The sequence below is a fragment of the Agarivorans sp. 2_MG-2023 genome, assembly GCF_030548085.1.
Classification (GTDB): domain Bacteria; phylum Pseudomonadota; class Gammaproteobacteria; order Enterobacterales; family Celerinatantimonadaceae; genus Agarivorans.
Map to the genome: position 1 here is coordinate 288357 of NZ_JAUORQ010000002.1, position 57671 is coordinate 346027.

The 57671-nt window shown below is 44.4% G+C and carries 59 protein-coding genes (2 of these 59 cut by a window edge); 22 read left to right on the plus strand and 37 right to left on the minus strand.

Annotated features, from left to right (window positions below):
• The 5 genes from Q4549_RS03975 to prfB all read right to left on the minus strand — a co-directional run.
• A protein-coding gene (locus Q4549_RS03975) for an AraC family transcriptional regulator (RefSeq protein ID WP_303549223.1) crosses the window boundary here: on the minus strand, window positions 1–28 show its 5' end (the start). It extends 1394 nt beyond the left edge of the window; only the first 28 of its 1422 coding nucleotides appear in the window; its start codon is at window positions 26–28; its stop codon lies beyond the left edge, outside the window.
• A 93-nt stretch (window positions 29–121) separates the two neighbouring features.
• Window positions 122–1108, minus strand: coding sequence for a substrate-binding domain-containing protein (locus tag Q4549_RS03980; RefSeq protein WP_303549220.1), 987 nt, complete (start codon window positions 1106–1108; stop codon window positions 122–124).
• Between the two features lie 105 nt (window positions 1109–1213).
• The gene (locus Q4549_RS03985; protein WP_303549720.1) at window positions 1214–1663 is read right to left on the minus strand and encodes a DUF1499 domain-containing protein; all 450 of its coding nucleotides are present in this window, start codon (window positions 1661–1663) and stop codon (window positions 1214–1216) included.
• A gap of 130 nt (window positions 1664–1793) precedes the next feature.
• The gene (gene lysS / locus Q4549_RS03990) at window positions 1794–3317 is read right to left on the minus strand and encodes a lysine--tRNA ligase (RefSeq protein WP_303549217.1); all 1524 of its coding nucleotides are present in this window, start codon (window positions 3315–3317) and stop codon (window positions 1794–1796) included.
• A gap of 17 nt (window positions 3318–3334) precedes the next feature.
• Window positions 3335–4433 (minus strand): peptide chain release factor 2 gene (gene prfB / locus Q4549_RS03995; protein WP_137672120.1). Its coding sequence is split into 2 segments (ribosomal slippage): window positions 3335–4357 and window positions 4359–4433, totalling 1098 coding nucleotides; the frame shifts between segments, so codons are not numbered across the junction.
• A gap of 278 nt (window positions 4434–4711) precedes the next feature.
• On the opposite strand from prfB, the gene Q4549_RS04000 reads away from it, so the two are divergent.
• The 3 genes from Q4549_RS04000 to Q4549_RS04010 all read left to right on the plus strand — a co-directional run bounded on the left by Q4549_RS04000 (window position 4712) and on the right by Q4549_RS04010 (window position 6533).
• Entirely contained in the window at window positions 4712–5359 is a 648-nt protein-coding gene (locus Q4549_RS04000; RefSeq protein ID WP_303549213.1) for a hypothetical protein, read from the plus strand.
• On the plus strand, window positions 5352–5948 hold the full coding sequence (locus Q4549_RS04005) for a right-handed parallel beta-helix repeat-containing protein (protein ID WP_303549210.1): 597 nt from the start codon (window positions 5352–5354) through the stop codon (window positions 5946–5948). The genes Q4549_RS04000 and Q4549_RS04005 overlap by 8 nt, the downstream gene beginning before the upstream one ends.
• A gap of 150 nt (window positions 5949–6098) precedes the next feature.
• Window positions 6099–6533, plus strand: a complete 435-nt coding sequence (locus Q4549_RS04010; protein ID WP_303549207.1) for a hypothetical protein — start codon at window positions 6099–6101, stop codon at window positions 6531–6533.
• Window positions 6534–6593: 60 nt separating this feature from the next.
• Here Q4549_RS04010 and tyrA read toward each other — a convergent pair whose 3' ends face one another.
• Both tyrA and Q4549_RS04020 read right to left on the minus strand, forming a co-directional pair.
• Window positions 6594–7718: a bifunctional chorismate mutase/prephenate dehydrogenase gene (gene tyrA, locus Q4549_RS04015; RefSeq protein ID WP_137672123.1), complete on the minus strand. Its 1125-nt coding sequence runs from the start codon at window positions 7716–7718 to the stop codon at window positions 6594–6596.
• 13 nt (window positions 7719–7731) lie between these two features.
• The gene (locus Q4549_RS04020; RefSeq protein WP_137672335.1) at window positions 7732–8805 is read right to left on the minus strand and encodes a 3-deoxy-7-phosphoheptulonate synthase; all 1074 of its coding nucleotides are present in this window, start codon (window positions 8803–8805) and stop codon (window positions 7732–7734) included.
• Window positions 8806–9055: 250 nt separating this feature from the next.
• On the opposite strand from Q4549_RS04020, the gene Q4549_RS04025 reads away from it, so the two are divergent.
• Window positions 9056–10756, plus strand: a complete 1701-nt coding sequence (locus Q4549_RS04025; RefSeq protein WP_303549204.1) for a sensor histidine kinase — start codon at window positions 9056–9058, stop codon at window positions 10754–10756.
• A complete protein-coding gene (gene btsR, locus Q4549_RS04030; protein ID WP_137672125.1) occupies window positions 10753–11505 on the plus strand; it encodes a two-component system response regulator BtsR in 753 nt (250 codons plus the stop codon). Before Q4549_RS04025 ends, btsR begins: the two co-directional genes overlap by 4 nt.
• Here btsR and Q4549_RS04035 read toward each other — a convergent pair.
• On the minus strand, window positions 11500–11670 hold the full coding sequence (locus Q4549_RS04035) for a hypothetical protein (RefSeq protein ID WP_303557088.1): 171 nt from the start codon (window positions 11668–11670) through the stop codon (window positions 11500–11502). The genes btsR and Q4549_RS04035 overlap by 6 nt on opposite strands.
• On the opposite strand from Q4549_RS04035, the gene Q4549_RS04040 reads away from it, so the two are divergent.
• On the plus strand, window positions 11669–13159 hold the full coding sequence (locus Q4549_RS04040; RefSeq protein ID WP_303549200.1) for a carbon starvation protein A: 1491 nt from the start codon (window positions 11669–11671) through the stop codon (window positions 13157–13159). The genes Q4549_RS04035 and Q4549_RS04040 overlap by 2 nt on opposite strands.
• A gap of 41 nt (window positions 13160–13200) precedes the next feature.
• Here Q4549_RS04040 and Q4549_RS04045 read toward each other — a convergent pair whose 3' ends face one another.
• The 3 genes from Q4549_RS04045 to Q4549_RS04055 all read right to left on the minus strand — a co-directional run bounded on the left by Q4549_RS04045 (window position 13201) and on the right by Q4549_RS04055 (window position 18406).
• Window positions 13201–13896, minus strand: a complete 696-nt coding sequence (locus Q4549_RS04045; RefSeq protein WP_303549198.1) for a TIGR01621 family pseudouridine synthase — start codon at window positions 13894–13896, stop codon at window positions 13201–13203.
• 69 nt (window positions 13897–13965) lie between these two features.
• Window positions 13966–17751: a DUF748 domain-containing protein gene (locus Q4549_RS04050; protein WP_303549196.1), complete on the minus strand. Its 3786-nt coding sequence runs from the start codon at window positions 17749–17751 to the stop codon at window positions 13966–13968.
• 25 nt (window positions 17752–17776) lie between these two features.
• On the minus strand, window positions 17777–18406 hold the full coding sequence (locus tag Q4549_RS04055) for a LysE family translocator (protein ID WP_303549194.1): 630 nt from the start codon (window positions 18404–18406) through the stop codon (window positions 17777–17779).
• A 249-nt stretch (window positions 18407–18655) separates the two neighbouring features.
• Here Q4549_RS04055 and Q4549_RS04060 point away from each other — a divergent pair, with 249 nt between their 5' ends.
• Window positions 18656–19900, plus strand: coding sequence for a diguanylate cyclase (locus tag Q4549_RS04060; protein WP_303549192.1), 1245 nt, complete (start codon window positions 18656–18658; stop codon window positions 19898–19900).
• Window positions 19901–19902: 2 nt separating this feature from the next.
• Here the strand turns inward: Q4549_RS04060 and Q4549_RS04065 are convergent, their stop codons facing one another.
• Entirely contained in the window at window positions 19903–22824 is a 2922-nt protein-coding gene (locus Q4549_RS04065; protein ID WP_303549190.1) for an HD domain-containing phosphohydrolase, read from the minus strand.
• Between the two features lie 285 nt (window positions 22825–23109).
• Between Q4549_RS04065 and Q4549_RS04070 the strand changes: the two genes are divergently transcribed.
• Both Q4549_RS04070 and Q4549_RS04075 read left to right on the plus strand, forming a co-directional pair.
• Window positions 23110–24459, plus strand: a complete 1350-nt coding sequence (locus tag Q4549_RS04070) for a DEAD/DEAH box helicase (RefSeq protein ID WP_303549189.1) — start codon at window positions 23110–23112, stop codon at window positions 24457–24459.
• Between the two features lie 106 nt (window positions 24460–24565).
• Window positions 24566–26353: an ABC transporter ATP-binding protein gene (locus Q4549_RS04075; RefSeq protein ID WP_303549187.1), complete on the plus strand. Its 1788-nt coding sequence runs from the start codon at window positions 24566–24568 to the stop codon at window positions 26351–26353.
• Window positions 26354–26356: 3 nt separating this feature from the next.
• Here the strand turns inward: Q4549_RS04075 and Q4549_RS04080 are convergent, their stop codons facing one another.
• The 3 genes from Q4549_RS04080 to Q4549_RS04090 form a co-directional block, all read right to left on the minus strand.
• Complete coding sequence (locus Q4549_RS04080) at window positions 26357–26821, minus strand: TIGR02444 family protein (protein ID WP_303509617.1); 465 nt, start codon at window positions 26819–26821, stop codon at window positions 26357–26359.
• 216 nt (window positions 26822–27037) lie between these two features.
• Window positions 27038–27250 carry a cold-shock protein gene (locus Q4549_RS04085; protein ID WP_137672135.1) on the minus strand — a complete coding sequence of 71 codons (213 nt, stop codon included), beginning with the start codon at window positions 27248–27250 and terminating at the stop codon, window positions 27038–27040.
• A 272-nt stretch (window positions 27251–27522) separates the two neighbouring features.
• Window positions 27523–27777, minus strand: a complete 255-nt coding sequence (locus tag Q4549_RS04090) for a DUF3820 family protein (protein WP_303509612.1) — start codon at window positions 27775–27777, stop codon at window positions 27523–27525.
• A gap of 87 nt (window positions 27778–27864) precedes the next feature.
• On the opposite strand from Q4549_RS04090, the gene Q4549_RS04095 reads away from it, so the two are divergent.
• From Q4549_RS04095 to Q4549_RS04105, 3 genes are all read left to right on the plus strand, one after another.
• Window positions 27865–28146, plus strand: a complete 282-nt coding sequence (locus Q4549_RS04095; protein WP_303509609.1) for a pyrimidine/purine nucleoside phosphorylase — start codon at window positions 27865–27867, stop codon at window positions 28144–28146.
• A gap of 6 nt (window positions 28147–28152) precedes the next feature.
• A complete protein-coding gene (locus Q4549_RS04100) occupies window positions 28153–28431 on the plus strand; it encodes a hypothetical protein (RefSeq protein ID WP_201798692.1) in 279 nt (92 codons plus the stop codon).
• 185 nt (window positions 28432–28616) lie between these two features.
• Window positions 28617–29804, plus strand: a complete 1188-nt coding sequence (locus Q4549_RS04105) for an OmpP1/FadL family transporter (protein ID WP_303549185.1) — start codon at window positions 28617–28619, stop codon at window positions 29802–29804.
• A gap of 33 nt (window positions 29805–29837) precedes the next feature.
• Here the strand turns inward: Q4549_RS04105 and phrB are convergent, their stop codons facing one another.
• Window positions 29838–31289, minus strand: a complete 1452-nt coding sequence (gene phrB, locus Q4549_RS04110) for a deoxyribodipyrimidine photo-lyase (protein ID WP_303549182.1) — start codon at window positions 31287–31289, stop codon at window positions 29838–29840.
• A gap of 76 nt (window positions 31290–31365) precedes the next feature.
• On the minus strand, window positions 31366–31701 hold the full coding sequence (locus tag Q4549_RS04115) for a helix-turn-helix domain-containing protein (RefSeq protein WP_137672140.1): 336 nt from the start codon (window positions 31699–31701) through the stop codon (window positions 31366–31368).
• Window positions 31702–31808: 107 nt separating this feature from the next.
• On the opposite strand from Q4549_RS04115, the gene Q4549_RS04120 reads away from it, so the two are divergent.
• Window positions 31809–32573, plus strand: a complete 765-nt coding sequence (locus Q4549_RS04120; protein ID WP_303549179.1) for an SDR family NAD(P)-dependent oxidoreductase — start codon at window positions 31809–31811, stop codon at window positions 32571–32573.
• 22 nt (window positions 32574–32595) lie between these two features.
• Here Q4549_RS04120 and Q4549_RS04125 read toward each other — a convergent pair whose 3' ends face one another.
• The 5 genes from Q4549_RS04125 to Q4549_RS04145 form a co-directional block, all read right to left on the minus strand.
• Entirely contained in the window at window positions 32596–32979 is a 384-nt protein-coding gene (locus Q4549_RS04125; protein WP_137672337.1) for a VOC family protein, read from the minus strand.
• Between the two features lie 2 nt (window positions 32980–32981).
• The gene (locus Q4549_RS04130; protein ID WP_303549177.1) at window positions 32982–33341 is read right to left on the minus strand and encodes a hypothetical protein; all 360 of its coding nucleotides are present in this window, start codon (window positions 33339–33341) and stop codon (window positions 32982–32984) included.
• 19 nt (window positions 33342–33360) lie between these two features.
• Complete coding sequence (locus Q4549_RS04135; RefSeq protein WP_303549174.1) at window positions 33361–33726, minus strand: hypothetical protein; 366 nt, start codon at window positions 33724–33726, stop codon at window positions 33361–33363.
• 79 nt (window positions 33727–33805) lie between these two features.
• Complete coding sequence (locus Q4549_RS04140; RefSeq protein WP_303549171.1) at window positions 33806–34042, minus strand: DUF333 domain-containing protein; 237 nt, start codon at window positions 34040–34042, stop codon at window positions 33806–33808.
• A 147-nt stretch (window positions 34043–34189) separates the two neighbouring features.
• Window positions 34190–34486, minus strand: a complete 297-nt coding sequence (locus tag Q4549_RS04145) for a Dabb family protein (protein ID WP_303549168.1) — start codon at window positions 34484–34486, stop codon at window positions 34190–34192.
• Between the two features lie 298 nt (window positions 34487–34784).
• Between Q4549_RS04145 and Q4549_RS04150 the strand changes: the two genes are divergently transcribed.
• Window positions 34785–36041 carry an OmpP1/FadL family transporter gene (locus Q4549_RS04150; RefSeq protein WP_303549165.1) on the plus strand — a complete coding sequence of 419 codons (1257 nt, stop codon included), beginning with the start codon at window positions 34785–34787 and terminating at the stop codon, window positions 36039–36041.
• Window positions 36042–36219: 178 nt separating this feature from the next.
• Window positions 36220–36927: an SDR family NAD(P)-dependent oxidoreductase gene (locus tag Q4549_RS04155; protein ID WP_303549162.1), complete on the plus strand. Its 708-nt coding sequence runs from the start codon at window positions 36220–36222 to the stop codon at window positions 36925–36927.
• A gap of 6 nt (window positions 36928–36933) precedes the next feature.
• Here Q4549_RS04155 and Q4549_RS04160 read toward each other — a convergent pair whose 3' ends face one another.
• Entirely contained in the window at window positions 36934–37506 is a 573-nt protein-coding gene (locus tag Q4549_RS04160; RefSeq protein ID WP_303549159.1) for a TetR/AcrR family transcriptional regulator, read from the minus strand.
• Between the two features lie 164 nt (window positions 37507–37670).
• Here Q4549_RS04160 and Q4549_RS04165 point away from each other — a divergent pair, with 164 nt between their 5' ends.
• Entirely contained in the window at window positions 37671–38321 is a 651-nt protein-coding gene (locus Q4549_RS04165) for a peroxiredoxin-like family protein (protein WP_303549156.1), read from the plus strand.
• A gap of 7 nt (window positions 38322–38328) precedes the next feature.
• On the opposite strand, the gene Q4549_RS04170 is transcribed toward Q4549_RS04165, so the two are convergent.
• Both Q4549_RS04170 and Q4549_RS04175 read right to left on the minus strand, forming a co-directional pair.
• Entirely contained in the window at window positions 38329–39177 is an 849-nt protein-coding gene (locus Q4549_RS04170) for an AraC family transcriptional regulator (RefSeq protein WP_303549153.1), read from the minus strand.
• A 33-nt stretch (window positions 39178–39210) separates the two neighbouring features.
• Window positions 39211–39789, minus strand: coding sequence for a LysE family translocator (locus Q4549_RS04175; protein ID WP_303549150.1), 579 nt, complete (start codon window positions 39787–39789; stop codon window positions 39211–39213).
• Between the two features lie 228 nt (window positions 39790–40017).
• On the opposite strand from Q4549_RS04175, the gene Q4549_RS04180 reads away from it, so the two are divergent.
• The gene (locus Q4549_RS04180; protein ID WP_303509568.1) at window positions 40018–40272 is read left to right on the plus strand and encodes a TIGR02647 family protein; all 255 of its coding nucleotides are present in this window, start codon (window positions 40018–40020) and stop codon (window positions 40270–40272) included.
• 65 nt (window positions 40273–40337) lie between these two features.
• Here the strand turns inward: Q4549_RS04180 and Q4549_RS04185 are convergent, their stop codons facing one another.
• A complete protein-coding gene (locus Q4549_RS04185) occupies window positions 40338–40985 on the minus strand; it encodes a MarC family protein (protein ID WP_303549147.1) in 648 nt (215 codons plus the stop codon).
• Between the two features lie 190 nt (window positions 40986–41175).
• Between Q4549_RS04185 and Q4549_RS04190 the strand changes: the two genes are divergently transcribed.
• Both Q4549_RS04190 and Q4549_RS04195 read left to right on the plus strand, forming a co-directional pair.
• Window positions 41176–41769, plus strand: coding sequence for a LemA family protein (locus Q4549_RS04190; RefSeq protein WP_303549144.1), 594 nt, complete (start codon window positions 41176–41178; stop codon window positions 41767–41769).
• 16 nt (window positions 41770–41785) lie between these two features.
• Window positions 41786–43759 (plus strand): M48 family metallopeptidase, encoded by a 1974-nt coding sequence (locus Q4549_RS04195; RefSeq protein ID WP_303549142.1) that lies wholly within the window; start codon window positions 41786–41788, stop codon window positions 43757–43759.
• A 47-nt stretch (window positions 43760–43806) separates the two neighbouring features.
• Here the strand turns inward: Q4549_RS04195 and add are convergent, their stop codons facing one another.
• Window positions 43807–44811 (minus strand): adenosine deaminase, encoded by a 1005-nt coding sequence (gene add / locus Q4549_RS04200; RefSeq protein WP_303549139.1) that lies wholly within the window; start codon window positions 44809–44811, stop codon window positions 43807–43809.
• 280 nt (window positions 44812–45091) lie between these two features.
• Between add and Q4549_RS04205 the strand changes: the two genes are divergently transcribed.
• On the plus strand, window positions 45092–46030 hold the full coding sequence (locus Q4549_RS04205; protein ID WP_303549136.1) for an aldo/keto reductase: 939 nt from the start codon (window positions 45092–45094) through the stop codon (window positions 46028–46030).
• A gap of 3 nt (window positions 46031–46033) precedes the next feature.
• On the opposite strand, the gene Q4549_RS04210 is transcribed toward Q4549_RS04205, so the two are convergent.
• The 10 genes from Q4549_RS04210 to Q4549_RS04255 form a co-directional block, all read right to left on the minus strand.
• On the minus strand, window positions 46034–46432 hold the full coding sequence (locus tag Q4549_RS04210) for a MerR family transcriptional regulator (RefSeq protein WP_303509551.1): 399 nt from the start codon (window positions 46430–46432) through the stop codon (window positions 46034–46036).
• 62 nt (window positions 46433–46494) lie between these two features.
• The gene (locus Q4549_RS04215) at window positions 46495–47070 is read right to left on the minus strand and encodes a DUF4136 domain-containing protein (protein ID WP_303549133.1); all 576 of its coding nucleotides are present in this window, start codon (window positions 47068–47070) and stop codon (window positions 46495–46497) included.
• A gap of 100 nt (window positions 47071–47170) precedes the next feature.
• The gene (locus tag Q4549_RS04220; RefSeq protein ID WP_303549131.1) at window positions 47171–47788 is read right to left on the minus strand and encodes a hypothetical protein; all 618 of its coding nucleotides are present in this window, start codon (window positions 47786–47788) and stop codon (window positions 47171–47173) included.
• A 165-nt stretch (window positions 47789–47953) separates the two neighbouring features.
• Window positions 47954–49846, minus strand: coding sequence for a DUF3488 and transglutaminase-like domain-containing protein (locus Q4549_RS04225; RefSeq protein ID WP_303549129.1), 1893 nt, complete (start codon window positions 49844–49846; stop codon window positions 47954–47956).
• The gene (locus Q4549_RS04230) at window positions 49843–50823 is read right to left on the minus strand and encodes a DUF58 domain-containing protein (RefSeq protein ID WP_303549126.1); all 981 of its coding nucleotides are present in this window, start codon (window positions 50821–50823) and stop codon (window positions 49843–49845) included. Before Q4549_RS04230 ends, Q4549_RS04225 begins: the two co-directional genes overlap by 4 nt.
• A gap of 2 nt (window positions 50824–50825) precedes the next feature.
• The gene (locus Q4549_RS04235; protein WP_303509538.1) at window positions 50826–51737 is read right to left on the minus strand and encodes a MoxR family ATPase; all 912 of its coding nucleotides are present in this window, start codon (window positions 51735–51737) and stop codon (window positions 50826–50828) included.
• A gap of 223 nt (window positions 51738–51960) precedes the next feature.
• Complete coding sequence (locus tag Q4549_RS04240) at window positions 51961–52224, minus strand: hypothetical protein (RefSeq protein WP_137672164.1); 264 nt, start codon at window positions 52222–52224, stop codon at window positions 51961–51963.
• A 198-nt stretch (window positions 52225–52422) separates the two neighbouring features.
• A complete protein-coding gene (locus Q4549_RS04245; protein ID WP_303549123.1) occupies window positions 52423–53382 on the minus strand; it encodes a trypsin-like serine protease in 960 nt (319 codons plus the stop codon).
• A gap of 157 nt (window positions 53383–53539) precedes the next feature.
• A complete protein-coding gene (locus tag Q4549_RS04250; RefSeq protein ID WP_303549120.1) occupies window positions 53540–54382 on the minus strand; it encodes a DUF4037 domain-containing protein in 843 nt (280 codons plus the stop codon).
• A 93-nt stretch (window positions 54383–54475) separates the two neighbouring features.
• Window positions 54476–54739 (minus strand): DUF2960 domain-containing protein, encoded by a 264-nt coding sequence (locus Q4549_RS04255; protein WP_303549117.1) that lies wholly within the window; start codon window positions 54737–54739, stop codon window positions 54476–54478.
• Between the two features lie 395 nt (window positions 54740–55134).
• Here Q4549_RS04255 and Q4549_RS04260 point away from each other — a divergent pair, with 395 nt between their 5' ends.
• Both Q4549_RS04260 and Q4549_RS04265 read left to right on the plus strand, forming a co-directional pair.
• Window positions 55135–56262: an efflux RND transporter periplasmic adaptor subunit gene (locus tag Q4549_RS04260; RefSeq protein WP_303549114.1), complete on the plus strand. Its 1128-nt coding sequence runs from the start codon at window positions 55135–55137 to the stop codon at window positions 56260–56262.
• Between the two features lie 13 nt (window positions 56263–56275).
• A protein-coding gene (locus Q4549_RS04265; RefSeq protein ID WP_303549112.1) for an efflux RND transporter permease subunit crosses the window boundary here: on the plus strand, window positions 56276–57671 show its 5' portion. The gene runs 1757 nt beyond the window's last position; only the first 1396 of its 3153 coding nucleotides appear in the window; its start codon is at window positions 56276–56278; its stop codon lies off the right edge, out of view.

The following is a 57671-nucleotide window of genomic DNA, read 5'->3' on the forward strand; positions in this document are numbered from 1 at the left end:
GGGTAGAACTTAACGCTGAGAGCTTCAAAGTGCTGATTGTCGTAAAAGAAAAGTCTCATTATTCTGCATAAAAACAACAAGGTCTCAATGACTTAATTGTAAGCAACCAGCAAAGTGTGATTTATTGACAAAGTGGCTGTTGGCCGTAAACGCAGCGCTCCAATTTGGTATGAATAATCGGCTCTACCGCATTACCTTGATGAATACTGTGCAGGGTATAAATTGACTGATAACCCATATCATAAGGAGACTGCCCTACATTTCCATGGGCTAAACCTTGAGCAAGTAGGCGCTTTTGCACCTCTAAGGTATCGCCAAAAATCAGCAGTAAGTTTTTTGAATCTAGCGTTTTTTGGTAAGGGCTAATAATTTCGGTGTACTTAAACTCAAGGGTTTGTGGCCAAGCACCGACGGTAATCACTGCATCTAGCAATTTAGGTTCGTATTGATGTAAGCGCACCATTCTATCTAGGTTATTCAGCGATCGTAGTGCTTCGTCGTCTGAATGGATTGGGCAGCGACTGTGTTCTTCCCAGAGCTCGCTATTGCCTTTGCTGTTGAACCCTAGTCCTGCATAAACACCATTTATGCGTTCAACCAAGTTAGCAGCACCTTTATGCCCTGTTAAGATACAAAACGCTCCGCCCTTTGGCTTTAAAGCCTGGGTTAAGCGGCCTAATTGAAAACCGAACTGGAAGTTGTCGGTACCAATATAGCTATAACGCAACGTGGGGTTTTGCGCTAAAGCCTGCTCAGAAAAGTCGGAATCGAAAGTCACTACCGGCACCTTTTGTTGCTTAGCCAGCAACATACTGCGGTGGGTTAATACTCGCGAGTTAATCACCGACACCGAAATGCCATCAACACCTTGTTCTATTTGCTGGGTAATAATTTGGTCTTGGTATCTCGCATCGGCTTCTTCGGGCCCGAGATAAATACATTCCACGTCTAGCTCTGCAGCAGCCTGTAAACAGCCCTTTTCTACATCATCGAAAAAGGGATTGGTTACCGTTTTAGGTACCACTAAATAACGAGGTTTAGGATTAGCCGATTCGGCCATTAAAGCGCTACAGAATAGAATTAGAAAACTAGCAATTAGAGCTTTCACAGAATCACCGCATGTGAATAAGGTTCTTCTAAGCTAAGCCAATAAAACCCACTTGGTAAAGCCAAGCTGCGCTAACTGCAACTTGGCTCACGCTTTTATGAATGCTTAATCGGCTTCATTGTATAACTTTGCAAACTCTTGATAACGAAGCTTATTTATCCCCATATCGGAGTAACCTACGCGCGATTGAGAGCGGAAATGTAAGAGTTGATTGGTTTCATCAAAATACAGTTCCACATCATCACGATAACCCACCTTGGGGCTAAAAAACACAACATGCACGTAGTCACCATTACGTGACACCACTTTGTTATTTGGCATATGTGCAAAAGCGCGCAAAGCCGCTAACTGAGTACTTTTTAGATCAGCCTTAAAAGCTAAAGGCGCGACTTTTTTGTCATCTTCTTCTGCGTAGCTAGAAACGCCATTCGGTGAACTGGCTAGCGGCGCTAAACGACCAGCATTAAGCCCTAAATCACCAGGCTCTTTTAGATTCTTAAAGGTCATGAATCCACCCACTGCCAGCACAACTATTACTAATCCCCACATAAGCATCTTCACTATCCCTCTCCCTTATTCGCCAAATATTGTCGTACATTCAATCATTGTTACTATAACTAAAAAAAGTAAAAAAAAAGCCACACACTTTTAAAAGTGCGTGGCTTTAATGATTTTTCTGTCAGCTTTAGGCTTGTGGGCGCATCGCTGGGAACAAAATCACATCACGAATGGTATGAGTGTTGGTGAAGAGCATCGCTAGACGGTCAATACCAATACCTTGGCCAGCCGTTGGTGGTAGGCCGTGCTCTAAGGCGGTGATGTAATCGGCGTCGTAGAACATCGCTTCATCATCGCCAGCATCTTTAGCCTCAACCTGCGCCTTAAAGCGCGCATCTTGGTCTTCCGCATCGTTAAGCTCAGAGAAGCCATTCGCGACTTCACGGCCACCGATGAAGAACTCAAAACGGTCAGTGATGAAGGCGTTGTCGTCGTTACGACGCGCTAGTGGGCTAATATCTGCTGGGTATTCGGTAATAAAGGTTGGCTGAATTAGCTTAGGCTCAGCAGTCTCACCAAAGATCTCTTCAAGTAGCTGGCCACAAGTCCAGAACGTCTCTACTTCAACACCAACTGATTTAGCAATGCTAACCATGTGCTCGCGGTCTTGCACTTTGTCGTAATCTAAAGCTTGAATATCGGTGTGCTCTGGATTGTACTGCTTAATCGCTTGCAACATACTCAAGCGTGGGTAGCTACCAGCAAACTCCACTGTCTCTTCGCCATAAGGCATAGAAGAAGAGCCTAGAACCTCAACCGCTACAGTGCGCAGCATTTCTTCGGTTAGATCCATTAGATCGTTGTAGTCCGAGTAGGCCATGTAGAATTCCATCATAGTGAACTCTGGGTTATGGCGCGGCGATAAACCTTCGTTACGGAAGTTACGGTTGATTTCGAATACGCGCTCAAAGCCACCTACCACTAAACGCTTCAAATAAAGTTCTGGTGCGATACGCAGGAACATCTCTTGATCTAGCGCGTTGTGATGAGTGACAAATGGACGTGCCGTGGCGCCGCCAGGGATCACTTGCATCATTGGCGTTTCCACTTCCATGAAGTCCTTAGACTCCATAAAGCGGCGAATACCGGCTACCAACTTAGAGCGCACCATGAAGGCTTGGCGTGAATCGTCGTTCACGATCAAATCAACATAACGCTGGCGGTAACGCTGCTCTTGGTCAGTTAAACCATGGAATTTTTCTGGCAATGGACGCAATGCTTTAGTGAGCAAAGTGTATTCGTCCATGTTCACGTAAAGATCACCTTTGCCTGATTTATGCAGCGCACCTTTAACTCCAATGATGTCACCAATGTCTAGGCCGCCAATCTCTTTAAGATCTTTTTGTACTTGTTTAGGCGCGTATGCCTGAATGCGACCAGATACGTCTTGTAGCACCAAGAAAGGACCACGTTTTGCCATAATACGGCCAGCAATAGCAGCTACGTTACCAGCAGCCTCTAAATCTTCTTTAGACTGTTCGCCAAACTGTTGCTGTAAATCGTCAGCTAAGTGCTCACGTTTAAAGTCATTTGGGTGGCCATTAGCCGAGCAAGTTTCGCGAATTTTGTCTAACTTAGCGCGACGCTCTGCGATCAGTTTATTTTCTTCTTGTGCTGCTTGTTCCAGACTTTGTTCTGTTTGTTCTGACATTGTGAAAACCTTGCTCGTTACAGCCCTGACTTAAGGCTAGCTTCTATAAATTTGTCTAAATCACCATCTAACACGGCCTGAGTATTTCGGTTCTCAATGCCAGTTCGAAGGTCTTTAATCCGCGAATCATCTAATACATAAGAACGAATTTGGCTGCCCCAGCCAATATCCGACTTGTTATCTTCTGCCACTTGCTTCTCGGCATTTTGTTTTTGCAGCTCTAACTCAAACAATTTAGCTTTTAGCTGCTTCATTGCTTCGTCTTTGTTCTTGTGTTGCGAACGACCACTTTGACACTGCACAACCGTATTGGTAGGCAAATGGGTAATACGCACCGCAGATTCGGTTTTATTTACGTGTTGACCACCAGCACCGGACGCGCGGTATACGTCAATCCGTAAATCACCAGTATCAATATCAACTTCAATACTGTCATCAATTTCTGGGTAGATGAATGCCGACGCAAACGACGTATGACGACGTCCGCTAGAATCAAACGGCGATTTACGTACTAGGCGATGTACGCCCGTTTCGGTACGAAGCCAGCCGTAAGCATATTCACCACTGACTTTAATGGTGGCGCCTTTAATACCAGCAACATCACCATCCGACACTTCAACTAATTCAGCTTTAAATTTATGTGCTTCACACCAACGTAAATACATACGCAGCATCATATTGGCCCAGTCTTGAGCCTCGGTGCCGCCAGAGCCTGATTGAATATCGATATAACAATCGCTTTCGTCCATATCGCCAGCAAACATGCGGCGAAACTCTAGTTTTTCTAATTGAGTAATCAGGTCTTGGGCTTCAGCCTCGGCTTCGTCAAAGGTTTCTTGGTCTTCTTCCTCTACTGCAAGCTCAACCAAACCGGCCACATCTTCTATGCCTTGGGTCAGGTTATCAATGGTTTTTACCACTAACTCAAGCGCCGAGCGCTCTTTACCTAGCGCTTGGGCACGTGCTGGATCATTCCAAATTTCGGGCTGTTCTAATTCGCGACTAACTTCTTCTAACTGCTCTGCTTTTGCATCGTAGTCAAAGATACCCCCGGAGCACTTCTGTGCGCTCTTTAATATCTGCTAGAGAATTGTTCACCGAATTAATTTCAAACATCGTGTAATGACCTACGTCGAAGTACCAAAAACGCGCAATTTTAACCAATATAGCGGCGAATAAACATAGTTTGCCGCAATGAAAGTGTTAAATAAGCATGTTTTTTTCCTTTCAGGCCGTTAATCCAGGTTTGCCCTGCACTTACGCCCTCTAAAAGCCCATGAATTAGGCCCATCAGCCTAAGCCAAAGCGCTTAAATCTGTGTTGCTAAATACAGCTCAGCTCTTTTAAACGAGCAGTAACACACTGAATTTATGCTTAGCCCTTAGTAAACTGCAATGACTGTTGGGATTAAGGAGGCTAAAAGCGTTATGTTTGCTTGTTGTCAGTTGCTCATAGGCAGGCTTATTGGGGGCTTAGTCTTAATAGGCTCCATCTCCAATGTATTTGCCGCAGACTACTTTGTCACTAGCGGTGTTAATGCAATCAGCTACACAGTTCCAGCAGATGGCAGCCGCGCTAAACCGTGGAACAACTTACAATACGCCGTTAATCAACTGGCAGCTGGCGACCAGCTATGGGTTACTCCGGGTCAATATCACTTAAGCACCCCTGTGAACATCAATAGTTCGGGTCAGCACAATCAAGCCATTACCATTAGCAGCCTGCCCGGGGAACGTGCGAACACTTTACTAATAGGTGCGGGTTTTAGCATCAAGCAGCAGAGCCACATTACCATCGAAGGCTTTACTATTCAGCAAGCGTTTAATGGTATTTACCTTGAAGGCTCAAGTGTTAAGCCTGTTAGCCATATCACGCTTCGCAACAATCATACCTTTCAAACTGTACAGTCTGGCATTGCCGTGTGGGGGGTAGCATGGCAACAAGATCCTCAGCAATACAATAACCTTAGCCAGCTAACCATCGACGGAAACATCATTCAGCAAGCATGCTTAGGCGAGGATGACAATGCCAACAATGGCTAACGGGGTACACGATTTCGAAATCAAAAATAATCAGATTTTTGATGGTGGCAATCCACGCTTTGGCGGCGAAGGCATTGACTTAAAAGAAGGCGTAAAAAACGGCAGTATTCATAACAATCTTATTCATGGCTTACATCGTCGCGGTATTTATTTAGATGCTGGAGGTTTGCTGGGTTTTAGCCCGCCCTTTGTAAAGAACATTAAGATATACAACAACACAGTACATAACATTCGCGAAGCATTTAATGAGCAAAGCGGAGAACGCTTGTTTGAAGGTGCCGGGGCGATGGCGATTATGACTGAAGGCAACGGCTCAGTCAGTGATATTGAGATATTTGATAACCAATTCTTTGATACCGATGAAGATGGCATTTTGATCTACCAACACCCCAAAGGTAGCGGCTTGGTGAGCAAAATAGAAATCCATAACAACCACATTTATCAACATAAACGGGCCGGTATTTTATTAGATTTCGCCAGTGCAAAAGGCATTGTTATCAATCACAATTGGCTACACCACAACAGCAGTAACCTAGCGCTTAAACAAGGCGAAAGCCAGCAACATAGTAACTTTTTTAGCGCACCTTAATGCCAGAAAAGAAGGCTTAACATTGGCTATTTACTGACTAATCATTTAGTCGAAATGACGAGTTGAAACTTGCTGAAATAGCGATCTAACGTAAACTTGAAAAGACAAGCCAATACAATTTCGTCGGTTTAGTTTTAGCGGGAGGCGGCATTGCGAGAAGCACACGGTAGTATTGAGTTCGCACTGAACGGACAGATAATGGAAATTGAGGGCACCGGCCCTTGGAATCTCGAACAAATGGAAGAGAGTGGCAGCGCCGCGGCTCCCATATTAGATAAGTTGTTAGACTCTCCCTGGGCTGTATTAGCCACTTTCCATGGAGAAACCTTTTACACTGAAGATGCTGCTAATCAATTAATTGAATGGCTTAAGATTGAAAAGCAACGTGGCCGAGTAGCCACTGCACTTATCCTTACCCATGCTAGCGTACCAGAGTTAGCCAAATGGCACCTGAGCCAGATATATATTCAAGCGGGTGAAACAGTACAAATTTTTATCGATAAAACTGATGCATTAGCGTGGCTAAGCAGCAAAATTACTGACTACGAGCTACAAGCACAAACCCTTACCGAAAAGCACCTTTAAACCCCATCGCTGGCACAAAAAAGCCAGTCATAAAGACTGGCTAATATTCAAAGGCAATACTTAAGAGCGGCGGCTGTCATTAGCTTGCTGTAACAAACTTCTACTTTCTTCCAAGAACTCTTGTGAGTAATCACCAAACCATTGACTAACACGCTCAAAACAAGCAATAAAGCCTGCTCGGTCTTTGCTTTCAATTAGCTCAACCAATTGCCCAAAGTGCTGATGATAACGTTTGATCATAGCGGTGCTTTGATCCGAGGCCATAATAATATCGGCATACAAATCAGGCGACTGAGCAAACAAGCGCCCTACCATGGCTAGCTCCAAGCGATAAATCGGCGAACTTAAATCAAGCAGCAGTTTTAAATCTGCATCTTCTTGCGCTAAATGCATGCCATAAGCAAACGAGGTAAAGTGACGCAAAGACTGAATCAATGTCATTGCTTTATCGTGGCTTTCGGCTTCCACAGCATGTAAGCGCGCGCCCCAAATGCCCATTTGCTGCAATAACCACTGGTATTGCTCGCTACCGCGCCCATCAGCATACACAATCACTTGTTTTGCTAAGCTTGGTACATCTGGGCCAAACATCGGGTGCAAGCCAACAACTGGGCCTTGATGCACTGCGAGCATTTTACTCAAAGGAGCAGCTTTAATACTGGTGATGTCTGCCAAAATACAATCTTTTGGCAAATTCCCGAGTTGAGCAATCACCGACTCGGTTAAGTTAATGGGTACCGATACCAAAACCAAACCGGCGTTAGCAAACAGCTCGGGGGCTTGTTGCCAATCTTCTTTACCAATCACATCAACCTGGTAGCCCGACAACGTAAACATTTGCACAAACAAACGCCCCAATTGCCCGCGACCACCAATCACAACAATGTTACCCAACTCAGGTTTAATGGTTTTAAAACCACTGTCCTTTTCACTGGTATAAGACTCACGCATCACTCGGCGTAACACATCTTCAATCAGTGCAGGTGGCACACCTTTATTTTCAGCTTCTGCACGACGCTTAGCCAGCATGGCGGCTTCGCGGTCGGGGGCATAAATAGGCAAACCATGTTGCGTTTTTACTTCGCCAACTTTGTGCACCAGCTGAATACGTTGTTGCAGCAAATCAAGAAGTTGCTGATCAACTTCATCGATTTGGTCACGTAAGAGATTTAGAGCTTGAACCATGTTGTTTCCGTTATTATTTTGCCAAGCGTTTGGCTAAGCTGTCGCTAAGATCGTTAAACATCTTGTCTAACAAGGTTGCTGTAGATGTCCAGTCAATACAGGCATCGGTTACCGATACACCGTATTTAAGATCTGACTTAGGCGCTTCACTTGGTTGATTACCTGCTTCCAAGTTACTTTCTAACATTAAGCCAATAATTGATTTATTGCCTTCTTCAATCTGGTTAATCACGTTTGCAGCAACTAATGGCTGTAACTCATGATTCTTGCTTGAGTTAGCATGGCTACAGTCAACCACTAGCTTAGGCGCTAAACCGGCTTTTTCCATCGCTTGCTCTGCCAATGCCACGTTCACTGAATCGTAGTTAGGTTGCTTACCACCACGTAAAATTACGTGACCGTCTGGGTTACCTTGGGTTTGCAACAACGACACTTGGCCCTGTTGGTTAATGCCCATGAAACGGTGCGAAGAAGCTGCAGATTGCATCGCATTAATCGCTGTACCTAAATTGCCGTCAGTACCATTTTTGAAACCAACAGGCATAGATAAACCACTGGCCATTTCACGGTGAGTTTGCGATTCAGTAGTACGTGCGCCAATGGCTGCCCAAGAGAATAGCTCAGACAAGTATTGTGGGCTAATTGGATCTAGCGCTTCAGTAGCCACCGGTAAACCTAACTCAGCAGTCCAAGTTAGTAGTTCACGAGCATTGTGCAAGCCTGTTTCTACGTCGAACGAGTTATCCATGTGAGGGTCGTTAATAAAGCCTTTCCAACCCACTGTAGTACGAGGTTTTTCAAAATAAACCCGCATAACAATAAACAAGCGATCTTGATACTGGTCGTGCAGCTTCTTCAAGCGCGTCGCATATTCCTTGGCTTGGTCTAAGTCGTGAATCGAACAAGGACCAGCAATCACCAACAAACGCGGGTCGCGATGATGACAAATATTGGCAATTGTTTTGCGAGATTCTAGAACAAATTGCAGCGCTTCTTTTGACGCAGGCAACTTCTCACGAAGCTGTTCAGGAGTGATTAAAACTTGTTCTGACGAAATATGAATATCGTTAATTGGATCTTTTTGCATTTGCTCTCTTACTCCGGTGGCGGATTTAGCCACACATTTCCTTTCCCGTAGCGGGATTAATTATTATAGAAACCCATCACAATACCAGTGCTTACACCATTTGCAAGCGGTCAAGCGTTACCAGCTTGTTAAGAGCATTACCAGCAGTTTTGGTAAGTCCTATTAGTTGCCACAAACAGTATGCTAATATGCTGCTATCTACTGTGAATACCAGATATCCTTTCGCCAACTTGCGAGGCTCTAATAGCTGATGATATTGAGTGATTTTTCCCTGCTGCTATCTTTAGCCCAACAAATGAGCGTTTTTCTGGTTATCGCTTACCTATTAAGTAAAACACCGGCCTTTTTACCCCTCACTAATTTATCTCCTCGGCTACCTAATACCCTTACCATTTACTGCTTGTTTTCCGGCTTTTGTATTTTGGGCTCGTATTTCGGTTTAGCCATTGATGATGCTATTGCCAATACTCGCGCTGTAGGTGCGGTGTTGGGCGGATTATTTGGTGGTCCAATATTAGGATTGCTAGTCGGGTTTACTGGCGGTATGCATCGTTACTTTATGGGCGGTTTTACCGATGTTGCCTGTGCGGTTTCGACCACTTTAGAAGGCTTAGTCGGCGGCTTGTTTCATTTATGGATCCGCCATCGCAGCCATCATAACGAGCACTTGTTTTCCCCCACTATCGCCTTTGTTGCCACACTAATAGCAGAAACCCTGCAAATGCTGCTGATTTTGGCCATTGCAAAACCCTTTGACCAAGCCCTTGCTCTGGTGGAAGTTATCGCCTTGCCGATGGTGCTCGCCAACTCAATAGGCGCGGCATTGTTTATGATGATGATCCGCGACCGCCGCCGCTTATACGATAAATTTAGTAGCCACTCTTCGGCCAAAGCACTTAATTTAGCCCAGCGGATGGTGGGCATTTTTCATCAAGGTTTCAAACAACAAGACGCAGTGCGCATTGCCAACATCATTCATGAAGAAACCGGCGTATCTGCGGTAGCCATTACCGATACCCAGCAAGTATTAGCCTACACGGGCTTGGGCAGCGACCACCACAGCGCTGGCCGGCCAATATCGTCGAAACAAACTTACCAAGCCATTAAAGAAAATCGCGTGGTATTTGCCGACGGTGTAGAAGAGCCCTATCAATGCAGCAGCAGTGACAAATGCCCCTTGGGTTCGTCGCTTGTGGTACCAATTCGCGGCAGCGACAAAGAAGTGATTGGTACCGTAAAACTGTATGAATCGAAACGTCGCTTGTTTTTACACATTAACCGAGCGCTAGGCGAAGGTATCGCCAAAGTGATTGCCGAGCAACTGCGTGACAGCCACGTGCATCAGCAACAGCAATTGTTAACAGAAGCCGAATTAAAATTGGCTCGCGCCCAAATAAACCCTCATTTCTTATTTAACGCTCTTAATACAATTAGCGCGGTAGTGAAGCGCGACGCCAGTTCGGCACGCGAGTTAATTGCTGACTTAGCGCTGTTTTTGCGGATTAACTTAAAACGCAATCAACAAACCAGTTTAGTCAGCGTAGAACTCGAACATGTTAATGCTTACCTACATATTGAGCAGGTGCGCTTTGCCGATCGTTTAGTGGTAAAACAAGCTATTGATGAGTCTTTTCTGCAACTTGAATTACCCACCTTTACTCTGCAACCCTTAGTAGAAAATGCCATTAAGCATGGTACCGCTCACTTGCTCGAGACCGGTGAAATAACCATTTATAGTCGAATTAAAAATGGCATAAACCAGTTAGTGGTAGAAGACAACGCAGGCCTTTACCAAAAACCGGAACAAGTCACCAGCGAAGGCTTAGGCATGCACATTGTTGATACGCGTTTGCGTAATGCCTTTGGCGAACAATACGCCTTACAAATTGAATGTCAGTTACACCAATATACTCGCGTGGTGATATCACTGCCTCAGGAGCCAAACCCATGAGAGCCATTATTGTTGATGATGAACCACTAGCACGCGAAGAGTTGTTCGAATTGCTACAACATCACCCGCAACTTGAGGTGGTGGGCCAATTTGGTAATGCTATTGAATGCTTGAAGCACCTTAAACAGCTAGAAGCTGATGTACTCTTTCTTGATATAGAAATGCCGCAAATTAGTGGGTTAGAGCTAGCTAATATGCTGGATAGTGACAATGCACCCGCGATTATATTTGTTACCGCCTACGACCAATTCGCTTTAGATGCCTTTGAACAGAATGCGGTAGATTATTTGCTCAAGCCCATTGACCCAAAGCGTTTATGTAAATCAATAAAGCGACTGCAAGAACGCTTACCAGAGTCAACAGAGCCATCACTACTCTCAGAAGGTACTTTAGCCCCTCACTCTTACCAAGACATGTTGAAAAACCAACAGCTCAAGCTCATTCCTTGTTATTTTCAGCAGCGAGTAAAACTGATTCGCTTAGAAGACATTGAATACGCCTCAAGCGATTTAAGCGGAGTGCATGTGGCGACCTCACAAGGTATTAACCATACCCAGCTCACGCTAAAAGTACTGGAAGAAAAGTCGCCCTTATTGCGCTGTCATCGGCAACACTTAGTCAATGTAGATGCTATTTTGGAGATATCATTAGAAGAGAACGGCGGCGCGGTATTGTTTACTAAAAGTGGTGTGCAACTGCCAGTTAGTCGCCGCTACTTTAAAGCCATTAAAGAGCACTTTGGTTTATAGGCAGTTAGTACTTTGCATCTGTTCGCCTGAAAATAGCATAACCACTAAACCGCTATTTCGACCACTTACCTGAACATAGCGCCGCTTAGTTAAGCTTCGGCTGCGCCCTTCAATGTTCACACTTATTCTGTTCTCGATTACAACTAAGTACTGAGAGGACGACATGCTTTGGTTTCTATTTTGCGTCGCAGCATTGCTCGGCGGCTACTTCATTTACGGCGCCTTTGTTGAAAAGGTTTTTGGCATTAAGGAACATCGACAAACGCCTGCTTACGCTAAGCAGGATGGTGTGGATTATGTGCCAATGTCGAAGAAAAAAGTTTACCTAATTCAACTACTCAACATTGCCGGTGTAGGCCCTATTTTTGGTCCTATTATGGGTGCGCTTTATGGCCCAGCAGCCATGTTATGGATTGTTGTTGGTTGTATTTTCGCAGGGGCAACTCACGATTACTTCTCAGGCATGTTGTCGGTACGTAATGGTGGCGCTTCAGTGCCTTCGCTTTCTGGTCGCTACCTGGGCAAAAGCGCGCGTCACTTTATGAATGTATTTGCCATTGTGTTGCTACTGTTGGTGGGTGTGGTTTTTGTTTCGGCTCCCGCCGGCATGTTAACCAACCTTATCAACGACCAAGCTGGTGTAAGCCTAGGTTTGGGTACAATGGTTAGCCTAATATTTGTTTACTACATCATCGCTACCATTGTTCCTATCGATAAAATTATTGGTCGCTTCTACCCCTTATTTGGCGCACTACTTATCTTTATGTCGGTGGGTTTAATTACTGCAGTGGCATTTTCTAGCGAACACCAAGTAATGGGTAGCTTTGAAGTAAGCCAAATGTTCACCAACATGAACCCTAACGATTTGCCGCTATGGCCAGCCTTATTTATTACCATTGCTTGTGGTGCTATTTCAGGTTTCCACGCGACTCAGTCCCCATTAATGGCGCGCTGTGTAGAAAATGAAAGCAATGGCCGCTTCGTGTTTTACGGCGCGATGATAGGCGAAGGTGTAATTGCCCTAATCTGGTGTGCTATTGCGCTATCGTTCTTCAACTCTATGGAAGGCTTGCAAGCGGCAGTAGCCAACGGCGGCCCAGGTAAAGTGGTTTACGATGCATCATTTGGCTTATTGGGCGTATTTGGTGGGATTTTAGCTTTCTTAGGTGTAGTTATTTTACCGATTACTTCGGGCGATACTGCGTTCCGCTCTAGCCGTTTAATTTTGGCTGAGTACTTTAACCTTTCACAAAAACCGGTTAAAAATCGCCTCTTAATTGCCCTGCCTATCTTCATTATTGGCGGCATTCTAACTCAAGTAGACTTTGGGGTAATTTGGCGCTACTTCGGATTTGCCAACCAAACTACCGCAGTAATGATGTTGTGGACAGCCACCGCTTACTTGTTGCGCAACGATAAATTCCACTGGATAACCACTGTTCCAGCCATGTTTATGACCACCGTTGTTGTGACCTTTATCCTAAACTCAAGCACCTTAGGTTTTGGCTTGCCAATGACTATATCAACGGTTGCCGGCGTTGTTACTACCTTAGTGATTACCGGTATGCTTATTGCGAAACTGAAAGGCATTGGTGAAGATGATTTAGATAACGATGATGAACCAACAACATTAAATTCGGTCGAAGAAGCCTAATAGTCATCCTACGTTTTGAGCCGCATTATGCGGCTCTTTTTTTATTTGGCAGTTGGGCCATTTAATTGCGGGAAGTTCATATCCCAGGGCTTAGCCAAGCTGACTATTTTTTCGGCTACTTCAAAGCGCTCAAACTCACCATCTAAATTACCGCTAGCAAGAAAACGTAATTGTTGCCCATGCCAATCAAAGGTGAGCCCGTAAGCATGTAAATAGCCGCGTTCAGCACTATCACCGCTATATCGAACATCCCCTAGAATGGGTGAACCAAGGCTTTTTAAGGCCACCCTTAATTGATGAGTACGGCCAGTATGGGGTTTAAGTAAAAACAAACGGCGCTTAGGCAACAAGGCATAACTAAAAAACTGAGTAATAGCAGGTTTACTTTGGCTATGCCCTAACTTCCAGGACCCATTACGCGCTTTAAGCATGTCGCCTTTAATCAAACCCTGTTTCTTTTTCGGCTTATTTGTCGCTAAGGCGAGATAGTATTTATTGACTAAACCTTGGCTAAACAATTCTTGAAAACGTGCCGTAGCCACTTTGCTTTTAGCCAGAAGAAGCAAACCAGAAGTAAGCTTATCTAAGCGATGTACTGGCCAAAGCTCGCTAGCGAATTGCTGACGAGCTTGCTCTACCAGCCCCAACTCATCTGATTCAGTGTGAAAATTCACCCCACTGGGTTTATTAATCACCAAGAAGTCGTCGTGCTCAGCCACCAAGCTAAGAGTTTGCATACTACATTTCCTTACAAAACCTGCTGGCATTATCCTTAGGAGCTTACTTAAGGCAACTAAAACAAGTATTTAGTCTGCAATAATACTAAGCGTCACCAGCATTTTTCCACTTTGTTTATCTAAGGCCTGCCGCTGTACAAAGGTGCGATCTATAGGCAGGCCATTTTGCTCGGTAAGCACATCTTTCACGGCAATAGCACGCTGTTCGGCAAAGGCTTCTAGCTCGGCCTCACTCAGTTCAATCAAATCAACTAAACGCTGATACCACAAGCTGTGCAGTTCCATATTTAGGTTATCGGGATTAAGTCTTTGTTGCTCTTTTAAGCTTTCGGTGATCTGCTGACGATCTTTCGTTCTAGATGCTTCATCGAGCTGTTGCTGAGCTAAATTAACCATCGCCGTACGTAAACCACGGTTATCTAACACGGCACTTAGGTTAATAGTGTGTAAGGGCATATCTACATTCGCACTGGCAACTAATTGCTCTGCCAAGGCTTGACGTTTTAGTGCAGGAATATCTTGAGCGGCATTTATAGAGCCCACGACTCCAATTTTAAGCTGCGGTCGCTTTTTCAAGCCCTCAGCTAATTGGCTAAGTTGGCTAAGTTGTTGCTCTTCAATCTCGCTACTGCCAGCGGTAAAACTCACCTGGTTTAAAGTATCATCACTACCAATCAACGAGCCTATAAGCGCAAACGGCGAGGTGATAATCTTTTTCAAGGCACCACCAAGTGCTTTAAATACCAAACCCGCCACATTAAAGTCGGGATCGTTTACGTCACCACTCACTTCTAAACCTAAATCAATCACCCCTTGATCGTCTTCCAGTAAGGCAATGGCCAATTCAACGGGTAGCGAGGTAGCTTTATCGCTATCGGTACGTTTCCCTAGTTGCAACTGCTCAATGTAGACTTGGTTACTGCCTTGTAATTGATTTTGCTTAAGCTTGTAAGCCAGCGCCAAAGACATTTGCCCACGCTCAATCACGTATCCCGCATAGGTACCAGAATAGGCATTTAGCCGAGTAAGCTCTAAGTGTTTAAAATCTAACGCCGCATCAAAAGCAGGTTGTTCAGCCAACGGCGCAACGTTACCGGCAAAACTTACTGGTGCGTAACCATCAACTTCACCACTTAAACTCACATCCGCGGGATGATCGGGATCTTGACTCAGGCGGCCAATTTTACCGGCGACTTTTTCTATTTTAGCGGCAAAGTTGGGGCTTAAAGAGAAATCGGCAAAGTCGACTAAGCCTTGGCTAAATTGGGTTTGTTCAATACTAATTTGCCAAGCCTCTGACTCTTCTTCTGAAGACACCGCTTGCTCCGAAGGCTCCGCAGACTGAGTTGATTGCTCACCGCTTTTAACAATGCCGGCGAGATTAGTCGAAAAATCTTCAGAGATTTGAATTAAGAAATAGGGTTGAATGAAGTTAAGCTCACCAAGCGCAATTGTTTGTTCGGCGGTATTAAGCGCAAACTGGCTTACATTAAACTCAGCCCACTTGAGCAAGTCGGCTTGGGCACGCGCGTCTTTTAAGTGCAGTTGATTCAAACTCAAAGGCCCTTGCATGTTGATATCAAAGCCTTGTTGCCAATTGAGCCCTAGCTGCATCTCGGTGCTAAACAGAGCCGACTGCATATTAAGTTCGGTATATTGAGCGATATAAGGCTGATAAAAAGCTAAATCAAGCAGGTCTATTTGCACGGCCAATTCTGCGCTTTTCTCGGCAATCGCAAACTCACCACCAAGAACCAATTCACCACCCTGGGCGGCCGCTAAAGTCGCTGCCAAGCTAATTGGCTTGCTCAGGCTAGATGCTATATTTTCAACAATAATAGACGGCGCAGAAAGTTGATGTTTAAGCGTTTCACCGGAGAAAGGTTCACTAAAACTAAAAGATGAATCGCTGGCATTGATGACATCAATACTCACCAACCAGTCAGCATTGTTTGTCTCCAACTCAGCGTCTGCTTGAGTTGCATTCTCGGTATCAAGAGCTAGAGAATCTGCTTTGCTAGTTTGGCTAAGCTCGGTTTGGGTCTGTTCATTTTGTTGATGCTCAGGCTGCTCAAGGTCGCCAGATGCTGGCTCTATGCCCAACTGCTCGAGTACATCAAGATTGCCGTCTTGATCAATGCTGGCCCTTAAAACCAAGCCTTGGCTGGTGATTTCTCCAATGGCAACGTTTTGCTGACTTAAGTCAACATCAATGGCTTGAGCAGAGAGAGCCTCTAAGGCTAACCACGCCTCTTGTTCGGGCCCATCAGGTGCCGTTAAGCTTAACTTAGATATGCTGACCTTACCTTGCTCAGTATTTAGCAAAAAGTCGTCTGCAAAACCGATGCTTAAATGGCTGCTTAGCGCTAGCTCACCACTGTCTACTTGCAGCTGAACAAACGGAGCGTACCACTTCTCTAATTGAGTCAAAGGCAAATCGCTTAAGCTAAACTCGCCCGCTAAACGCTGCTCTACACCCAGTAAACTAAATCGAGCGTCTAAAGAACTGCCTTGATACAACTGTGCCTGCAAAGACAGCTCAGTGGTTTGCTGCATATCGCTAGAGAATGGCCCTACTTCCAATTGCTGTAAACTTAACGAATGGGTTTTCTGCTGCCCTAACCAGGATTCGCCCAAAATCAATGTAAAAGCGTTTCCGGTGATGCTATTTAAAGAAATCAGCCAAGGTGAGCTTTGCGGTTCGTGAGTAGTTTGCTCTGCTAATTCCGCCTCGTTTTGCTCTAGAGTGGGTTTATCTGTTTGAGTTTCTGCCAGTAATTTTTCAAAATGAAACCAGTTAGCCCAATCCAATTGTGAATGCTTATCAAAGCTCGCACTCAGCATACCTTCAGATAGCGATATGTCACCTAAATCAAGCTGCTGTTGCTGCAAGTTAAAAGCAATGTTGTTTAAAGAAAAAGCGTTAAATTGAGACCGCGTTTGATCAAAGGCTTGCACTTCAAAGTCAGTAATCTCCAGCGAGCCTTGCTCAGTGGTAAATTGAAACAACTCTTGATAATCAATCAAGTAATTGGAACTGAGTGATACCGCACCTTGGGTAATTCGTAAATCGGTATAGGGGCGTAAAAAGCTAAAAACATGAGGTAACTGAAACTGCTCCAAACTCACGTTTCCAGAGACTCTAGAGGCCGGTAAATCTAGATTGCCGCTCCACGCTAAACGTCCCTTTTCCCCCACTTGCGCATCAATACTGTAACCATTGGCGCCGTCTCCTGTTTTTTGGGTATAAAAGTCGCTGAGGGATAAATCAAATTCTGATATAGCAAAGTCCACCGCTTCCTCAGGAAGCTTATCACTCAGTTTTAACTGGGCATTTCGTAAAGTGAACTGTTTAACCCGTAAGCGAGGTACAGGGCTAGTTTGATTATTTGCTGGCGGCTCCGCTGGTGTGGCGTCGGCAGCAGGCGGAAATAAGCTATCGATATTCAAAGCGCCGTTTTTCAAACGGCTTAAATGGAAAAACAAACCATCTAGCTCTAGCTTCTCAAAGTTCCAACTCCAGTAAAATAAGGAACTTAAGGTAAAGTCGATGTATAAGCGTTCAAAGCTAAACAAAGGCTCGGGTTGTTCCGGTGCCGTTTCATGAATAGCAAACTGACGTAAAGTTAACGACATTTTTAAGGGGTGGTAAGAAACCTGTTGCACTGTAACCGGATGGCCACTACTGGCGGTAAGTTGTGTTTCTAATTGTTGCTTAATGACCCAAGGGAGCAGGCTTAAAGATAACACCAAATAAACAAAAAATACCGCAGCTAAATAAACCGCTGCTTTTTGCCAGCGATTTGATCCCTGCCAACGCTTTTTAACTTGCCCGATCCATGCGGCCGCGATCATAGCGCTCCCATTACATTGTTAATACTTACTGGTTTCGACTACTAAATAGCAAACGAATTCCCAAACCCACTAAAACAAGGCCCATTGTGCGGTCAAACCAATGGCCTACCTGCAAAAACTTACGGCGAACTCGCGCGGAACTAAACACCCATGAGATCATTATAAACCATAGCGCGGTGGCAAAAACCATATATAAACCATAGCCTAACTGCACTAGCATTGGGGTACTTGGGTTGATCACTACGGTAAATAAAGACAAGAAAAATAAAGTCGCTTTTGGGTTTAAGCCATTTGTCATAAAGCCACTCAAAAAAGCGCTGCCATCACTCGTACTCAAACCTTGCTCGGCTTCAATATCTTGGTCATTACGGCGCTTTGCGCGTAAACCTTGAATACCAATCCAAATCAAATAGGCTGCTCCCAACCATTTAATGACATTAAACAGCCAAATAGATTGCGAGATGATTAAGCCAATACCCAACACCGAGTAAACCACATGCACCATAATGCCGCAGCCTACGCCAATAGAAGTGAATATGGCGGCTCTACGCCCCAGTGATATGCTGTTTTTAAGCACTACCGCTAAGTCTGGTCCAGGAGATGCCACTGCTAAAAGATGAACAAGCACTACGGTTAAAAATTCGGTCCAATACACTGCGTTTTCCCTATCTACAGTTAGCGACTACTAATAAGCCATATAATAAACAATACTAAACAGCATAAGTGTGAAAAATCCATCTACAATTGCAAGCAACTTTAGTAAAACGATAAAACTATGTTAAATAATTAGATAAAATAAAAACCTTAGCAGCTTCAAGCTGTTATTTTGTTATATTCACTTTATAGAGTTCAGCTTTATATGACCAAGTAGTTAGAGTCAACCGAGTTTCTAGGGAAGTAAGCTATGCAAAAAGTTCTCATTGTAGAAGACAGTCCAACCGTTCTAAAAATTCTTAGGCATTTGTCTTCCCGTTTAAAACATTTAGAGCCAATTTTTGCATCTAACCTAGAGCAGGCTAAGCAGCTCTACGCTGAACAACCCACGCGCTTTTTTGCAGCACTGGCCGATTTTAACTTACCTGATGCACCCAATGGCGAGTTAATTGACTTTCTGCTTGAACAAAAGCTGCCAACGGTAGTGTTGTCAGGTTCTTTTAATGAGCAAACTCAGTCTTTGCTCATCATCAAAGGCGTGGTTGATTATGTATTAAAAGAAGGCCGTTATTCTTACGAGTTAGCCTTTGATACGCTAAATCAACTCTACATCAATCAAAACACCAAAGTGCTGGTTGCTGAAGACTCTGACCTTGCTAGAAAACACATCTGTAGCTTGCTACAACGCCATTTATTTAAAGTGATTGAGGCAATCGATGGCGTTGAGGCCTTTGAACTCTTGCAACAAGATCCAGACATTAAATTACTGATCAGCGATTACCAAATGCCCAATATGGATGGTTATCAGTTGGTGCAAAAAGTTCGCCATGAAATGGGCCAACGACGAATTAGTATTTTAGGTTTGTCATCAGCAGATAATGCCACTGTGTCGAGCAAGTTCATTAAAAATGGCGCTAATGACTACTTACATAAACCTTTTTCGATTGAAGAGTTTCAGTGCCGAGTTAACCACAGTCTGCACACTTTAGCCTTAGTTGAAAAGCTCGAAAAAGCGGCCTACCAAGACTACCTAACAGCCATTCCTAATCGACGTTATTTTATCGAACATGGCAGAAAGCAACATCAGAGTGCTCAAGACAAAAATAGCCAGTTTGCGGTGGCAGTATTAGATATTGACCACTTCAAAAAGTTTAATGATAAATACGGCCACGAAGCGGGTGATGCTGTGCTTATTCACTTTTCTAGCCTATTAAAGGCAGGCTTATCTAACTTTTTGTTTGCCCGTACTGGTGGCGAAGAATTTAGCGTTGCCTGTGCAGGTTTGAGCAACGAGCAAGCTTACCAGTTACTCGATGCTTTTCGCGCTCAGGTCGCCGCAACCGAATTTAGCTATAACGATACGCCCTTATCAATTAGCGTCAGTATAGGCGTAACTAACCAGCTACAAGAGCATTTAGAATCCCAACTTAATCATGCAGATGAGCTTCTGTATAACGCGAAAAGCGCTGGCCGTAACATTGTAGTCGGCGATTAACCTTAAGTGGTTTCGGGCAGATAGTCGTTAATATTAATATCGTCTATCTGCTCGGCTTTCAAAAATTGCTTGGCGTACTCTAAGTAGACCCCTGATTCCAAAAACAAGCGGAAAATGTCTGCATCAATGTGCTGGTCTTTACACATAAAGCCCATGATTTTTAGCGACTGACTTAGGTTTTTACCTTTCTTATAAGGCCGATCAACGGCGGTTAAGGCTTCAAAAATATCCGCTATTGCCATCATTCTCGCAGTGGCAGGCATCTGTTCTTTAGTTAAGCGTTTCGGGTAACCACTGCCGTCCATTTTCTCATGATGACCACCCGCTATTTCAGGCACCAACCTAAGATGGTCTGGGAAGGGCAATTTCTCCAGCATGATAATGGTTTGTACAATATGGTCATTAATTTTGTAGCGCTCTTCTTCACTCAAGGTGCCACGAGCAATGCTTAAATTGTATAGCTCTCCACGATTATATTTGTATTTCGGCACATTCAGTTTGAATCCCCATGGATTATCTTCGGTAATAATCTCATCGTCGCGGCGGTGAATAATGTGCTCAGCTTTATCGTCGATTAACTTCTCAGTGGCTGGCAAACTTTGTGTTTCTGCTGCGCGGCGGTCTAACTCCATATGTGATAAACCTAAGCGATCGTCTATGGTTCTTTGCCAGGTGCGCTGGGCAATCACCTTTAATCGCTCTACATCTTCGCCGCCCATAAACTCGCCACCAATATTAGATTTAGCAACAAAGGCAAACTCTTCGTCTAATGCTGTTAACTGAGCATCAAGTTTACTCTGCAATTTAACTTGCTCATCGTCGCCAACGCCTTTAGCTACTTCTTGCCAATAATCTAATTGAGCATCGCGCTTAAGTACTTCAAAGCGCATTCTAATCTCGTGAATACGATCATAAATAGTTTCTAGTTTAGTGGCTTTGTCTACCACATATTCTGGGGTGGTTACCTTGCCGCAGTCGTGCAACCAACTGGCAATATACAATTCCTCCCACTGTGCTTCGCTCATAACAAAATCGGCGAATATACCTTGCTGTTGCTCTACTGCAGCACTCGCTAGCATTTTGGTTAACTCAGGCACGCGTTGGCAATGGCCGCCGGTATACGGCGATTTAGCATCAATCGCGCCAGCGGTTAGTTTAATAAAGGCTTCCAAAAGATGTTTCTGAGACTCAATTAAGTGCCTGTTTTCAATGGCTATGGTAACTACACTGCTTAAGGCATCGATAAACGACAATACTCGCGGCGATATATTAGCCTGATGGCGACTAAAACTAGCGATCATGCCCACCAATTTGTTATCTCGATTAATCAGCGGCGACACCACCAAATTAAGCTCGCTCCCTTGAAGCTCAAATTGCTTGTATTTGGTGGTTGAGGACGTCGTTGAATCTAATAGTTGCTGAACCAAGGGTTGCGACAAGGTATCGGTATAAGCAAATTCTTGGGGTAGTTCAAAATCTTCAAGAGCCATGGTTTGTAGTACAAACTTATCGTCTTGCTTTAACCAAATAGCCCCATGATTCATATCTAAAATGGTCTGCATTTCTTGCACACATTTATCCAGCAACCGGCCGAAGTTATCTTCTTCCCCCAGCATGGTAGAGACATCGGCAAATTGCTTAATGGTTTTCTTGAGCTGCTCAGTAATACGACTGAGCTGGTGAACCTCTAGCACCACCGAATTCACTTGTTTAGTGGCATCAAAATCAAAGGCCATAATGGCTTCATTTTGGATCATCAATTCGCGCAGCGGCTTAGCTACCAACCTAGATACATACCAAGCAATAGGAATAGAAATCAACACAATAAAAATACTAAAAATTACCGATTGATCGCGCGCCGCTCGTGCATCCATCAATACTTCATCTTCAGGAGATGCCAAACCAAGGTAATAATTATCTACTTGTAAGTTCTCGCGACTGGCATTCACATCTAAGGTGAGTTTGATAATCTGTCCTATCCAGTCTTCCTGCTTACCTTTAATGATAAAGCTTCCAGAGCCCACCGTATCTAAATGCCCAGCCAGTTGAGAAAGAACCCCTAAGTCTTGTTTATCCAAGCGGGGCAAAATCACTTCTTCTTCATTCATTTGAAGATTTTCACCTATCCATGAAGGCTGTTGATGGGCCAATACCGAATATTGGTTGTTAAACATCACCAGTTGAGAAGAAGGGCTAATAAGGTTTTTATTTAAACTTTGAGAGACGCTGGCGAGCGTAATATCCGCGCCTACCACCATATTGCTATTTTTATTAGCATGGGCAAAGGTTACCCCCACCTCTTTGGTGGTGTAAAAAATGTAAGGGTCGGTGGCCACCAAACCTGGGCTTTGCATGGCAAGTTGATACCAAGGCCGTTCACGGGGATCGAGCTGATAAACACGTTCAATTTGATCTTTTAAAGGCTTAAGCTCTTCGTCGTAAAAGTTATTGCTTGATTGGCCATTAGCGATTTTGGTCACTAATACCACAGAGTTTTGTGGCGCTTGCACTAACTCTCGCTTTGCAGGAGTGTCTAAAGGGCGTACTAAATAGAAATCGCCGTTGGCATACCCCATATACACAGCCGATAATCCGCGTTGTTGGCTTAGCGTGGCGTAGATCATAGGCAACCAACTTTGCTGGCTGTTGTCCACTTGCTGCATCTTTAGATCCATAGCCGCCAAGCTATGCACAAAGTTTTGCGCTGGGAACATCACGCCTTCAAGTTCAGACACTGTTGCACGGCCAACTTGCCCTAGAGCGCGCGCCTGATTTTCAGCCACAATATCACTGGTATGGAAATAATTAAGGGTGCCAATCACTAATCCGCTAGTGATAAGCATCAAGATCATTACGCTGACTAAATGAATATGAAATGAAAAGCGCCGCTTCGAATCAGCACTCTTCTGAGCGAGAGAAACCATTTTCAGTCCTTTGCTAGGCTTAATATCTAACTACTCAACTATGACAACCGCTAGCGAGAGTAGCAAGTAAAAATGGTTATTTTTTATACCCTTATCAAATGAATCAAGGATTTAGGGCCAGCCACTACTCTCCCGAAATTGATAATGCGTATATCCAGCCACATGATGTTTGTTTCGCTAAAAATAAAAACGCAGATTAAAACGCAATAAAGCGGCGATCCTTAATGTGAGCAGCGCCGTTTGCGGTTATAATCTGAGTCACATTTATCATTTGAGAGTAACAACTTGCAGTTTTCTGAATTTGGCTTAGATCCCCGCCTAAATAAAACCATTGAACACCTTGGCTTTACTGAAGCCACCGAAATCCAAACTCGGGCGATTCCCGCGGCAATGGCAGGCAAAGATCTACTCGCCTCTTCAAAAACCGGCTCAGGGAAAACCCTCGCCTATTTGTTACCTGCCATGCAGCGCATGTTAAAGACTCGAGCCTTATCGAAACGTGACGCTCGAATGCTTATTCTCACCCCTACTCGTGAGCTTGCTAAACAAGTATTTGCCCAACTACGTTTGTTAATTGCCAATACTCAAACACGCGCCTGTTTAATTACTGGTGGCGAAAACTTTAATGATCAAAGTAAGTTGTTACGCAAAGATCCTCAAGTGGTAGTGGCAACGCCAGGCCGCTTAGCGGATCACCTAAGCAAACGCCATTTGTTCTTAGAAGGTTTAGAACTGCTTATTTTAGATGAAGCAGACCGCATGTTAGATCTTGGTTTTGCCGAGCAACTAAAAATTGTTGATAAAGCTGCCAACCATAGAAAACGTCAAACTTTAATGTTCTCGGCAACTCTTGATGATGCCGCCATCAACCAGTTTGCCTTAAACTTACTGAAATCCCCGGAGCGGATTGCAGTAGGCTTTAGCTTTACCCAACACCAAGATATTCAGCAGCAGTTTTTATTAAGTGATCACCTAGACCACAAACAACTGCAGCTAGCAGAGATCTTAAAACAAGATTCAGTAAAACAAGCCATCGTGTTCACTGCTACCCGCGCCGATACCCAGCGATTAGCAGAAGCATTTGGTGAGCAAGGTTTAAGTTGCTCAGCCTTAAACGCCGACTTAAGCCAAGGTGCGCGAAACAAGATCATGGATGATTTCAGCCGTGGTCATCAAAAAGTATTATTTACTACCGATCTTGCCTCTCGTGGTTTGGACATTGTTCAAGTATCCCACGTGATTAACTTTGATATGCCAAAACATGTTGAAGAATACGTACACCGTATTGGTCGCACTGGCCGCGCAGGTAATCAAGGCCTAGCTTATTCTTTAGTGGGACCAAAAGACTGGCATAGCTTCAAAAGTTTAGAAGCTTTGTTAGAGCAAAAAGTAGCGTTTATTACCTTAGACGGTTTAGCCGCTAAATTTAAAGGCTTACGTGCACCAAGTAACAAAGCTAGCTTTAGTAAGAAACCGCAAAAAGCGAGCCCTAAGAAAACCGCCAAAGTCGGGAAAGCCAAAGTTAAATCGAACAAAACGTTTGCTGTAGGCACCGATATGGGTGACGCACCGATTGTGCGCCAAAAGAAAGCTATTAACCCAAGCGACATTGATAGTAACGATAACGAAGCCTAACAATAAGGCCGCAGCTAAACGATAAGCTGCGGCTAGCGCTAGCTTTTTCATTGCAGTCTTCGTAGACTTGGAATAATTGTAAATGAAAAAGATTCTTATTTAGCTTATGAACTCAGCCTCTCCCGCATTCACGTGGGCTACTATTCGTCATCAAATATTTCAGTATAAAAAGCCTCTTGTCTACGCTCACCTAATTGCCCTATTAGCGACCTTGGTCAGTGTACCCATTCCGTTAATGATGCCGCTGCTGGTTGATGAAGTATTATTGAATCAACCCGGTAAAGCCATTTCAGTACTACAAAACATATTGCCTGAGGTTTGGCATAAACCCAGCGCTTATATATTGAGCATTCTGGCAGTGGTAGTCACCCTGCGTTTATCCTCATTAGTGGTGGGCGTACTGCAAGCTCGGCAGTTTACTTTTATTGGTAAGCAAATCAGCTTTCTTATCCGCCAGCGTCTTGTGGAGCATCTTCCCAAAGTAGAACTAAGAGAATACGAGACTCAAGGTTCAGGTGGCATTAGTGCCCGCTGTATTACCGACGTAGAAACCCTAGATAAATTTATTAGCGAAAGCTTATCGAAGTTTTTAGTGGCTCTACTCACCATTATTGGTACAGCCTGTATTTTGTTGTGGATTGATTGGCAACTAGGCTTAATCATTTTACTGCTAAACCCTGCCGTTATTTATTTCTCTCGCTCATTTGGCAGCCATGTTAAAGACTTAAAGAAAAAAGAAAATGCTGCCTTTGAAGCCTTTCAATTAGCCTTAATTGAAACGCTAGATAGCATTCAGCAGCTTCGAGCTACTCAACGAGAGTCTCATTACTTTTCTCGTGTGGTGGGCGCAGCAGGAGAGCTTAAAGATTATGCCATTGCTTCTCACTGGAAAACCGATGCAGTAAACCGTTTAAGCTTTACCATCTTCTTAGTGGGTTTCGAAATCTTTCGCGCTATAGCGATGTTAATGGTGGTGTTTTCTGATCTTACCGTTGGCCAAATCTTCGCGGTGTTTGGCTACCTGTGGTTTATGATGGGCCCAGTACAAGAAATTTTAAGTATTCAATATAGCTACTTTAGTGCCAACGCTGCGATGGCACGACTCAATCAGTTATTTGAACTAAAACAAGAACCTCACTACCCTTGCGAAGTCGACCCTTTTGCCAGCAAACAAAATTTTGATATTCAGTTCAAAGACGTCAATTTTAGCTACACCGAAGAATCGCCAGTACTGAAAAACGTAAGCCTTACCCTTCCGGCAGGTAAAAAAGTCGCCATTGTATCGGTAAGCGGCGGAGGGAAATCCACCTTAGTCAACTTGCTGTTAGGGCTGTACCAAAAAGACAGCGGGCAAATCTTGTTAGATAACGCCCCCATAGAGAAAGTGGGTTATTCCACTATTCGCAGCAATATTGCCACGGTGCTACAACAACCTATTTTGTTTAATACCACGGTGCGCGAAAATCTGAATATGGGACGCGAGCACAACGATGAAGAGCTATGGCAAGCACTTCGCTTGGCAGAACTACAAGTCACCGTAGAAAAGCTTCCTCAGCAACTAGACACCATAGTAGGTCGCAGTGGAGTGCGTTTATCTGGAGGCCAAAAGCAGCGTTTAGCCATTGCCAGAATGATTTTAGCTAAACCGCAGGTAGTGGTATTAGACGAAGCGACTTCAGCCTTAGATACCGATACCGAAGCCAAGTTACATAGAAACCTTCAAGGCTTTTTAGATAACCGCAGCACCTTAATTATCGCCCACCGCCTAAGTGCGATTCAACAAGCCGACCTTATCTATGTATTAGATGATGGCGAAATTAGTCAAGCGGGAGAGCACCAAGAGCTGATACAACAAGCAGGCTTATACCAAACCCTATATCAGCACCAAAACTAAGCCCTATTGCAAGGCTGCTTTCAGAGTACTTAAGTATTGAGCCGCCTCCTCGGGCTGCTCAATATAAGTATTAAGCGCTAATTCTGCGGTTTGTCCGCCAGGGTGGCGCTGCTGACTTAATACCAGTAATTGTTGCTGCCTGCGCTCAAGTTTAAGCTCATGTTTCAATAACAATTGGTACTGACGTTCACTAAGGTGGGGCTTCATGGCTTGGCGGTGTTGCCGAAAATCACTGAGTTTTTGTTCGCTGCTACGAATTTGGGTGAGTAATAGTTCTAAATTAACGGTCCAGCGCTGCTGTTGGCAAAAGCTCAACCACAACAACAAATTCACATTACGCTGATGTTGGTTTTGCAACCATAAACAATGTTGTTTAACTTCCGGCCTTGAATATACTTTTTCAGAATAATGCCAAAAGTTATCAGCAATACTTTGCAGCTCAGGAACCAAACAAGATTTTGAAATCACGGCCTACCCTACTCCATACAAACTTATAAAGCCCAAGTACTGCGCTTTATAAAGACCCGAACGGCTTAAAATCTTTCTTTTTACTTGTGCAGCAGCTTAACAAAGCCGCTAAGTGCCTGACAACACGCAAACTATTCAACATTAGTCGTAGGTGTAAACAAAAAAAAACGCTATCTAAGTAGATAGCGTTTTAACTGAAACTGACAACTGCGTGGCTTATAGGGCAGTTACGTTTTCAGCTTGAGGGCCTTTTTGGCCTTGAACAACTTCAAAAGTTACCGATTGACCTTCAGTTAAGGTACGGCGACCGTCTCCATTGATAGCGCGAAAGTGAACAAAAACGTCCGGACCTTTCTCTTGTGCAATAAAACCAAAACCTTTTTCATCATTGAACCATTTAACGGTTCCTGATAATACCTGACCTGACATTATCGTCCTCTCATATTTCAAGTGCAAATTAACGTATTAGCTAGGCAAGCCAGCGACAAAAAGTTAACCCAACCTAAAACTAGAATGGCCAAAACCTTTGGTATATCAACAAGCATTGCAACAGCGATTTACATTCTCTACTAAATACTCAATAAGATCAGCCTCAAATCATCAATAAAGTGTTAAATTTTGATTAAAGTGCTAAACAAAAGCATTTAGAAATAACACGCTAGCAAAGAGATGAGCGAAAAACAACCAGTTGTAGATGAATTTTAATTCGATTTTGAGTTCATAAGTGGCCAAATGATCTTTTCCAAGCCAGCTATTTGAATTTCAAGGGCTAATGCCATTAACTCCCCCAATTCTCCCTTTGGAAAACCATCGTTGTTTACAAACCACAGCAGGTACTCTTCAGGCAAGCGAATAATTTCTCGCCCTGCATACTTACCAAATGGCATTTTGTGGCGAGCAATTTTTAGTAACATAGTTTTATCAAAAGGCTCGTTAGCGTTTAGCTGTTCATTCATTGTGCAAATAACTCATTGGTCGATCCAAATGCCTCCACATTATGCTAGCCTGCTGTTTTGCACAATCGATTCAAACAAGGAAATGTAATGTTGAAGAGCAACGAATACTTTGGCGGACAAGTGAAATCTATCGGTTTTACCGGCAAAGAAAAGCCAACGTCGGTAGGTGTAATGGCAATTGGTGAATATGAATTCGGCACTGCGGAGCCAGAGTTAATGGTAGTTGTTGCTGGTGAGTTGATTGTGAAACTACCAGGCGAAAGTGATTGGACCAGCTACAAAGACGGTCAACAGTTCAATGTTGGCGGCAATGCTAAGTTTCAGGTGAAAGTACCGACTGAAACAGCCTATTTGTGTGTATACGGCTAAGTTTTCATGATAAAAAAAGATCCAGAAACGCTGCTTAAAAAGCGCCCTCAGTTAATCCATTCAGAAGACATGAAGGTGTCTTCTCACGTACAGCGTGAGCAAGACGACTGGGTCTTACATACCATCATGATAAGCGGCTACGATGTACCGTTTATTTACAAACGAAAACAACGCTATCAAGATTTAACCGGAGCTAGAGTCAATTTAAGTTATTACCCCAGCCAGCAACTTCGAGCAGGCTTTGAATTCGAGATAATGAAGGTAGTCCGCTTACGCCGCAGCTAATGGCTAATAATAGACTCTTCTCCCTCCCCTCTTCAACTGCCAAAAACCACCGTTTCAATCAACTTATCCGCTTTTATTGATTCATAGTGATCTAATTTTCAGCATTATATTCTGTTTGTTTTACACTCCGCGCGGCCTGAACCTGAACAGGCACAACTACAATCAAACATCTTATAGGCCACTTCATGTTAACTATGATTCGCGCAATTTTATGCGGCGTTTTACTTGCTAGTTTTTCTAGTTACCTATTTGCCGGAGGCTATCACCTTCCGCAAGCTTCTTACGCCAACTTAGGTACTGCCGGAGCAGGTGATGGTGTGTATCGCGAATCTTCTGCCGCTATTTGGGCGAATCCAGCCATAATGTCGTTTATGGACCGAGATATATTCACGGTAAACGGCTTAGCTTTAAATCTCTCAAATACCTATTACGATCATGAAAATAGTGACGACAACTCTCGTGATTCTGGTGGTTGGTTAGGTGCAGCAGGCTTGTTTTATAACAAGACGCTAAACGAAGACTGGGCGGCTGGCGTTGCCTTTACCACAATTGGTGGGGCAGCCTTAGATTACGGTTCTGGCTGGAAAGGCTCTACCCAAGTGGTTGATACCAGCTTAGTGACGCTGCAACTTAATCCTTCGCTAAGCTACAAGCTTAACGACAAGTTATCTATCGCAGCGGGTATTCAAGCAAACTACGCCTCTATTGATATGAGCAGCCAACTACTGGGCCAGCCCTTAAGCATGACCCCAACCGATGATTGGGCGTTTGGATACAACCTTGGTCTAGTTTATCAATTCAACCAAGACACCATTGCAGGTATCAGTTATCGCTCAAAGCTTGAACACCAATTTAACGACAATGTGTCTTACCTCAATCAAAATGCTGATTACTCAATGGCCATTGACGCGGTAGCGTTTGCCCGCGCAGATGTTAGCCACCAGCTAAATCAAGATTGGCGATTATTCAGCACCCTATCTTGGTACCAATGGAGCGACTTTAAAAGTACTGAACTGATCATTGCCTCTTCAGACCAAAGCATTACCAGAAACTGGCAAGATACTTGGGCTATGGCTGTGGGTACTGATTACCAAATTAACCAAGATTGGCGAATAAAGTTTGGCTTCTCTTACGAAACCTCTCCACTAGACGACGCTCAGTATCAAGCCCCCGATTTACCGGTAGACAGACAAATTCGTTACTCGGTTGGGTTAAGTACTTTGATTAACGAAGTGCCGGTGGACTTTTTCTACGAGTACTCTGATTTAGGCTCGCCAGAAGTTAACCAAAACCAGCAAGTGTTACCGAGCAAAAACTTAGTCGGTCACTTTGATATGGATATGCACTTCTTAGGTTTTGCAGTGAGCTTTTAATATCAAGCTTCACACTATTAGCAAATGTGCCGCTTATGATTGCGCCTGGCTTTTGGCTTGTTCAAACAAGCTCAAAGCCAACTTTCGCTGAATGGCATGATCAACAATCGGCATAGGGTAATTGACTGAGGTGGCGTTCTTCTCCGCCCAAGTATGCGGTTGATGGACATGTTTTCCTGGCACCTCTGCCAGCTCTGGTAACCAATAGCGGACAAAGTCGCCATTTGGGTCAAAACGTTGTGCCTGTGTGGTAGGGTTAAAAATGCGAAAATAAGGCTGTGCGTCTGTACCGGTAGACGCAGCCCATTGCCAACCTCCGTTATTAGAAGCAAAGTCACCATCAATCAAATGTTGCATGAACCAGCGCTCACCTTCTCGCCAACTTACTAACAAATCTTTCGTTAAAAAGCTTGCCACAATCATTCGCAAGCGGTTATGCATCCAACCTGTTTGCTTTAGCTGCAACATTGCAGCATCTACTATTGGGTAGCCGGTTCTGCCCTCTTGCCAGGCTTTTAGTAGCTGTTCATCGTGTTGCCAGTTAACGGCCTCAGTCCACGCTATATACGCTTGCCCTTTGCACAATCTAGGGTTAGCGGCAATTAAGTGTCGATAAAACTCTCGCCACACAATTTCACTTAACCAAGTAAATGCGCCGCCTTCTTGGGCCTCTAAACAACGCGGATGATCCAGATAGATTCGCGCTAAACACTGCCTAGGCGAAAGCATGCCTAAGGCCAAAAAAGCCGAAAGCTTGCTAGTGCCAGCTTGTGCGGGAAAGTCACGAGCAGCCTTATAGTCAGCAGCTTTACTGGCGCTAAAATCTCGTAACTGCTGAATAATCTGCTTATCGTCGCAAGCCCAGTGACTGCTATCAACCAGCGGGTAATCACACTTTAGCAAGGGCTTGCTTTTAAGTAGTTCAACAAAACTTGGTGGTAGAAGGTGTTTATCCACCGCAGGCGGAGTGGCTAAAGGGCTAAATTCAGCTTCAGTTAAACCACTTAGCCAGGCCTTACGAAACGGGGTGAAAACCTTAAAGCTCTCTCCCGTTCGAGTAAGTACAGTGCCGGGCTTCATCACGCATTCGCCGTGGTATTGATGAACACTAATTTGCTGAGCTTGTAATATCTGATCAACCGCCTCATCACGGCGCTGCTCATTAAGCTCGTATTGATAATGGCAATGTACGTCAGCAGCTTGATATCGCTCACACAGCTCCACTAAGGATTGAGGAACCTGCTTAAAGCTGTCTAACTGATGTACTAATAAGGGAATATTAAGTGAAGCGAGATCGTCTTGAAGTTGAGCTAAGCGGCGTAGGATTAAATCGGCTTGAATGGGAGCAAGATGATGTTGCTCCCATTGTTTGGTACATAGCAGATAGATAGCTATGACGGGCTTGCCACTGGCGACAGCAGTGCTTAGGGCGTGATTATCTTTAGTCCGTAAGTCATTTCTAAACCACAGTATTTGGACGCTCATTAGATACCTTTTCGCTTAATTCTATTCGCTAAAAACGTAAGTAAACTCTTAAGGGATCAAATGATTAGACTACTAATCATAAGGCGATCTCTTGTTGTAGATCTTCTAATTGCTCAAGAATGCGTAAAAACTTGCTGCCAAACTCGGTAACTTGGTACTCAACTCTCGGCGGGACTTCTGAATATTCAATTCGCTTCAAAATACCAAACTCCAGATTTTTACGTAAACATTCGTTTAGCACTTTAGTACTTAAGCCTTCTACATTTCGCACCATTTCCCCTGGGCGATTAATTCCACTGGCTAACAATTGATACACTGTTAACGACCATTTGCAGCCGTAAATAGTCTCAACCATGCGGGCACTTCGTTCTGGTGCTGATTTTCGTGAAAACAATAATTCTTTATTTTTCATTAAGATGTACTCAAAAGTACCTAGGGTACTGGTTTGTGCCTACTTTTCTCGATAGCCCAATGTTCCATAAGATGAAGCGGAACTCAAACACTTCTAAAGGAATAATCATGAACCCGAGCACTCAGTCTTTTGCGTTAATTATTGGTGGATCAAGCGGCATAGGTTTCGCCACTGCCAAACAGCTTTTGGCAGAAAAAAAGTCGGTAATTATTGTGGCGCGTTCAGCAGATAAACTCAGCCAAGCCAAACAGGAGTTATCAGCTTTAGGTGAAGTACACACCTGGCAAGCTGATTTGTACCAAACCGCCGATGTTTCAGCATTAATAGAAAAAATCGAAGGTTTTGATGCTATCGACCAACTAGTAAACGCCGCGGGTTACTTTAAACCCACTGGATTTTTAGAGCACAGTGGTGACGATTACCACCAATACATGCAATTGAATCAGGCATTATTTTTTATTACCCAGGCAGTAGCAAAAAATATGGTAAAAAATGGCGGAGGAAGCATAGTAAATATTGGCTCAATGTGGGCACACCAAGCTGTAAAAGCGACGCCGTCCTCAGCCTACTCAATGGCGAAAGCTGGCTTGCATGCGCTAACTCAGCATCTTGCCATGGAGTTAGCCGAATTTAATATTCGCGTAAACGCAGTGGCACCAGCCGTAGTAAAAACGCCGATTTACCATGCTTTTATCGCCCCAGAAGCCTTAGATGAAAGCTTGGCTAGCTTTGACGCTTTTCATCCCATTGGACGCATTGGCAGCGTAGATGATGTGGCCAACAGCGTCAGCTTTTTGCTCAGTGACAAGGCCAGTTGGGTAACCGGCGCAATTTGGGATGTAGACGGCGGAGTGATGGCAGGAAGAAACTAAGCAGCCTTAATCTAAAAAGTGATTACTGCTGATAAAGCTCTAATGGTAAGCCATCAGGATCACTGAAAAAGGTAAATTGCTTGTTGGTGTAGGGGTCAACCCTGACGGGTTCAACCTCTACCCCTTGTTGCTCCAAATAACCAATAACTTGCTCAATGTTATCTACCGCAAAAGCTAAATGGCGCAACCCTTGCGCCTCAGGAAAGCTCGGTCGCGGCGGCGCACCCACAAAGGAAAACAATTCTATTTGTTCACCGCTTGGTAGCGCTAGATCTAACTTATAAGAGTCACGCTGCTCGCGATAATGCTCAGCAATAATGTGCAAACCGAGTATCTGACTATAAAAGTGTTTCGAGCGTGAATAGTCTGAGCAAATAATTGCAACATGATGAAAGGCTTTAAACATCATTACTCCCGCTTTGAAGTACTTGGCTCGAGTGATTGCGCCCAGAAAAAGCCACTACAGCCCAAAACAGCCATCAGCGACATTAGGCCAATCATTACCCAATAGCTAGGCGAGAGATGAAAAGAGCTACCCACGTTGGCTGCAATAAGCAATAAGGCAATGCCCAGTAATGCTAACACGCCACCCAGTCGCGCCAGCAGAGTCGCAATATAATCAATACTTTGCCAATAGTTAGAAGCAATGACAAACAAACCTAGGAAGACAAATACCAACGGCCACCAGCTTAAGCCAAATACCAACAAGCTAATGCCACTGGTAGCAACCGTGATTAAGCCAAACAGCCATTTAAAAACTAGCGTCATGTTTATCCTTATTATGTTTTTAGTCTTGGGGACTTTGGCAGTTATTTGGAACCGTAAGCTGCCAGTCTATCACCCTATTAATCTCAAATACGGCAGGATACTCACTGGCAAAACCATCAGCCTGAGCTGCTAAGCGTTCGCCTTGCACTGTCACATAAATAGCTTGATAAGGTTTAGCAATATTGGCGCGGTAATACTCCAGTAACTCTGCAGTGACTAAAGGCTCTGCTTGCCACCACAACGCTTCACCGCCACAGGGAATAAACTCTCTCACTTCGTGACCAAACACAAAGCTACCTTTAACAGGCGATGTTTGAGGAGCACAACTCACCAGTGAACCAATACTAATCAATGTGCACAATAGAGAATAACAGCGATACGGCATTTCTTAATTCCTCACCATAGCCAGGTAATAATAAACCAAGTAAAAGCCGAATTAAGGAAGAGAGTAATAAATGTGAGGCTTAGTCTAAACTGGCGCGGTAAAACTCCCACTGCTCAATAACTCTGCCATCAGAAAAGTGGCAGTAACCGACTTCACCTTCTTTGGTTTGTTCTACTTGAGGGTCTCCGCCTTGCTCTACGCAATAGACTGAAGCAGGGTTAGCCATACTCACCGACGAGGAGTTTTCTTGCTCGGAATCACAAGCCGTTAACGCAGTAAACAGCCCAGTTAATAACAGTATCTTAAATCGCAACATCGACCATCACCATAGCTTAGATTTAACTAGACACTTTAAGTAAAAATATACTAGCTTGTAGCATTTCGTCATCATAGTTGATTAAAAACGCAGCAACAAGTGAATAGGCAAATGAAAACAAGTGGTAAGACCTAGTTAAGCACACTCTTAAACGCTGTAATCAAACACAATAATGTCTTCCAATAAAGGCACAAAGTGTTGCTTTAGCAAGTCGTGATCGGGGTGAGGCAAATATCGCTGGCGCGCCGCTTCATTAGCAAAAGTCATCACCACACTATACTCGTAGTCTTTATTTAAGTCCTCAGGGCTATTATTTGCTCCCCATTCCACCTCAACCACGCCTTCAATTTTTGAAGGTATCGTTAAAAAGTCTTGCTGTGCTGTCTCAATATCAGCTTTGCTCGCGTGAGCTTTAAACTTAAACAGTAAAATGTGACGGATCATTTTTAACTCCTGACTAAAGTGCGTTTTGCTTATGATCTCAAAGTTTAGCGAATTGTTAATAGCACTAAAAAGCGAACAAAAAACACACTATCAAAAAACGAAACTGCTGAAAGTCTTGTATTTAAAGGGCTAAGTCCAATTATTTATGCTGTTATCAAGCATTTCAATATTAGAATATTTGCTCTGGTCGGAGTTGTAGAGGACTGATCAGTTGCCTAAGATGCGCCAATATTACAAAAATAAAACAAAACAGTTACGCCTAGCGGACTGAATGCACTCCTCTTAGAGACCAGTAGTTATGAATAAACGTAAATTAAGTCTACTTGCCATCAGCATTTCACTTGTTACCGGCCACAGCCTTGCAGCAGGCTTCCAACTAAACAGCCAATCTGCAACCGGTATAGGTCGCGCATTTTCTGGTGACGCCGTTATCGCCGACAATGCTTCGGTATTGTCACGTAACCCTGCCGCCATGGCGATGTTTGACCGCAAAGCCTTATCACTTGGTTTAACTTACGCCGACGTAGACGTTACCATTAAAGATGTTAGCGCGTTAGGTGGCACAATTAACTACGGTAGCGAAGATGACGCTGCCGACAATAAAGTGATTCCAAACATCTACTACATCCATCCGATTAACGATGCTTTTGCCGTTGGTGTTGGCGCGTTTAGTAATTTTGGTACTGGCACAGATATTAGCTCACTAAACAATACTGGTGCACCAGTAACGCCGGTAGATTTATTAGGTGAAACTGAAATTGTCACCTCAACTTTCAATGCCAGTGTGTCTTACCGCATCAACCAACAGTTCAGCATTGGTGCTGGCCTCGATTTAATTTACGGCGAAGGTAAATTAAAGCGTGCTGGCGAAATCCAAGGCGGCACAAATGTACAAAGTACTCTGGTTGATGTAGAGGCAGATGGCTGGGCACTAGGTGGTATTGTTGGCGCAACTTACGAAATCAACGATAGAAACCGCTTAGGCATGAGCTACCGTGTTAGCCCTACCTTTAAAGCTGATGGTAAAGTTAACTACTTAGGCCAAAGTTATGAAGAGATTCATATCCCATTACCCAATATCTTCCAAGTAGCCGGTTACCACGAGCTAAGCCCTAAGTGGGCGGTTCACTACACTGCACAGCACACTAGCTGGGGTGATTTTGACCACATTACTGTTACTGGTTCTGCGCCAGACGCTACGGTTAAAAGCTACCATTGGAAAAACTCTTGGTTATTTAGCGTAGGTGGTACTTACACAATCAACCAAAACTGGACAGCTCGCGCGGGTTATATGCACGATAAAGGCGTAGTGGATGAAGTCAGCTCATTATCAATCCCTGACTCTGACCGTAACTGGTATACCGCTGGTGCTAGCTACCACTTAAACAAAAATGCCAGTATTGATTTTGGTGTAGCTTTAGTTCGTGGCGAGGATGTTAAAGTACTGGAAGATAGCAGTGTACTAGCAGGTGCCGGTTTACCAAGCTCTACCGTGGTTGGCCACACCCGTTCAGACGCTGTTTACTACTCTATGCAGTACAGCCACTTGTTCTAAAGTGACCCAAATGAATGGTAAGCCCAAGGCTTGCCATTCTATTTTTCCCATTACAAATAGTCAGCCACTCCCCCCTACTTTAGTTCACTTTCACCTCTCAACTAATAACGCCTTAATAAACTAAACTCTCGACTGCTGCGTATACATAGTATGAGTGTAATCCTATGAGATGTTTTAAATGCAAGTAGTGGTAATAGCAGGAAGCGGTGGCATAGGTTTAGCCTTGGTTAAACTCTTATGCCAAAGAGCAGATGTACGGCACATTACCGCTACGTGGCATAAACACAAGCAAGACTTTTCTCACCCCAAGCTTACTTGGCAGCAACTGGATTTAAACAACGAACAGCAAATCGCGGCATTGTTTGAACGAGCACCCACACTTGATTGGCTAATAAACTGCGCAGGTGTATTGCATTCTCAGCAACTAAAACCAGAGAAAAGCTTGTCACAATGCCAAGCAGACAACTTCATGTTAAGCATGCAGTTAAATGCTTTACCTAGCTTGCTGTTAGCCAAACACGCAGCCAAGCCATTAAAAACAAGTGATGACGCTAAGTTTGTGAGTGTGTCGGCTAAGGTCGGTTCAATAAGTGATAACCGTTTAGGTGGCTGGCACAGCTATCGAAGCGCTAAAGCAGCGTTAAATATGGTACTCAAAAACATTGCAATAGAATGGCAACGCAGCCACCCCAAGGTATGTGTTACCGCTTGGCATCCCGGTACAACGGATACCGAGTTATCAAAACCTTTTCAACGAAATGTGCCTGCTGGCAAGTTACTATCGAGCCAACAAAGCGCCAGCTTGTTGCTTGAAAAGCTAGTCCAACTAAAGCCGGAAAACACCGGTCAATTTTGGGCATGGGACGGCAGCCAAATAGGCTGGTAGTTCACCCTAATGCTGCGTGTTTGGCCAAGGCAACCAAGGCAAACCTACTTGCAGCGCTTGGCGCATTTTCTCTAAGCTACCTTGGTGATAACTATAAACGCGAATGCCAAAGATATGCAGCATCAGACTACAGGCTTTAGCCTTAGCCTCTGGCTCATCATAAATTTGCATTAGAAACTCACTATACAGAGCTTCAATTTGTTGTAGTTGCTCGCTCACCAAAGCTTGCAACTCGGGCTCGTCACTAAACTCCAATTGGCTCTTTACCAAAAAGCAGCTGCAGTAATCACTGTTAAGTGACTGCACCAACATGCTCTCCAAGATCTGACAGATGCCTAATTCAATATTGCTAGCAGCACTTAAACTCGCTTGAATACCTTGCAGCGAAGCTTGGCAGTAATGTGTTAATGACTCTTTAAACAAAGCCTCTTTGTTGCCAAAAGCCAAATAAACACTGCCCGGTTTTAGGCCTGTGTGCTGAAATACTTGCTGCATAGAGGTGGCGTGATAGCCCACTCGCCAAAACAAATTAGCGGATTGCTCTAGAACTTGCTCTCGTTGAAACTGCATCTTTGCCATATTGGATGTATTCGCCTTTACGCTTAGCTGTGCGCATTAAGTATACCTTGTGTGTTAGCAACAAGCATCTTTTTGAATGTTTGTTCAAAATTAACTTGAATGTTCATTCAAGTGATGTTTGAATGTTCATTCAAACATCACAACTTAAGAACAAAGGAATTATCATGAGTTTGCAAACAGAGATCGCCGATTACATTGCTTCTTTCATCCAAAAAGCGCCCTTAAACGTTCAGCAAGTGATGAAACAGGCCACTAAAAATTTAAGCGAAAGTAACATAGCAGCAAATACCCCGCAGCAAGGGCAAGCGCTTCCTAGCTTTACCCTCGCCAACCAAAACGGCGAGAAGGTATCACTAAACGCATTATTAAAAGACGGTCCGCTTGTTGTAACGTTTTACCGCGGTGGCTGGTGTCCTTACTGTAATTTAGAGCTGCGTGCTTACCAGCAAATTTTGCCGCAAATAAAAGCCCTAGGTGCTAACTTAGTTGCCATTACTCCAGAGCTACCAGACGCCTCGTTAAGCACTGCCGAGAAAAACGAGTTACAGTTCCAAGTATTGTCTGATGTAAATGCAGAGTATGCCAAAAGCTTAGATATTGTATTTGCCCTACCTGAGGAATTACGCCCAATTTACTCATCTTTTGGTATTGAAGTAGAGCAACATAATGGCGCAGGCCAATTTGATTTACCGCTTGCTGCCACCTTTGTAGTTGCTCAAGACGGCAGTATAGCCAGTGCGTTTGTAGAAGCCGATTACACCAAACGCCAAGAACCTAGTGACTTATTGCCAGTGCTAACGTCACTCAACAACTAAGCTTTATCTACACAAAGAAGCCTTGGTATTGCCTTGGGGTTAAGGCCAAGCGCTTCTTAAAGTTTCGTTGAAAGTGGCTTTGGTCGGCAAAACCTAAAGCCAACGCGGTGTCTGCAATGCTACTACCTTCCCGCAATAAGGTTTTTGCCCGATTGATTCGTTGATTAAGCTGAAACGCATGTGGCGACAAGCCATAACGGCGCTTAAAACTTCTCACTAAGTGGTAACGGCTTAAACCTGCAACTTCAGCCAACTCACTTAAACTCAGGGAGCAAGACAGCTGATCTTGAATACACTCTTGAACACGTTTAATTTGCGGCTTTGCTGAGCAACTCGCGTCACGTCTAACATCAGCACCTTGACCAAACTGACTTTCAAAAAATTGAATTAACAAGCTTTCTTGCTGTAAACCATCATGATCATGTTTGATCGCAGAGAACAGCTCAGCCAGTAAGGTAAAAGTCGCGGGATCATCTGCATAATGTTGCTCAAATGGCTGGTAGTCACTGGCAGGTTTCACCAGCATTTCTTGCTGTAACTCTCCCACCCAATGGCTATCGACAAACAACATGCGATAAGACCATGCGCCTTGTTTAGGGTTACAAGAGTGCACATCACCAGGGTTAATTGTTACGTTATGCCCAGCAGTAATACGGTGCTGCTGTTGCATATTTTTATAAACCGCATCACCCGTATCAATTAACCCAAAAGAAAACTCATCATGCGAATGACTGTGGTAACAGGCCTGCGAATGCCGTGCTTGGCGTAACTCAATAAAAGGTAAACTCGCACTACGTTTTAGTAGTTGCTGACTATTAGCGGCTGTTACTTGCATGGCTTTCACCTGATTAACCACATTCGCTCCTTGTAAAACGGCCATATATAAACACTAAGATACAAATAACGACACTACAGACCCGGCCAATAACAAAGCCATCACGATATTAAAGGTGCGTTTTCTGGTGGCAGTATGTAAATAACTGGCAATAACAGAGCCCATGGCAGCCCAAGTTCCCACACCAATTAAACACACTATCAAAGAAATAGTACAGAAAACCAACAAGTAAAAAAGCGCAGGAGTTTGCGATGAAACAAATAAGCTCACACCAGACATTGCCACTAACCATGCTTTAGGATTTAAACCCTGCGCTAACGCGCCTTGTAAGGCACTGGGCGGCGCTATTATTTCTTGGTGAGTATCTTCGCTCACGGGCGATATCGCTATCTTGTAAGCCATGAACAACAAAAACGCTCCACCTACATACTGCAGCAAGCCAGTTAAACTTGGCAAAAGCTGCAGTACTGTCGTTAATGAAAAGCCACTAATAAAAACCACCAAGCAATAACTAACACTGGCGCCTATTACATGCGGAAGCGCGCGCCGAAAACCAAAGTTAGCCGCAGCGCCCGTCGCAATAATATTCACAGGCCCTGGAGAAATTGCACCAATTAAAGCAAAAACTATCATAGGTATCACCACACTCACCTGCTTTCTCCCTCGCTCTGCTAAAAGCCAACTATATGCGCTAGCTCGCAAACTTTATTGAACAAAATTGCGCTAAGTCATAGAGAGCTGAGCAGCAGTTATTTGCACTCAACAAAACGTTGCGTAAGGTATCACTTCTCCAATTGACAACTTGCGCAATGGCAGCGGGGTTTCTAATGTGGACGTAACAAAAAAATAAAGGAAGGCTCTATGAAATTTATTCCCAATAACATCGCCGAACTAAACTTGTTGCTGCAGTTTGATATGAGCAGTTTACAAACCGGGATTAAGGTTCACCAGGACGCAGCTCCAGAACTGATTGCCGCGGCAAAAAGTTTGTTCGACAGAGGTTTAAGCACTCAAGCTGACGGCGGCTACCTTACCGATTTAGGTATTGAAGTGGCTGAACACGCTCAAAAACTATTGGCCATTATCAGCACCAAGCCTGAACACGCCACTGCCTAACATTATTGTTCTATTTTAAGTAGCCAAGTGTCTGTAGCGCTTGGCTTTTTGTTACCTAAGTCGAACTAGCTTACTGCAGCTCCCTGAAACAACAAATACGCATCATGTATACCCTGTATTAGCATTTGCATACCAATCACAGTAAGAATTAGGCCCATTAGTCGGGTGGTAATGTTAATGCCGCTCTCGCCTACTTTCTCGATTAGCTTTGGCCCCAACAAAAAGCAGATAAAAGTAATCACGCATAATGTGGCGAAGGCAATAATGGTAATGATGATATTAACTATCTCACCAGATGCTGAATAGTTCATCGCGGTGGCAATGGTGCCCGGCCCTGCGAGTATTGGCAAAGCTAAGGGGGAAATAGCAATATCCTTACCTTCGCTATCATCATTTTCGTTCGGTGTATGCGTATGCATTTTTGAGGCGCTGCCTTGTAGCATGTGGTAGCCCACTAAAAACACCAATATGCCGCCCGCTAAGCGCAGTGCTGGCAAGGTAATACCGAACAGTTCAAAAATACCTTTACCTAACAAACAAAATGCGGCAGTGATAAAAAAGGCAACAACCAAAGCCTTAAAGGCAGTTTGCTTACGCTGTAAAGGGCTTTGATTACCAGTCATACCAACAAATACTGCTGTATTGGCAATCGGGTTCATCATCGCAAAAAAGCCCATAAATACCGTTACTGCCATAGTGGCTAAATCGTGCATTTCATCACTCGCTTAATCTTAAGAAAAGGCTAACAGTTACCATAACATTGCAAAATAGGCTGTACATTAACAAGCCTAGCCCATGCTTACTTCACAGCGTATAAATGAACTGCCTATTAGCGCATAGTAATCTATCAGTAAATACGTATCATATTGATATTAAGTATTTAATAATTAGGAAGCTTAAGTCATGGATGTATCGTTAATTGTAATTCTAGTCATTATTGCCGCCAGTATTTTTTACGTTGTTGGCATCTATAACCGCTTGGTGAGCCTGCGTAATCGTTACAAAAATGCCTTTGCTCAAATTGAGGTACAACTTAAGCGCCGTTACGATCTTATTCCCAACTTAGTGGAAACCGCCAAAGCCTACATGTCTCACGAAAAAGAGACTCTGGAAGCCGTAATTAGTGCACGTAACGATGCCAGTGCGCTATTACGCGCTGCAGCAAGTGACCCTACAGGCAACACGCTGAATAAGCTTGCCAATGCTGAAGGGGTATTACAGGGCGCAATGAGCAAAATGAACATTGTGATGGAAAGCTACCCAGACTTGAAAGCCAGCGACAATATGCTGCAAGTAAGCGAAGAGCTAACCACCACAGAAAACCGCGTTGCTTTTGCTCGCCAGTCTTTTAACGACTCAGTCACCGAATACAATGAGTATCGCCAATCCTTTCCTCCAGTCTTTTTTGCTGCCCAATTTGGCCATAAGAAAGACGCCAGCCTATTAGAGTTTGCCGACAGCGCCGATATTCAAACTGCACCTAAAGTGTCTTTCTAACTGCTTAGGTGTAACCATGAATTTTTTTGCCGAACAAGACCACGCTCGTCGTAACAGCAAATGGTTGGTTTTGCTGTTTGTGCTGGCGGTTATCTTACTTATAGGCTTGAGCAACGTGATTATTGCTAGCACATTTTGGCTTTTTGATAGCCATAACAATGGGCTAAATCAGGCCAATGAGGGAAGTTTTTTCTCCACCGACCTGTTCATTATGGTGAGCTTGGTGATGACCAGCGTGATTGGCTGTGCCATTGCCTTTAAATGGTATCAATTGCGCGATGGAGGCCGGCGTATTGCCGAGTCATTAGGTGGCGAGCGCTTGCTACCTAATAGCCAAGCACCAGAACAACGACAAGTACTGAATGTTGTCGAAGAAATGGCTCTTGCTTCAGGCATGCCTGTGCCCTCGGTGTATTTACTCAAAGATGAAATAGGCATTAATGCCTTTGCCGCAGGGCATACACCAGCAGATGCAGTGATAGGCATCACTCAAGGCGCTTTAGAGCAACTTAACCGCGAGCAGTTGCAAGGTGTAGTGGCTCATGAATTTAGTCATATTCTAAATGGCGACATGCGTTTAAACATGCAACTTATCGCGCTGTTAAGCGGTATTATCTTTATCTCTAACATCGGCGAGTTTGTGGTGCATAGCCAACGCTACAACAGCGTATCGCACTCCAGCCGCAATAAAAACAATGATGTTAGAGTTGTTGCGGTTGGTTTTGGTTTATTGGCCTTGGGTTGGATCGGCGCTTTTTTTGCCAACATGATTAAAGCCGCCATTAGCCGCCAACGCGAATATCTAGCCGATGCGTCAGCCGTTCAGTTTACCCGCAACCCTAACGGCATAGCCGATGCGCTAAAAATTATTGGTGGTTACGACGCGGGCTCGGGTTTACGCACACCACTTAGCCAAGAAGCCAGCCATATGTTCATTGGCGACGCTCGTCGCTTAGGCAGTTTTTTTGCGACTCACCCCGCCATTAAAACTCGTATCAAGCGTATTTTACCTCGTTGGGATGGGCAAGTAATTAAGCGAGACATCAAGAAGATCGCCGAACCTATCTACTCTAAAACCAGTCAGAAACGCGCGCAAAAACACTCTCAAGAACAATTGAAGAAAACAGTATTTGTGGCCGCTGCAGCGGAAGCCGCGATAGAGCACGTCACCAATAAATCAGCCAAAGCAGAGTACAGCTTATCAGAGCACACCGTTACCGTAAGCGGCGAGCTTGCTCATTTAGATGAAGGCTTACTTGCCCTTGCTCATGACCCATGTGGAGTGATTAGCGTGGTTTACGCTTTGTTACTTGATAGCAACGATGCACTACGTAAGAAACAACTGCATGACATCAAGGACAACTTGAGTAAAGACTCGCGAATCAACGAAACCCTACAAGCTTGGGAATGGATAAACTCGGTGGATAAAAGCTATCGCTTGCCCTTGCTTGAGTTATCCTTCCCCGCCTTAAAGTGCATATCGGCCCTGCAATACCAGCGCTTTATGGATAACCTACGAACTTTAATTAAAGCTGACCAACAAGTCGATATGTATGAATGGTGTCTGTATCAGTTGGTGAAACACTATTTAGCCCATCAATTTGAGAAAACAACGCCCAGCAAAGCCGTCTATAAAACCACTGCAGAAGTTGCTAGGCCCTTTTCCATCGTATTATCAGCCTTTGCCTATTTTGGCCACGAACAAACTTTAGAGATACAACGCGCCTTTGGCATTGGCGCAAACAGTATTGGTTTGTACACAATTAGCCTGCTTGAACGAGAACAATGCCAGGTTGAGCATTTTGGGCCAGCAGTAAAACAACTCGCCAATGCTTACCCGCAAGTTAAGCAGCGAATACTTAGGGCGCTTGTCGCCTGTATTTGCTTAGACAAACAACTCACTATTTTAGAAAACGAGATGATCCGCTGTATTGCAGCAGTCATGGATTGCCCCGGACCACAAATTAGCTTGGGAGTGCGCCGCACATAAAAAAGCCCGCTTAAACGTAGCGTTTAAGCGGGCTGTTAACAGTTAACTTATAAAATGCGTTTAGCGGCTTTCTCACGTAATGCTTGGCGCGCACTTTCACTAATAAAGGCCATTTTTAAACCATTACTTTGCAGCTTGGCAATTTGCTCATCGCCAAAGCCTAGTTGCTCGCGGGCAATACGGTATTCATCGGGTAAATCAATGGCCGACACACCGGGATCATCAGTATTCAAACTAGCGCGAATACCATGCTCTAAAAAGCGCTTAAGAGGATGCTGACTTAAGTCTGCCGTGGTGTTGGTTTGAAAATTAGAAGACAAACACGACTCTACACCAATCTTGTGTTTTGCTACGTAATCCATTAGCTCAGGATCGTCAGCAATTTTAACACCATGGCCAATGCGAGTAGCGCCTAGTTCACGAATAGCTTGCCAAACGCTTGCCGAACCAGCAGCTTCACCCGCATGAACAGTAATACCAAAACCGGCATCGCGCGCACGTGAAAACTGCTCAACAAATAAATCACCAGGGTGACCCAGCTCGTCACCCGCTAAATCAACCGCCACTATTTGGTCGCGAAACGCCATACAAGCTTCCAGCTCTTCGCTACAACTTTGTTGGCCAAAGGTACGGCTCATAATACCGATTAAATTCACTTGTACATCGTGTTTTTGCATACCACGACGCACGCCTTCAATAACCGCTTCTACCACGCCTTCTTGCTTAAGTTTATGGCTCATAGCCATATAACCCGGGCTAAAGCGTAATTCAGCATAATCAATATTGGCTTTTACTAAATCAGCCACATTTTCTTCAGCTACACGAGCACAGGCGTCGTAATCGCCCAATACACTTACCCCCCAATCTAGCTTAGAGAGAAAAGCCACCAAATTAGGTTCTTGTTTGGTAATTTGAACGTGGGGGATCAGCGCTTCAAGATTGCTTGCAGGAAGATCTACGTTAAACTTTCGGCCCAGTTCTAATATGGTTTCGGCGCGAATAGTGCCATCTAAATGACGATGTAAATCAGTCACTGGGTATTGTTTTAACATAGGAGCTCCTGCAGGATTATTTTTTGAACTTATAAGCGGCTCAGTGTAGTCACCGTTGGCCGCTGTTCCAAGCCAGTGTTAAGCAATTAAGGCCTGCTTTTTCAAATAGTTTGATGCTTTATTTAATCCTAGCCGAATGTGTTGACAAATCATCATCAAATTTCACTTCCTTACGATATAAAAGTTTACCAACCAATTACTTGACTTGGAGTTAACTCCAACTTTTACACTCACCTTAAGTAATCATTAACTATTATTCAAAACCTTTGGAGAAGTGACTATGGAACTGGCACGTTTAGGAAACAGTGAACTAAAGATTACCCGCATTGGCTTAGGTGCATGGGCAATGGGCGGCCTGTGGCAATGGGGCTGGGGTGCGCAACAAGATCAAGATTCAATCGATACCATACAACATGCTTTGTCATTAGGTATAAACTGGATTGATACAGCGCCAGTATACGGCCTCGGCCACAGTGAAGAAATAGTGGGTAAAGCCATCAAAGGCTTAAGCAATAAACCGCTCATTTTTAGCAAATGTGGTTTTAACTGGGATCAACAACAAAACATCCAACCTTGTTTAAAAGCCGCCAGCATCAAACAAGAAGTCGAGAACAGTCTAAAGCGCCTGCAAGTAGAGACTATCGATTTATACCAAATCCACTGGCCTAACCCAGCTGAAGACATTGAAGAAGCTTGGCAAGCCATGGCCGAGTTGCAACAACAGGGGAAGATTCGCTATTTAGGTGTGTCTAACCATTCCTTAGAGCAAATGGAAGCCTTGCAAAAGATAGCCCCGATTCACGCTATGCAGCCACCTTACAGCTTAATTAATCGCGATTGCGAAGAGCAGCTATTGCCTTATTGCCAACAAAACAACACCGGGGTAATTTGCTATTCGCCAATGGGCTCTGGTTTATTAACCGGTAAAATGACTCGCCAGCGGATTGCCGCTATGGGTGATGATGATTGGCGTAAAAACGCTGATGATTTTAACGAGCCTAAGTTAAGCCGCAACCTAAAAATTGTTGAAGCACTTAGCCAAGTGGCAGCTAAATACCAAGTTTCGGCCGCTGAAGTTGCGATAGCTTGGAGCCTAAAACATCCAGCAGTAACTGGTGCGATTGTTGGCATGCGTAGCCCAGAGCAAGCCGATGGAGTAATTAGAGGGGCTAGTGTGCCGCTAGATACCTCCGACATCGCCTTGATTGAGTCGGTATAAGGCTTACTCCAGAGTAATGCTTAATTGGGTTCCTTCTTGATAATGTTCAATCTTGCGTTGAACATGTTCAAGGTTGCGATTTAGGCAGGCAATTTGTTGTTCGGTTTGCTGTTTATGATCGAGCAACAATTGTAAACGTTGTTGCTCGGTACTTGGCCCCTCATCCAACATATCCCGATACTGTTTAATGGTATCTAAAGACATGCCGGTAGATTTTAAACACACAATAAAGCGCAACCACTCAACATTTTGAGAACTAAAACGGCGGTGCCCATTGGGCGAGCGATTAACATTAAACAACAAGCCCTTTTTCTCGTAAAAGCGTAGGGTATCGCTGGTTATTCCCGCTAACTCTGCGGCTTGTTTCACCGTGTAACTGGCAGGAGTGTTGGCTTTACTCATAACGCTTTACCTATGTTTGCTAACAAAACACCTTGGCACTTCACTCGCTTACCTATGACCGATTAGCGTTGTGGAAGATACTGCAACATACGATCGACTTCGCGTGCAATGCGGACTTTTCGCTCGCTCAATGCCTGCTCTTGTTGGGCCATACCTTGACTTAAAATACGCCAAAAAGGTTCACTTTCTGCTGAATTAAACAAGGCGATCATCACCGAGCCTTTTTCATACATTGTGGGGTCAACATCATCTGCCGATAAACCTGCCATCATGCCTGCGCGCGCGAGTATTTGTTGATCACTTACTTTAGAGTCTAAAGCGGCCCCCACTCCGATAAAGAAATCAGGCTGTTGGTTTAGTTCAACCAAGGTATAGCCTTTGTCTTGCATGGTTTTGCTGATGTTTTGCTGCAATACCTGCAGTAATAAATCTTCGCTTTCGGTCTTGTGTAAGTAGGCTTTTACCAAACTAGGGTGCCAAGCATAGCGGCCGCTCGACTGCTCCAAGTAGCTAGTGTCGCCGCTTACTACTGTGGTGGAACGTGTTTCTGGGGCTCTGGTTTGCTCAGCAGAAACACAGCCTAACAATAAGCTTGAAAGAAGAGATAAAAACAAAAAAGGCTGCACTTTCAAACGCATATTACAACTACCAGGTTATTAATTGAGGGCTAACCCTACCATAAAACTATCAGTAGATAATTCCAATTTCTGGTCTTTGCAAATTAACCCCTTGGTGTCTTTAGCTTAGTGAATACTCATACAAAGTCTGGTCTTCACTTGACTGAGAAAATCCCATCTTACGTAAGTATTTTTGGTGGTTTTCAACCGAGCTGTAGGTTACCAATTTGCTTATATCTAGCTGTTTAAATAAGCCGGAATTGTGATAAAGAAAATCGCCCGTTTTAAAATCTCGATAGGCTGAGAATACGTAATCTAATTTTACTTCAAACTCATGTTGTTGCTGCCGACCAACAAAAATACCCGCTGGTTCACTGTTTCTCATCAGCATGTAACAGCTTTGCCCTTGTAAACTATCAACAGAAAACTGTGGGAAGTATTTATCAATGTCAGTTTGATATTGCTCTATCCAAAACTGCAATAAGGGGCTGCTAGCTTCAACTTTTACCAGTTTAAACTGATCCTTACTGCGATAAATTCCCTGCAAGTAATAGATGTTGGCGAATACAATAAATAGGTTTAACAAGGCCACGGGCATTGCACCAATGACAAAACCGTAACTAGAAAACAGCGCAGCACCTATCATGTTTAACCAACGAAGTTTAACAATAGAACTCATGGTTAATGAGATGGCCACCACCACCGACGCTAAATAACCAAACCACTCGATCCAATCCATCTTAATCTCCTTACCAAAGATGTTTAATGCCGCTCACTTTACGAGCAGAGCTATCAATAGTCTGGTTAGCTCAAGCAATTTGGTAAAAAAAATAAGATATTTTGGACAAATTAACCAATTAAGTTGGTATTTTTTGCTCAACGATATACTCAATTACTGCAAGTTTTAGCCGTGGTATCGCAGCTGATTATACTGCTGAATCGTCCGTTTTAACGGCAAGTAACGCTTAGGCGCAGCACTTTCAATACGCGATAAATAGTCAGTAAAGCTTTCTCCCTGGCTACGATGAAGTTTCAATCTCGCCAATAAAAATAGCTGCCATTTTAGCGCTAGCACATGTTTATTCGGTGCGCGCCACAGCCAAGGCTTAGCTAACAACAAGGCGCTGATTAGCACTCCAGATAACAACATGCCGCCGGTTAACATCAACAGTGAGGTCCCCGGCAACCAATTAAGCAGCTGTGAAAACAAACTTAACTGGCGTTTATGATCAAAGTTAAGTACCCACTTCGCCCACCAATAATCGGCTTGCGCTAACCATAAACGTAGTTGGTTAAAACCTTGGGTATACCAAATTTTCTGCCCCCAACCGCTTATATTTTGCCATTGCTCGGCGGTTGCTTGGCTTTGCTGTAAGTTGCTTTCTACTCGGTCTGGGGCTATCCACGCTGTTGGGTCAAGCCTTATCCAGCGCTCTCCGTTCCAGTATTCCATCCACGCGTGGGCATCGTAGTTTCGTACTGCTAAACGTTGTTCTGCTTGCTCCCATTCACCACCTAAATAACCAGTGACCATACGCGCGGGAATCCCTTGTAAACGTGCCAGCACCACTGCGCTTTGAGCATAATGCACACAAAACCCCGCTTGCTGGTTAAGCAAAAAGCTTTCTATTCCTGCTAATCCAGGATATGCCGGAGGACTTAAGGTATAGCTAAAAGATTGACTTAAAAACCACTGCTCTAGCCTTGTCATGACTTGTTCAGAATAACCGCCAGCATTGAGGTCCAAACCTTCGCTAAACTGACGACTTAACTGCAATATATTCGCACTTATGTTGCTGGGTACGCGAGTCAGCAGATGTAATTGCTCTGGTGCTACCGACTCACGGTTCAAATGAGGGAGATGATTAAAGCTTAAAATCTGCCGAGGGAAACTCTCACCACTGCGTTGCCAGCTTTTATCGCCAACCTGCTCTGCTCCACCTCCGCGCAGCTCGCTGGGGTTAAGCGTAGCCAGCCAAGCTTGATTGGCTGGCTCCAGCAACAGTTGGTATTGGTTAATCGGCGCTTGCTCATTCTTAACAACCTGTTTCTTCTGAGCGAGCTCACTACGCGTCCATTGCTCGCCATCAAACTCATCCAGCACCATAGCGCGCCAATACAATTGGTCTCGCGGTGGTGGGCGACTAAATTCGGCGCGAAAGACTAACTTGTCTGAGCGAATCAACTGGCTAATATCACCGGGGCGCACCACATCAGACAAGCCAGTTTGTGCACTACTTGGCGTGGGCATTTTCCATAAAGGGGCTAATCGCGGTGCAACAACAAACAAGGCCAAACCCAATGGCGCGATAGCCAACATCCAAACGGCTAGCTTTTTTAGCCAAGACAAATTGAGTTTTACATCTAAACTCAGCAGCAACAGTAAGTGCATAAAGGCAACAATTAGCACCAACAAAGCCGCTAAAGGTTGGCTAGAGAATACCAGCGAAAATGCCAATAAAAACAAACCCGTTAAGGCAAACATTTCTACATCACGCCGTTTATGAAGCTCAATGTATTTCAAGCTATAACCCAGCATGACAAGGCTAACTAGTTTATCAAACAGCTCTGCAGAGCGGCTTAGCCATAGTGTTAAGGCAATTAAACTCACTAACAGTAGTTTTACCCAACGTGGTTTAGGCAGCGAAGCCAAACCGTTCACTACTCGTAAGCGCCACCAGCCAGCTGCTGCCCCCACAACCACCACTAACCAAGGCAATTGCTGAAACAACACCAAAGCGGTTGCCAAATAACATAGAAGCGATAAACGAATATGGGCAGCATTTACATTGTTCATGTTTGTTTAGGTGCCTCTGCGAGGAGTTGTAATGCAGCACGTTGATGCGCCAAGCCGCTGCCACTTGCTAGTTGCTGGCCACCAACTTGTAAACTAAAGCTTTGTTGCTGTTGCGCTAACTGACGAACCCAAAAAGCCAATACCGATAAGCCTTGTTCATAATCTAAACCGCTATGTAAGCGGTCAGTCAAATGTAAATCTAGCGCAGGATTGCCGCTAAAAACCTTAGTTTGTAAACCTCGGCCTGCCGCATATTGCTTCCACGCTAACAAGCTTTTACGTTCACCACTGCGGTAGGCTTTTAGACCGGCAAACTCACTTTGCAATTGGCTATCGCTAGAGGTTTGCTCAATATCATGCTCTTCAGATAACTCTTGAGCGGGGCAAGCATATCCTGACAGTGGCGCAGGATATGCAATCAGTTCAGAGTTAAAATCGGCCACCGTCCAGCAGCGGAAAATACCTAAAGGGAATACACTGGCAATAGAGACTCTTGGTAATGCCTTGCGGCCGCGCTGCACCACCTCAATATCTATGCTTAGTTGGTTATTTTGGTGCTGGCTAGCCTGTTCGTAGGGCCAAGTTTTAAACTCCGCGGTAAGTGCATTGGGCAAGGTTTTATTGGCTTTTTCTATGGCGAAGATCAGCCGCAATGGGTGATCACATTGTCCCTCTGGGCGCTGAACAACACTCACCACACTACCAGAAAGGTTCTGATGGCAAAGCACCAGACACAGCAACCACATGGCTAATAACCATAAACCCAAAGCAAGTATTAAGTTGTTTTGGTAGTTACTGCCCATCATTAGCATCACCACTAAGGCGCACAAAAAGCCCCAACCAAATGCCGTAGGAAGAATGAACAAGTTCTTGCGGTTTAATCCTAAACGGCTTGAAGCGGGAATCCGCCGCTCAAGCCACGCTTGAGTGCGTAATCCTCGCCACTTTTTAAATGCAGAGCGTCCCCAAATTTGCATGCTTAGCTCAGATCGTTGTATGGGTCGACATCAGTTAAAATCTGCTTAGCGTAGGCTTCACCACTGTCACCTCGCCCTAAACGGTGGGCACTCACCGCACTAAATACCGCTTGAACATCTTCAGGTGATACGTGCTGCTGATGATGCAAATAGGCCCATGCTTTGGCGCAAGCCAACAAAGTTAAACTACAGCGCGGCGACAAAGGGTTTGCCCCTTCTAAAGCGCGACTGCAATGAATTAAACGTAATAAATAATCAAGCAGGGCATCGCTGCAATGCACTTGCTCAACCGCTTGCTGTAGCTGAGTTAGCGCCTCAATCGACATGCCAACCAGCGATTCACCAGCTTGATTAGAACGCTTAAGCATGGCAAGTTCTGAATTCAAATCCGGAAAACCGATGCTAAGTCGCATAGCAAAGCGATCTAGCTGAGACTCAGGTAAATCAAAAGTACCCAACTGCTCGCGAGGGTTTTGCGTCGCAATCACAAAAAATGGTGCTTCCAAAGGATAGCTTTGACCATCGGTACTCACCTGCTGCTCTTCCATTGCCTCCAACAGAGCACTTTGGGTACGCGGGCTCGCACGGTTTAACTCGTCTGCTAATACCAGGTGATTAAAAATTGGTCCTGGATGAAAGATAAACTGCTGAGTGGGTGGCTCATACACCGATACACCAATAATGTCGGCAGGCAGTAAATCACTGGTAAATTGAATTCGCTGGAAACTCAAACCAAAACCGGCTGCGAGCCATTTGGCTAAGCTGGTTTTGCCCGCTCCCGGTAAATCTTCAATCAGTAAGTGGCCAGAGGCAAGCAAACAACTCAAGGCCAGCCGCACCGCTTTAGGTTTGCCTAACAGTTGCTGTTCAAGATAGTGACAAATTGGCGCTAATTGAGGATGTATTTGATTCATATAAGTAAAGGCTCTGTTTTTAGTCGCTCTAGCATACAAAGCTTTTGCTCATTTGGGCACTATTTACTGTTTAGGATTGTTTGGCTTATTAAAAATGAGAGCTACTACCGATAGGTGATCGCTTCAAACACACCGCAAAGGCAAGATAGAGAAGAAATATATTGATTAAAAGCTATCGCCGAAAATTGCAATAGCTTCTAATTATTAGCCAAAACTGAATGTTTTAAGCTTGAGCGACAGCCGGCTCACGTTTGAAGTACTTAACAATACCTACCACTGACGCGCCAATCCAGAATAGCTCAATAATAAAGCTGGCTAGATTAAAGTTAATGCACAAACTGATCAGCAGCAAAATGGCACCGCTTAAGTTCATCAAGTTATAGGTAAGTTGTTTAGGGCTTAGTCGCTCTAACTGTAAAAGGAAGAACGCACCTACCACGAGGGCTGTACCCAGTAAACCAACGATATCGGCAAAAATACTTTGCATAAAATTCTCATTAACAAGCAAAAATGTTCGTCCAAATTGCTGGCCCGATCCGTGGGGTGGACGCTCTCAACTGCAAAGCAGCATTCCATGAGACAGCTTGTTAGCGGCATATAAAAATGCGGGCGTAATCTAACAGAAAACGCCCGCACATGCATGAATATTTTTTAAACAAAAAACAAAACGTTTTATTTCAATATATTATGCTCTACGAAAACTGCGAAGCACTAATAGGGCTACAATGGCTATGCCACCAAATGCACCGCCACCTGAGCTTTCTGGTCGAGCAAGTGCTGCTTTTTGTGAACACAAAGATGCATTGCTACGCTCTTCAGCAGTGCTGTTTATCACTTCCGTTATCCAAGGTGAAAGCTGACCAACATCTACGTAAACACCGGGTGTATTTTCACAAAACTTAGATCCCCAACTCACTAAGCCAGCTAGCTTGTATTGAGTTCCTTCATCAATAAATATTGGGCCACCGCTATCCCCGGAGCATGAGTCTGCGGTAAAACTCTCGGCACAGAACATCTGAGCAGTAAGCTCAGCACTGCCCCAAACTTCGGCACATCTATTCTGAGCCATTAAGTTCACATTTGCTTGCTGTAAGTTATCTTTAAAAGTGGGGTTATCAGGGTCGGTATTAGTGCGACCAAAACCTATCACTCTTAAACCAAAGCCTGGGTTATAGTCTTGATGAATAGCCGATTGATTGATTGCAATCGGCGTCACTGAACTTGGCTCAGCCAAGCGCAGCAAAACGATATCATTATCGCCAATAACCTGATTAGAGCCCTCTTCAATCGAATCAACAAAGTTAGGGTGCTGACACACTTCACTAACTGCTTCGCCGTCCTCTTCGAGGTAAGAAAAGACATCGCCGCCAATTTTCACTTTAATCTTTTCTTTCGGAGCATAGTGACCAACGCTATATTGGTCGAAGGTACAATGAGCAGCACTGAGCACCCATTGTTGGTTAATCAATACTGCACCACAATAACTACCATCAGCTTTAAGCTGAGTCATCCAAGGGTATTCGCCAACGGGCGCATCTTCGCCCCCAACGATAAAAGGAACAGCCACTTCAGAACTCGCCAGCGAGACATTTGAAGAGACAGCGATTATAGCTGCAGCGATACTTAGTGCGGAGCGAGGTAACATTAATACATCCCTGTTGAAGTTACTTATTCAGCGCTACTTTCACACCAAATAACGATTTAATCAACAGTATCAGATCAATCAATAAGTTGTTTTTAGGCAAGTATCCCTCAACGCATATCAGCTTAACTGATTGCTTAAAAAGTAAAGAGTCTTGAACTTAGTTATTTTGACTAAATGGGTAGCATGTTGGCAGCCCAAGTGACGTTTTAGCGGAGATGACCAGCTCAAGCTCCCTTACCAATGATTTCACTTTAACCAGCAAGCTTGGCTGAGCAGTACTTACCTCACTCAATAAACCTTCAATGTCTTCAACGAATCCTTCAGGCACAATAAGGCAATGCTGCTTAGCATACTCCAACATGCGCTTTTCACCTGGGTGTGCTAAAGCATTTATAGCAAATAAAATATCGAAATAGCTGGCTAGAAACTCAGCACAGCGATGATTAAGGCTTACTCTGTCTTGCCGTTTTAGGGCTTTTTCTAATTGGTAATAATAGGCTGGCATTTGCGCCGTTAATAGCGGGAAGTTTTTGTTCACAATGGCTTGCTGCAACGGGGCTGGATAAGCCACATTAAAACGCTGCTGTAGTTGCGCCGCTTTTCCATCTGCATCATACAAAATGCGAGATGCCAATAAATTGGCCCAGAAGCAGGTGCTATACCCCACCTTAGCTTGATACTGCTCTACGACTTGATGCAACTCCTGCTCAAGAAACGCGAAATCTCGATAGATTAACTCTACCTCAATACCATCAAGCAAAACGCCATCATCTTCGGTTTCCCAAAACTGATTGTTCAGCTCCATGTACCGACAGTGTTCATTAGTGATGCTTTGGCGCACATCAATACTAATTGGCGCATTAAGATAAACATATACGTCGTAATCAGAGTGGCCGTCGGCGGTGCCGGCCGCTCTAGAGCCTGCCAGCAAAATAGCATCAACTTGGGCTAAACATGCGAAATCAGCCACTAAGGCCAAAAAGTGCGGAGATTCAGACATCAAAAAAACTCAAAAATAGATAATCTATCTACCTTAAGCAAATACACATTTCAGGCCAGTAGCAAGCCTAAGAAATGCGCTTTCAGACAAACTTTACTTGGCTGGTTGGTCTTTTTCTTCGTCTTTTAGAAAGCGAATGTCGCTAAAACCTAAGCGTTGAAACTCTTTAAGGCGGTATTCTTTTAGCGTAGCGGTGTCTCGCGTAGACATAGCTAATTGCTTTTCCATCGCTAGAAAACATGAAATATCAACACCTTCGGCTGCAGCAACTGCCTCATGAATGTCGTGGTACTTATCAAAGGAAAAATTAATCACTTTGTTTTGTTTTTTGTAGGTATAGCTTACTTGGCGCGCCATAAAAACCTCTGGGCTGTATTAATGCGGCTAGATGATATAGCAAACACCCTATCTATGTTGTGTTTATTTCTCGCCATCATTGCAACTTGCCGGTGACAAAAAAGTGAGCTTGCCAGCTTAAGCTAAAAACCACCGCTAATTAGCAGCAATAAAACCTCAATTTCATTTAGAAATCCCGATGCTAGCACCTACTATTTCTGAGGCTAACTTTAGTTGAATAAGGTGTATATTGACCGCTTGCATATTTTAGTAATTACTAAAAAATAAAACCAGCGTCAAAGAGGCGTTTTCGCAGGACGCGTCTAGTTAGCATCCGCCAACTTTATATTTGCACGAGGCAAACAGCTCTCTTCGGCTATTTGTTCTGCATTGATGTAAAGTTTGAGGATAGTTTCATGGTTTTTTCCCGTATTAAAGTGCTCGCCTTAGCCCCTGCACTTTTGTTGCTTAGCGCGTGTAACTCTGCCGACGTATCTCCTAATCAAGTAAGCGCTAGTTTGGTGAACGCCGAACCCGTTAAAAGCATCCATTACGCGCCGTCTCAGCAATTTATTGGTCGCATAGAAGCCTATAAAGATGTTGATATTCGCGCTCAAGTTAGCGGCTACTTGCTGAAACGTCACTTCGAAGACGGACAGATGGTGGAGCAAGGCCAACTGCTTTACGAGATAGACCCTACCCGCTACCAAGCAGCCGTAGCACAAGCCAAAGCGGCCTTAGCGCAAGCCAAAGCTAACTTAACCAATGCAGAAATTAACTGGAAACGTGGTGAACGTTTGTTGCCTCAAAACAACATTAGTCGCTCAGAGTACGATCGCTTAACCGCAGAAAAACTGTCTAGCGACGCCCAACTCGAGGCCGCCGAAGCGCAGTTAAGCGCCAGCTTAGTTGATTTACAACACACTCGAATTGTAGCGCCCTTTGATGGCCGCATTGGTCAAAGCGAAGTGAGCCAAGGTGACTTAATTGCCAGCAGTAATGGTCGACTGACTAACTTGGTAAGCCTAAATCCGATCCGTGCTGGCTTTAGAGTATCTGAACGTGAGCGTTTAAACATGGGCTTAGACCAAGTAGACGCCCACTCTAGCGCACAAACCGACGACGCCCTTGTGCAGCTAAAAATCAGCGATAGCCGAACCTACCCAGAAAACGGCCAGTTAGATTTCATCGACAATCGAATTGATTTGCAAACAGGCACCATTGCCATTAGCGCTCAGTTTAACAACCCTCAGCAACAATTGCTGCCAGGCCAATATGTTGAAGTAAAACTGACGAGCCACGCATCGCTTGAAGCATTAGTCATCCCTAGACGTGCAGTACAAAGTGATTTAGAAGGCGAGTTTGTGATGTTGATTGGCGCAGACAACACCGCAGAGCGCCGCAACGTAAACATTGGTCCGGTATTGGAACAAGGTGTCGTCATCACTAGCGGCTTAAACGGCAACGAGCAAGTGATTACCGCAGGTTTGCAACGGGTACGCCATGGTGCGCCAGTGCAAGTTGTAGAACAGCAAGCGGGTTAATTAAGGAGTCATCATGTTAAGTCGCTTTTTTATTCAACGGCCAAAATTTGCTTTGGTGATTTCGATTCTGCTGTCATTAGCAGGCGCGATAGCCTTAATGGTATTGCCCGTTGCAGAGTACCCACAAATTAGCCCTCCCTCGGTAAGTGTTTCCGCTTACTACACCGGTGCCAGTGCCGAAACCGTAGAGGAAGCAGTGGCCGAGGTGATTGAAAGTTCGGTGAACGGTGTGGAAGACATGCTGTACATGAACTCGAAAAGTGCCAACGATGGCTCTTATTCGCTTACCGTAACCTTTGACATCGGCACCGACCCTGATATGGCACAAATTAACGTGCAAAACCGGGTCACCCAAATTGAGTCAAAGCTGCCTGCAGAAGTTCGCCAAGTTGGAGTAACGGTGCGTAAGCGTTCGCCCGACTTACTCATGGTGCTTAACTTCTTCTCGCCTGACGGTCACTACGACGACACCTTCTTAAACAACTACGTTACCTTAAACGTTGAAGACCAATTAGCACGTGTGCAAGGCATTAGTGATGTACGGGTAATTAGCTCGGCTGAATACTCGATGCGTGTTTGGTTAGACCCGCTAAAACTGGCCAACCTAGGCCTTACCACTAGCGATATTCGCAACAGCCTAGCGGAGCAAAACGTGCAAGTGGCTGTGGGATCTATAGGTGCGCCACCTTACGAAGCCGCTAACGATGTGCAATTTAGCCTTCTCACTAAAGGGCGCTTAGACACCGTAGACGATTTCGAGAATATCCTATTAGTCGCCAACCCAGGTGGCTCACGTGTTTACTTAAAAGATGTAGCACGTGTAGAGCTAGGTAAACGGGGTTACGCCGCCTTTGGTGAGTTTAGAGGGCAACCTTCGGTATCGGTGATTTTGTCGTTGCAAACCGGGGCAAACGCACTCGACAGTGGCGACGCAGTTTTGGCATTGATGGAACAACTTAAAGTTAACATGCCAGAGAAAATGGATTATGAAATTGCCTACGACACCACCCAGTTTGTTGCTGAGTCAGTAAAAGGCGTAATAAAAACGCTGATAGAAGCGATTTTATTGGTTATTTTAGTCACCTATTTATTCTTAGGTAACTGGCGTGCGACGCTTATTCCGGTTGTTGCTATTCCGGTTTCGCTAATTGGCACCTTTGCGATAATGCTAGCCACCGGCTTTACCATCAACACTATTACGCTATTTGGTTTGATTCTGGCGATTGGTATTGTGGTAGATGATGCCATTTTGGTGATTGAAAACGTCGACAGTAAACTCTCAGCCCACCCTGAGCTAAGCCCACGACAAGCCACGTTAAAAGCCATGCGCGAAGTGACCGGCCCGATTGTTTCCTCTACTTTGGTATTGCTTGCGGTATTTTTACCCGTAGCGATGCTGCCGGGTATCA

Coding starts and splice junctions, on each gene's coding strand:
- Q4549_RS04040 (WP_303549200.1), top strand. CDS start 11,669: ATGCTTTGGTTTCTATTTTGCGTCGCAGCATTGCTCGGCGGCTACTTC.
- Q4549_RS04155 (WP_303549162.1), top strand. CDS start 36,220: ATGCAAGTAGTGGTAATAGCAGGAAGCGGTGGCATAGGTTTAGCCTTG.
- Q4549_RS04180 (WP_303509568.1), top strand. CDS start 40,018: ATGAAATTTATTCCCAATAACATCGCCGAACTAAACTTGTTGCTGCAG.
- Q4549_RS04025 (WP_303549204.1), top strand. CDS start 9,056: ATGATATTGAGTGATTTTTCCCTGCTGCTATCTTTAGCCCAACAAATG.
- Q4549_RS04225 (WP_303549129.1), bottom strand. CDS start 49,846: ATGAACAATGTAAATGCTGCCCATATTCGTTTATCGCTTCTATGTTAT.
- Q4549_RS04130 (WP_303549177.1), bottom strand. CDS start 33,341: ATGACGCTAGTTTTTAAATGGCTGTTTGGCTTAATCACGGTTGCTACC.
- Q4549_RS04215 (WP_303549133.1), bottom strand. CDS start 47,070: ATGCGTTTGAAAGTGCAGCCTTTTTTGTTTTTATCTCTTCTTTCAAGC.
- Q4549_RS04165 (WP_303549156.1), top strand. CDS start 37,671: ATGAGTTTGCAAACAGAGATCGCCGATTACATTGCTTCTTTCATCCAA.
- Q4549_RS04075 (WP_303549187.1), top strand. CDS start 24,566: ATGAACTCAGCCTCTCCCGCATTCACGTGGGCTACTATTCGTCATCAA.
- Q4549_RS04245 (WP_303549123.1), bottom strand. CDS start 53,382: ATGTTACCTCGCTCCGCACTAAGTATCGCTGCAGCTATAATCGCTGTC.
- Q4549_RS04135 (WP_303549174.1), bottom strand. CDS start 33,726: ATGCCGTATCGCTGTTATTCTCTATTGTGCACATTGATTAGTATTGGT.
- Q4549_RS04020 (WP_137672335.1), bottom strand. CDS start 8,805: ATGCAAAAAGATCCAATTAACGATATTCATATTTCGTCAGAACAAGTT.
- Q4549_RS04035 (WP_303557088.1), bottom strand. CDS start 11,670: ATGTCGTCCTCTCAGTACTTAGTTGTAATCGAGAACAGAATAAGTGTG.
- Q4549_RS04065 (WP_303549190.1), bottom strand. CDS start 22,824: ATGGTTTCTCTCGCTCAGAAGAGTGCTGATTCGAAGCGGCGCTTTTCA.
- Q4549_RS04195 (WP_303549142.1), top strand. CDS start 41,786: ATGAATTTTTTTGCCGAACAAGACCACGCTCGTCGTAACAGCAAATGG.
- Q4549_RS04060 (WP_303549192.1), top strand. CDS start 18,656: ATGCAAAAAGTTCTCATTGTAGAAGACAGTCCAACCGTTCTAAAAATT.
- Q4549_RS04175 (WP_303549150.1), bottom strand. CDS start 39,789: ATGATAGTTTTTGCTTTAATTGGTGCAATTTCTCCAGGGCCTGTGAAT.
- phrB (WP_303549182.1), bottom strand. CDS start 31,289: ATGAGCGTCCAAATACTGTGGTTTAGAAATGACTTACGGACTAAAGAT.
- Q4549_RS04145 (WP_303549168.1), bottom strand. CDS start 34,486: ATGATCCGTCACATTTTACTGTTTAAGTTTAAAGCTCACGCGAGCAAA.
- Q4549_RS04105 (WP_303549185.1), top strand. CDS start 28,617: ATGTTAACTATGATTCGCGCAATTTTATGCGGCGTTTTACTTGCTAGT.
- Q4549_RS04210 (WP_303509551.1), bottom strand. CDS start 46,432: ATGAGTAAAGCCAACACTCCTGCCAGTTACACGGTGAAACAAGCCGCA.
- Q4549_RS04260 (WP_303549114.1), top strand. CDS start 55,135: ATGGTTTTTTCCCGTATTAAAGTGCTCGCCTTAGCCCCTGCACTTTTG.
- Q4549_RS04100 (WP_201798692.1), top strand. CDS start 28,153: ATGATAAAAAAAGATCCAGAAACGCTGCTTAAAAAGCGCCCTCAGTTA.
- btsR (WP_137672125.1), top strand. CDS start 10,753: ATGAGAGCCATTATTGTTGATGATGAACCACTAGCACGCGAAGAGTTG.
- Q4549_RS04050 (WP_303549196.1), bottom strand. CDS start 17,751: ATGATCGCGGCCGCATGGATCGGGCAAGTTAAAAAGCGTTGGCAGGGA.
- Q4549_RS04090 (WP_303509612.1), bottom strand. CDS start 27,777: ATGAATGAACAGCTAAACGCTAACGAGCCTTTTGATAAAACTATGTTA.
- Q4549_RS04185 (WP_303549147.1), bottom strand. CDS start 40,985: ATGCACGATTTAGCCACTATGGCAGTAACGGTATTTATGGGCTTTTTT.
- add (WP_303549139.1), bottom strand. CDS start 44,811: ATGTTAAAACAATACCCAGTGACTGATTTACATCGTCATTTAGATGGC.
- Q4549_RS04240 (WP_137672164.1), bottom strand. CDS start 52,224: ATGCAAAGTATTTTTGCCGATATCGTTGGTTTACTGGGTACAGCCCTC.
- Q4549_RS04000 (WP_303549213.1), top strand. CDS start 4,712: ATGACTGTTGGGATTAAGGAGGCTAAAAGCGTTATGTTTGCTTGTTGT.
- Q4549_RS04230 (WP_303549126.1), bottom strand. CDS start 50,823: ATGCAAATTTGGGGACGCTCTGCATTTAAAAAGTGGCGAGGATTACGC.
- Q4549_RS04150 (WP_303549165.1), top strand. CDS start 34,785: ATGAATAAACGTAAATTAAGTCTACTTGCCATCAGCATTTCACTTGTT.
- Q4549_RS04250 (WP_303549120.1), bottom strand. CDS start 54,382: ATGTCTGAATCTCCGCACTTTTTGGCCTTAGTGGCTGATTTCGCATGT.
- Q4549_RS04160 (WP_303549159.1), bottom strand. CDS start 37,506: ATGGCAAAGATGCAGTTTCAACGAGAGCAAGTTCTAGAGCAATCCGCT.
- lysS (WP_303549217.1), bottom strand. CDS start 3,317: ATGTCAGAACAAACAGAACAAAGTCTGGAACAAGCAGCACAAGAAGAA.
- Q4549_RS04045 (WP_303549198.1), bottom strand. CDS start 13,896: ATGCAAACTCTTAGCTTGGTGGCTGAGCACGACGACTTCTTGGTGATT.
- Q4549_RS04190 (WP_303549144.1), top strand. CDS start 41,176: ATGGATGTATCGTTAATTGTAATTCTAGTCATTATTGCCGCCAGTATT.
- Q4549_RS04205 (WP_303549136.1), top strand. CDS start 45,092: ATGGAACTGGCACGTTTAGGAAACAGTGAACTAAAGATTACCCGCATT.
- Q4549_RS04220 (WP_303549131.1), bottom strand. CDS start 47,788: ATGGATTGGATCGAGTGGTTTGGTTATTTAGCGTCGGTGGTGGTGGCC.
- Q4549_RS04085 (WP_137672135.1), bottom strand. CDS start 27,250: ATGTCAGGTCAGGTATTATCAGGAACCGTTAAATGGTTCAATGATGAA.
- Q4549_RS03985 (WP_303549720.1), bottom strand. CDS start 1,663: ATGCTTATGTGGGGATTAGTAATAGTTGTGCTGGCAGTGGGTGGATTC.
- Q4549_RS04115 (WP_137672140.1), bottom strand. CDS start 31,701: ATGAAAAATAAAGAATTATTGTTTTCACGAAAATCAGCACCAGAACGA.
- Q4549_RS04235 (WP_303509538.1), bottom strand. CDS start 51,737: ATGAATCAAATACATCCTCAATTAGCGCCAATTTGTCACTATCTTGAA.
- Q4549_RS04095 (WP_303509609.1), top strand. CDS start 27,865: ATGTTGAAGAGCAACGAATACTTTGGCGGACAAGTGAAATCTATCGGT.
- Q4549_RS04120 (WP_303549179.1), top strand. CDS start 31,809: ATGAACCCGAGCACTCAGTCTTTTGCGTTAATTATTGGTGGATCAAGC.
- Q4549_RS04140 (WP_303549171.1), bottom strand. CDS start 34,042: ATGTTGCGATTTAAGATACTGTTATTAACTGGGCTGTTTACTGCGTTA.
- Q4549_RS04125 (WP_137672337.1), bottom strand. CDS start 32,979: ATGTTTAAAGCCTTTCATCATGTTGCAATTATTTGCTCAGACTATTCA.
- Q4549_RS04005 (WP_303549210.1), top strand. CDS start 5,352: ATGGCTAACGGGGTACACGATTTCGAAATCAAAAATAATCAGATTTTT.
- tyrA (WP_137672123.1), bottom strand. CDS start 7,718: ATGGTTCAAGCTCTAAATCTCTTACGTGACCAAATCGATGAAGTTGAT.
- Q4549_RS04255 (WP_303549117.1), bottom strand. CDS start 54,739: ATGGCGCGCCAAGTAAGCTATACCTACAAAAAACAAAACAAAGTGATT.